55 protein-coding genes (2 of these 55 cut by a window edge) are annotated in these 55,487 nt (G+C 70.4%); 19 read left to right on the top strand and 36 right to left on the bottom strand.

Annotated features, from left to right (window positions below):
• From ACG04Q_RS12455 to ACG04Q_RS12425, 7 genes are all read right to left on the bottom strand, one after another.
• Positions 1–576: the 5' portion of a uroporphyrinogen-III synthase gene (locus ACG04Q_RS12455; RefSeq protein WP_394511244.1), read on the bottom strand. It extends 168 nt beyond the left edge of the window; only the first 576 of its 744 coding nucleotides appear in the window; its start codon is at positions 574–576; its stop codon lies beyond the left edge, outside the window.
• On the bottom strand, positions 573–1,499 hold the full coding sequence (gene hemC, locus ACG04Q_RS12450; protein ID WP_394511243.1) for a hydroxymethylbilane synthase: 927 nt from the start codon (positions 1,497–1,499) through the stop codon (positions 573–575). The genes ACG04Q_RS12455 and hemC overlap by 4 nt, the downstream gene beginning before the upstream one ends.
• Before the next feature lie 32 nt (positions 1,500–1,531).
• Entirely contained in the window at positions 1,532–3,763 is a 2,232-nt protein-coding gene (locus ACG04Q_RS12445) for a DUF6445 family protein (protein WP_394511242.1), read from the bottom strand.
• A 14-nt stretch (positions 3,764–3,777) separates the two neighbouring features.
• Positions 3,778–4,752, bottom strand: coding sequence for a cupin-like domain-containing protein (locus ACG04Q_RS12440; protein WP_394511241.1), 975 nt, complete (start codon positions 4,750–4,752; stop codon positions 3,778–3,780).
• A gap of 4 nt (positions 4,753–4,756) precedes the next feature.
• Positions 4,757–5,452 (bottom strand): SapC family protein, encoded by a 696-nt coding sequence (locus ACG04Q_RS12435; RefSeq protein WP_394511240.1) that lies wholly within the window; start codon positions 5,450–5,452, stop codon positions 4,757–4,759.
• A gap of 178 nt (positions 5,453–5,630) precedes the next feature.
• Positions 5,631–7,199 carry a tryptophan halogenase family protein gene (locus ACG04Q_RS12430; protein WP_394511239.1) on the bottom strand — a complete coding sequence of 523 codons (1,569 nt, stop codon included), beginning with the start codon at positions 7,197–7,199 and terminating at the stop codon, positions 5,631–5,633.
• Positions 7,200–7,359: 160 nt separating this feature from the next.
• Positions 7,360–10,422, bottom strand: a complete 3,063-nt coding sequence (locus ACG04Q_RS12425; protein ID WP_394511238.1) for a TonB-dependent receptor — start codon at positions 10,420–10,422, stop codon at positions 7,360–7,362.
• Positions 10,423–11,552: 1,130 nt separating this feature from the next.
• On the opposite strand from ACG04Q_RS12425, the gene ACG04Q_RS12420 reads away from it, so the two are divergent.
• Both ACG04Q_RS12420 and ppc read left to right on the top strand, forming a co-directional pair.
• Complete coding sequence (locus ACG04Q_RS12420) at positions 11,553–11,723, top strand: hypothetical protein (protein WP_394511237.1); 171 nt, start codon at positions 11,553–11,555, stop codon at positions 11,721–11,723.
• Between the two features lie 113 nt (positions 11,724–11,836).
• Positions 11,837–14,635: a phosphoenolpyruvate carboxylase gene (gene ppc / locus ACG04Q_RS12415; protein WP_394511236.1), complete on the top strand. Its 2,799-nt coding sequence runs from the start codon at positions 11,837–11,839 to the stop codon at positions 14,633–14,635.
• An 86-nt stretch (positions 14,636–14,721) separates the two neighbouring features.
• Here ppc and ACG04Q_RS12410 read toward each other — a convergent pair whose 3' ends face one another.
• A complete protein-coding gene (locus ACG04Q_RS12410) occupies positions 14,722–15,789 on the bottom strand; it encodes an outer membrane lipoprotein (RefSeq protein ID WP_394511235.1) in 1,068 nt (355 codons plus the stop codon).
• Between the two features lie 151 nt (positions 15,790–15,940).
• On the opposite strand from ACG04Q_RS12410, the gene ACG04Q_RS12405 reads away from it, so the two are divergent.
• On the top strand, positions 15,941–16,744 hold the full coding sequence (locus ACG04Q_RS12405; protein ID WP_394511234.1) for an alpha/beta fold hydrolase: 804 nt from the start codon (positions 15,941–15,943) through the stop codon (positions 16,742–16,744).
• Here ACG04Q_RS12405 and ACG04Q_RS12400 read toward each other — a convergent pair.
• The 5 genes from ACG04Q_RS12400 to ACG04Q_RS12380 all read right to left on the bottom strand — a co-directional run bounded on the left by ACG04Q_RS12400 (position 16,729) and on the right by ACG04Q_RS12380 (position 22,584).
• The gene (locus tag ACG04Q_RS12400) at positions 16,729–17,943 is read right to left on the bottom strand and encodes a hypothetical protein (protein ID WP_394511233.1); all 1,215 of its coding nucleotides are present in this window, start codon (positions 17,941–17,943) and stop codon (positions 16,729–16,731) included. The two genes, ACG04Q_RS12405 and ACG04Q_RS12400, sit on opposite strands and share 16 nt — an antisense overlap.
• 30 nt (positions 17,944–17,973) lie before the next feature.
• A complete protein-coding gene (locus tag ACG04Q_RS12395; protein WP_394511232.1) occupies positions 17,974–19,149 on the bottom strand; it encodes a hypothetical protein in 1,176 nt (391 codons plus the stop codon).
• A gap of 43 nt (positions 19,150–19,192) precedes the next feature.
• Entirely contained in the window at positions 19,193–20,449 is a 1,257-nt protein-coding gene (locus tag ACG04Q_RS12390) for a hypothetical protein (protein WP_394511231.1), read from the bottom strand.
• 207 nt (positions 20,450–20,656) lie between these two features.
• Positions 20,657–21,478, bottom strand: coding sequence for a LytR/AlgR family response regulator transcription factor (locus ACG04Q_RS12385; protein WP_394511230.1), 822 nt, complete (start codon positions 21,476–21,478; stop codon positions 20,657–20,659).
• Complete coding sequence (locus tag ACG04Q_RS12380; RefSeq protein ID WP_394511229.1) at positions 21,475–22,584, bottom strand: sensor histidine kinase; 1,110 nt, start codon at positions 22,582–22,584, stop codon at positions 21,475–21,477. The genes ACG04Q_RS12385 and ACG04Q_RS12380 overlap by 4 nt, the downstream gene beginning before the upstream one ends.
• A 71-nt stretch (positions 22,585–22,655) precedes the next feature.
• On the opposite strand from ACG04Q_RS12380, the gene argH reads away from it, so the two are divergent.
• Both argH and ACG04Q_RS12370 read left to right on the top strand, forming a co-directional pair.
• Positions 22,656–24,053 (top strand): argininosuccinate lyase, encoded by a 1,398-nt coding sequence (gene argH / locus ACG04Q_RS12375; protein WP_394511228.1) that lies wholly within the window; start codon positions 22,656–22,658, stop codon positions 24,051–24,053.
• Positions 24,054–24,097: 44 nt separating this feature from the next.
• Entirely contained in the window at positions 24,098–24,577 is a 480-nt protein-coding gene (locus ACG04Q_RS12370; RefSeq protein WP_394511227.1) for a hemerythrin domain-containing protein, read from the top strand.
• A gap of 46 nt (positions 24,578–24,623) precedes the next feature.
• Here ACG04Q_RS12370 and ACG04Q_RS12365 read toward each other — a convergent pair whose 3' ends face one another.
• Both ACG04Q_RS12365 and ACG04Q_RS12360 read right to left on the bottom strand, forming a co-directional pair.
• Positions 24,624–26,591, bottom strand: a complete 1,968-nt coding sequence (locus ACG04Q_RS12365; RefSeq protein WP_394511226.1) for a M3 family metallopeptidase — start codon at positions 26,589–26,591, stop codon at positions 24,624–24,626.
• A 46-nt stretch (positions 26,592–26,637) separates the two neighbouring features.
• Positions 26,638–28,566 carry a propionate--CoA ligase gene (locus ACG04Q_RS12360; protein WP_394511225.1) on the bottom strand — a complete coding sequence of 643 codons (1,929 nt, stop codon included), beginning with the start codon at positions 28,564–28,566 and terminating at the stop codon, positions 26,638–26,640.
• Between the two features lie 205 nt (positions 28,567–28,771).
• On the opposite strand from ACG04Q_RS12360, the gene ACG04Q_RS12355 reads away from it, so the two are divergent.
• Complete coding sequence (locus ACG04Q_RS12355; RefSeq protein ID WP_394511224.1) at positions 28,772–29,491, top strand: C40 family peptidase; 720 nt, start codon at positions 28,772–28,774, stop codon at positions 29,489–29,491.
• A gap of 1 nt (position 29,492) precedes the next feature.
• Here ACG04Q_RS12355 and ACG04Q_RS12350 read toward each other — a convergent pair whose 3' ends face one another.
• The 13 genes from ACG04Q_RS12350 to ACG04Q_RS12290 form a co-directional block, all read right to left on the bottom strand.
• Positions 29,493–29,813: an MmcQ/YjbR family DNA-binding protein gene (locus ACG04Q_RS12350; RefSeq protein WP_394511223.1), complete on the bottom strand. Its 321-nt coding sequence runs from the start codon at positions 29,811–29,813 to the stop codon at positions 29,493–29,495.
• Complete coding sequence (gene paaZ / locus ACG04Q_RS12345; RefSeq protein WP_394511222.1) at positions 29,810–31,852, bottom strand: phenylacetic acid degradation bifunctional protein PaaZ; 2,043 nt, start codon at positions 31,850–31,852, stop codon at positions 29,810–29,812. Before paaZ ends, ACG04Q_RS12350 begins: the two co-directional genes overlap by 4 nt.
• Positions 31,849–32,994: an ABC transporter substrate-binding protein gene (locus tag ACG04Q_RS12340; RefSeq protein WP_394511221.1), complete on the bottom strand. Its 1,146-nt coding sequence runs from the start codon at positions 32,992–32,994 to the stop codon at positions 31,849–31,851. The genes paaZ and ACG04Q_RS12340 overlap by 4 nt, the downstream gene beginning before the upstream one ends.
• A 17-nt stretch (positions 32,995–33,011) precedes the next feature.
• On the bottom strand, positions 33,012–33,629 hold the full coding sequence (locus tag ACG04Q_RS12335; protein WP_394511220.1) for a TetR/AcrR family transcriptional regulator: 618 nt from the start codon (positions 33,627–33,629) through the stop codon (positions 33,012–33,014).
• Between the two features lie 7 nt (positions 33,630–33,636).
• A complete protein-coding gene (gene paaE, locus ACG04Q_RS12330) occupies positions 33,637–34,695 on the bottom strand; it encodes a 1,2-phenylacetyl-CoA epoxidase subunit PaaE (RefSeq protein ID WP_394511219.1) in 1,059 nt (352 codons plus the stop codon).
• A gap of 12 nt (positions 34,696–34,707) precedes the next feature.
• Entirely contained in the window at positions 34,708–35,181 is a 474-nt protein-coding gene (gene paaD / locus ACG04Q_RS12325) for a 1,2-phenylacetyl-CoA epoxidase subunit PaaD (protein WP_394511218.1), read from the bottom strand.
• Positions 35,175–35,945 carry a 1,2-phenylacetyl-CoA epoxidase subunit PaaC gene (paaC, locus tag ACG04Q_RS12320; RefSeq protein WP_394511217.1) on the bottom strand — a complete coding sequence of 257 codons (771 nt, stop codon included), beginning with the start codon at positions 35,943–35,945 and terminating at the stop codon, positions 35,175–35,177. Before paaC ends, paaD begins: the two co-directional genes overlap by 7 nt.
• Complete coding sequence (gene paaB / locus ACG04Q_RS12315; RefSeq protein ID WP_394511216.1) at positions 35,945–36,238, bottom strand: 1,2-phenylacetyl-CoA epoxidase subunit PaaB; 294 nt, start codon at positions 36,236–36,238, stop codon at positions 35,945–35,947. Before paaB ends, paaC begins: the two co-directional genes overlap by 1 nt.
• A complete protein-coding gene (gene paaA / locus ACG04Q_RS12310; protein WP_394511215.1) occupies positions 36,235–37,248 on the bottom strand; it encodes a 1,2-phenylacetyl-CoA epoxidase subunit PaaA in 1,014 nt (337 codons plus the stop codon). The genes paaB and paaA overlap by 4 nt, the downstream gene beginning before the upstream one ends.
• A 1-nt stretch (position 37,249) precedes the next feature.
• Positions 37,250–38,557 (bottom strand): phenylacetate--CoA ligase PaaK, encoded by a 1,308-nt coding sequence (gene paaK / locus ACG04Q_RS12305; RefSeq protein WP_394511214.1) that lies wholly within the window; start codon positions 38,555–38,557, stop codon positions 37,250–37,252.
• Complete coding sequence (gene paaI, locus ACG04Q_RS12300; protein WP_394511213.1) at positions 38,554–38,982, bottom strand: hydroxyphenylacetyl-CoA thioesterase PaaI; 429 nt, start codon at positions 38,980–38,982, stop codon at positions 38,554–38,556. The genes paaK and paaI overlap by 4 nt, the downstream gene beginning before the upstream one ends.
• A gap of 2 nt (positions 38,983–38,984) precedes the next feature.
• On the bottom strand, positions 38,985–39,788 hold the full coding sequence (locus ACG04Q_RS12295; protein ID WP_394511212.1) for an enoyl-CoA hydratase-related protein: 804 nt from the start codon (positions 39,786–39,788) through the stop codon (positions 38,985–38,987).
• A 74-nt stretch (positions 39,789–39,862) separates the two neighbouring features.
• Complete coding sequence (locus ACG04Q_RS12290) at positions 39,863–40,804, bottom strand: carbohydrate kinase family protein (RefSeq protein ID WP_394511211.1); 942 nt, start codon at positions 40,802–40,804, stop codon at positions 39,863–39,865.
• Between the two features lie 76 nt (positions 40,805–40,880).
• Here ACG04Q_RS12290 and moaA point away from each other — a divergent pair, with 76 nt between their 5' ends.
• Genes moaA through ACG04Q_RS12275 form a run of 3 tightly spaced genes read left to right on the top strand, consistent with a single transcriptional unit; the run spans position 40,881 to position 43,057 of the window.
• Positions 40,881–41,984, top strand: a complete 1,104-nt coding sequence (gene moaA / locus ACG04Q_RS12285) for a GTP 3',8-cyclase MoaA (RefSeq protein WP_394511210.1) — start codon at positions 40,881–40,883, stop codon at positions 41,982–41,984.
• Positions 41,977–42,537, top strand: coding sequence for a molybdenum cofactor guanylyltransferase MobA (mobA, locus tag ACG04Q_RS12280; RefSeq protein WP_394511209.1), 561 nt, complete (start codon positions 41,977–41,979; stop codon positions 42,535–42,537). Before moaA ends, mobA begins: the two co-directional genes overlap by 8 nt.
• Entirely contained in the window at positions 42,530–43,057 is a 528-nt protein-coding gene (locus tag ACG04Q_RS12275) for a GNAT family N-acetyltransferase (protein ID WP_394511208.1), read from the top strand. The genes mobA and ACG04Q_RS12275 overlap by 8 nt, the downstream gene beginning before the upstream one ends.
• Here the strand turns inward: ACG04Q_RS12275 and ACG04Q_RS12270 are convergent.
• Positions 43,048–43,653, bottom strand: a complete 606-nt coding sequence (locus ACG04Q_RS12270) for a YceI family protein (protein WP_394511207.1) — start codon at positions 43,651–43,653, stop codon at positions 43,048–43,050. The genes ACG04Q_RS12275 and ACG04Q_RS12270 overlap by 10 nt on opposite strands.
• A gap of 96 nt (positions 43,654–43,749) precedes the next feature.
• Here ACG04Q_RS12270 and ACG04Q_RS12265 point away from each other — a divergent pair, with 96 nt between their 5' ends.
• The 5 genes from ACG04Q_RS12265 (at position 43,750) to ACG04Q_RS12245 (ending at position 47,215) form a co-directional block, all read left to right on the top strand.
• Positions 43,750–44,286: an Mpo1 family 2-hydroxy fatty acid dioxygenase gene (locus ACG04Q_RS12265; protein WP_394511206.1), complete on the top strand. Its 537-nt coding sequence runs from the start codon at positions 43,750–43,752 to the stop codon at positions 44,284–44,286.
• Between the two features lie 178 nt (positions 44,287–44,464).
• On the top strand, positions 44,465–45,478 hold the full coding sequence (locus ACG04Q_RS12260) for a 2-dehydropantoate 2-reductase (RefSeq protein ID WP_394511205.1): 1,014 nt from the start codon (positions 44,465–44,467) through the stop codon (positions 45,476–45,478).
• Positions 45,479–45,639: 161 nt separating this feature from the next.
• On the top strand, positions 45,640–46,401 hold the full coding sequence (locus ACG04Q_RS12255; RefSeq protein WP_394511204.1) for a TerC family protein: 762 nt from the start codon (positions 45,640–45,642) through the stop codon (positions 46,399–46,401).
• 32 nt (positions 46,402–46,433) lie between these two features.
• Positions 46,434–46,820 carry a DUF1801 domain-containing protein gene (locus tag ACG04Q_RS12250; protein ID WP_394511203.1) on the top strand — a complete coding sequence of 129 codons (387 nt, stop codon included), beginning with the start codon at positions 46,434–46,436 and terminating at the stop codon, positions 46,818–46,820.
• Positions 46,817–47,215, top strand: coding sequence for a hypothetical protein (locus ACG04Q_RS12245; RefSeq protein ID WP_394511202.1), 399 nt, complete (start codon positions 46,817–46,819; stop codon positions 47,213–47,215). The genes ACG04Q_RS12250 and ACG04Q_RS12245 overlap by 4 nt, the downstream gene beginning before the upstream one ends.
• Before the next feature lie 7 nt (positions 47,216–47,222).
• On the opposite strand, the gene ACG04Q_RS12240 is transcribed toward ACG04Q_RS12245, so the two are convergent.
• From ACG04Q_RS12240 to ureE, 6 genes are all read right to left on the bottom strand, one after another.
• Complete coding sequence (locus ACG04Q_RS12240; RefSeq protein ID WP_394511201.1) at positions 47,223–47,441, bottom strand: hypothetical protein; 219 nt, start codon at positions 47,439–47,441, stop codon at positions 47,223–47,225.
• Positions 47,442–47,556: 115 nt separating this feature from the next.
• Positions 47,557–48,396: an urease accessory protein UreD gene (locus tag ACG04Q_RS12235; protein ID WP_394511200.1), complete on the bottom strand. Its 840-nt coding sequence runs from the start codon at positions 48,394–48,396 to the stop codon at positions 47,557–47,559.
• Complete coding sequence (ureG, locus tag ACG04Q_RS12230) at positions 48,389–49,036, bottom strand: urease accessory protein UreG (RefSeq protein ID WP_394511199.1); 648 nt, start codon at positions 49,034–49,036, stop codon at positions 48,389–48,391. The genes ACG04Q_RS12235 and ureG overlap by 8 nt, the downstream gene beginning before the upstream one ends.
• Complete coding sequence (locus ACG04Q_RS12225) at positions 49,033–49,716, bottom strand: urease accessory protein UreF (protein ID WP_394511198.1); 684 nt, start codon at positions 49,714–49,716, stop codon at positions 49,033–49,035. Before ACG04Q_RS12225 ends, ureG begins: the two co-directional genes overlap by 4 nt.
• 30 nt (positions 49,717–49,746) lie before the next feature.
• The gene (locus ACG04Q_RS12220; protein WP_394511197.1) at positions 49,747–50,340 is read right to left on the bottom strand and encodes an outer membrane beta-barrel protein; all 594 of its coding nucleotides are present in this window, start codon (positions 50,338–50,340) and stop codon (positions 49,747–49,749) included.
• A 134-nt stretch (positions 50,341–50,474) separates the two neighbouring features.
• Entirely contained in the window at positions 50,475–51,170 is a 696-nt protein-coding gene (gene ureE, locus ACG04Q_RS12215; protein WP_394511196.1) for an urease accessory protein UreE, read from the bottom strand.
• Positions 51,171–51,233: 63 nt separating this feature from the next.
• Between ureE and ACG04Q_RS12210 the strand changes: the two genes are divergently transcribed.
• From ACG04Q_RS12210 to ACG04Q_RS12190, 5 genes are read left to right on the top strand one after another with little or no spacing between them, the layout of a single operon-like run.
• Positions 51,234–51,458 (top strand): AbrB/MazE/SpoVT family DNA-binding domain-containing protein, encoded by a 225-nt coding sequence (locus tag ACG04Q_RS12210; RefSeq protein ID WP_056269104.1) that lies wholly within the window; start codon positions 51,234–51,236, stop codon positions 51,456–51,458.
• A complete protein-coding gene (locus tag ACG04Q_RS12205) occupies positions 51,455–51,850 on the top strand; it encodes a type II toxin-antitoxin system death-on-curing family toxin (protein WP_394511195.1) in 396 nt (131 codons plus the stop codon). Before ACG04Q_RS12210 ends, ACG04Q_RS12205 begins: the two co-directional genes overlap by 4 nt.
• 15 nt (positions 51,851–51,865) lie before the next feature.
• Entirely contained in the window at positions 51,866–52,687 is an 822-nt protein-coding gene (locus tag ACG04Q_RS12200; protein WP_394511194.1) for a crotonase/enoyl-CoA hydratase family protein, read from the top strand.
• A 15-nt stretch (positions 52,688–52,702) separates the two neighbouring features.
• A complete protein-coding gene (locus ACG04Q_RS12195; protein WP_394511193.1) occupies positions 52,703–53,365 on the top strand; it encodes a class I SAM-dependent methyltransferase in 663 nt (220 codons plus the stop codon).
• Positions 53,359–53,985: a LysE family translocator gene (locus tag ACG04Q_RS12190; protein WP_394511192.1), complete on the top strand. Its 627-nt coding sequence runs from the start codon at positions 53,359–53,361 to the stop codon at positions 53,983–53,985. The genes ACG04Q_RS12195 and ACG04Q_RS12190 overlap by 7 nt, the downstream gene beginning before the upstream one ends.
• A gap of 234 nt (positions 53,986–54,219) precedes the next feature.
• Here the strand turns inward: ACG04Q_RS12190 and ACG04Q_RS12185 are convergent, their stop codons facing one another.
• Positions 54,220–55,487: the 3' portion of a hypothetical protein gene (locus ACG04Q_RS12185; RefSeq protein ID WP_394511191.1), read on the bottom strand. 556 nt of this gene lie beyond the right edge of the window; 1,268 of the gene's 1,824 nt are visible here — the last part of the coding sequence; its start codon lies beyond the right edge, outside the window; it ends in the stop codon at positions 54,220–54,222.

The following is a 55,487-nucleotide window of genomic DNA, read 5'->3' as shown; positions in this document are numbered from 1 at the left end:
GAACAGCCAGGCATGGGCAGCCGGCCGGGCCAGCACGTCGGCCAGCAGCGCCTGCTCGGCGGCGTCGAAGTGCGGGCCGCTGCGGTGGTAGACGGTGACCGCCTCCACCCGCGCGCCGGCCTCGGCCAGACGCTCGGCCAGCCATTCACGGCCGCCGTCGCCACGCAGCAGCAGCACGCGGGCGCCGGCCCAGTCGCGCCGCGGGGCCAGCTGCTGCCACAGGTGCTCGGAGTCCAGGCTGGCGGCGTCCGCCGCAGGCTGGACGATGAGCGCTGCCGGCACGCCGTGAGAGGCCAGCGCCTGCGCGCTGCCCGGCCCCACGCAGGCGGCCAGCGTGTGCGGGGGCCAGGCCGCACCGCCAGCGCGCGCAAAGAACTGCTCGACGGCATTGGGGCTGACGAAGACGGCCAGGCCCGTGGCGGCCAACGCGGCCCAGGCCGCCCGCACGGGCGCGCCGTCGCGGGCCGGCAGGATCTCGATCAGCGGCAGCGCCCTCGCCTGCACGCCCAGGGCCGCCAGCCGCGCCAGCCAGGCCTCGCACTGCGGGCGGGGCCGGGTGACGATGAGGGTGGTCATCCGGGCAGGTAGGCGCCGGCGCCGCGCTCGCGCAGCTGCGCGGCGGCCTGCTGGCCCAGCGCACGGGCGCCGGCCGCGTCGGTCACATCGCCGGCGGCCTCGGCGCGCAGCAGCGGCGAGGTGTGCGCCTCGGCATGGCCCAGCGCCGCGGTCAGCCGCAGCGTGCCGCCCTGCCACCGCGCATGCGCCGCCAGCGGCACGCTGCAGCTGCCGCCCAGCGCGCGGGACACGGCGCGCTCGGCCTCGCAGGCCAGCTGCGTGGGCGTGTGCGCCAGCCGGGCCAGCGCCTCGGCCAGCGCGGCGTCGTCGGCGCGGATCTCCAGGCCCAGCGCGCCTTGTCCGGCGCAGGGCAGCATCTGCTCGACCTCGAACACCGCGCGCACGCGGTGCGCCAGGTCCAGGCGCTTGAGGCCGGCGGCGGCCAGCACGATGGCGTGGTAGCCGCCCTCGTCGAGCTTGCGCAGCCGGGTGTCGAGGTTGCCGCGCAGCGGCTCCACGCGCAGGTCGGGCCGCAGGCTGAGCAGCTGCGTCACGCGGCGCAGGCTGGAGCTGCCGACAACGGCTCCCTCGGGCAGCTCGGCCAGCGAGGCATAGTCGTTGGACACGAAGGCGTCCCGCGGGTCTTCCCGCTCCAGCACTGCCGCGAGCGTGAAGCCCTCCGGCAGCTCCATCGGCACGTCTTTCAGCGAGTGCACGGCCAGCTGGGCGCGGCCCTCGGCCAGCGCGGTCTCCAGTTCCTTCACGAACAGGCCCTTGCCGCCGACCTTGGACAGCGTGCGGTCGAGGATCTGGTCGCCGCGGGTGGTCATGCCCAACAGCGTGGCGGTGATGCCGAGCTCGCGGCCCAGACGGGCCTGCACGTGTTCGGCCTGCCACAACGCCAGGCGGCTCTCGCGCGTGGCGATGGTGATGGAGGTGGTCATGGCGACGATTATCGAGGCCATGGCGCGCGGCCTCAGCGCTTGCGGCTCTTGAAGAACGCGTTGAGCGTCAGCCGGCCGGGGTCGGCGAGGTAGCCCGCGCGGGCGGCGGCCCAGCGGATGTCGCCGGAATGGAAGATGGCGCCGTCGTAGAAGATGGCGCGGTTCCAGCGCGCAGGCACGCGGCCGATGACCTCGAAGTAGCGGTTGCTCTCGGTCATGTAGCCGGGCGCGAGGCCGTACTTGTCGCCGAAGGCGCTGGCGTCCAGCACGTCGGCGTCGTGCCGCAGGCGCGCGGTGTCGGCCTCCGACATCAGCGAGCGGAAGAACACCGTGCCGCCCAGCTGCTCGTCCTTGAAGAGATAGTGCACCGCGGCGGCCACGGTCTCGTCGGCGGCCATGCCGGAGTCGTCGCGGTGGCAGATGCGCTGGCGGGCGTCGAGCGTGGCGGGGTCCTGCACGACACGCGAGAACCGCGCCATCGCGCCCAGCGGCGCGCCCAGCTGCAGCGCGCCGCCCAGGCGCTGGCGGAAGAACGCGTCCAGCTCGGCGAGCATGCTGTCGGGCAGGCCCAGCTGCGGGCCGGGGTAGGGATGGCCCGGCACGGGCCTGAAGCGCTGCTGGTCGGCCTGCAGCAGCGCGACCAGCGCGTCGGGGTCCTGCGCGAAGTCGTCGACGATGAAGACGCGCGCGCCGTCGGCCAGCGTCATCACCTCCACGCGGGCGTCCGGGTTGATGCGCAGCGCGGCTGTGCCGCCCTGGACGTCGGCATGAGGCGCAGGACAGAACCGGTCGATGAACTGCTGGTGCGTGGGCAGCTTCATCAGCGTGCGGGTGATGTCCTTGCGGATGCCGGACAGGAACTCGCCCAGCGCGCGGTCGTCCATGTTGCGCGTGATGGGGTGATGGCTGGCGGGTGCGATGCCCTGCCCCAGCATCACCTGCACCCAGGAGTTCTCGGCGAACAGCTCGCCCTGGCGCAGCATGATGCGCGCCGTGTCGCGGAAGTGCTGGATGCGGTGGGCGAGCAGCGGCGGCACGGCCATGTCACGGCAGCCGCGCCAGAAGGCGGAGTCGTCGCGGTTCGTCACGTGGTAGTGCAGGATGATGAAGTCGCGCACGACCTCGATGGCGTCGCGCGTCTGCAGGTTGTATTCGTCGATGTCGCTCTGGCGCACGCCGTCGGTGGGGAACAGCTCGACGAGCCGCGTCAGGCCCTTCTGGATCAGGTGGATGCTGGTGGACTCCAGCGGCTCCAGGAAGCCGCTGGACAGGCCGATGGCGACGCAGTTCTTCTCCCAGACCCGCTCGCGCTGACCCGGCGTGAAGCGGATGACGCGCGGCTCGCGCAGCACCTCGCCCTCGACATTGGCCAGCAGCGCGGCCTTGGCCTCGTCGTCGCTGACGTGCCGGCTGCTGAAGACGACGCCGTTGCCGACGCGGTGCTGCAGCGGAATGCGCCACTGCCAGCCCCAGGGATGGGCGATGGAGCGGGTGTAGGGCACGGGCTCGCCGACGCGGGTGGTCTGCACGGCCAGCGCGCTGTCGCAGGGAAGCCAGTGCGACCAGCTCTCGTACGGCACGCCCAGCGTCTCGCCCAGCAGCAGCGAGCGCATGCCGGTGCAGTCGATGAAGAAGTCGCCCTCCACCAGCCTGCCGTCGGCCAGCTGCAGGCCCGTGAGGAAGCCGCTGTCGGCATCCTGCTGAACCTGCGCGATCCTGCCTTCGAGGCGCTGCACGCCGAGGTTCTCGGCAAAGCGACGCAGGTACTGGCCGTACAGCGTCGCGTCGAAGTGGTACGCGTAGTTGATGCCGTTGTCTGGCAGCAGCGCGAAGCGCTTGTCCATCGCCGCGCGCAGCTCCAGGCAGTAGTCGCCGTAGCTGCTGGCCAGGCCGCGCCGGCGGCCTTCAAGCCAGAAGTGGTGAAAGCCCGCCGTCCAGTGTCCCTGGCCGGTCTTGCCGAAGGAGTGGAAGTAGTCCTCGCCGACGTTGCGCCAGTTCTCGAAGCTGATGCCCAGCTTGAAGGTGGCCTGCGTGGCCTGGATGAACTCCTTCTCGTCCAGGTCCAGGATCTCGTGAAGGATGTGCAGCGTCGGGATGGTGGCCTCGCCGACGCCCACGGTGCCGATCTCCTCGGACTCGACGAGCCGGATGTCGACCTGCTTGCCCAGGCATTTGGACAGGCCGGCGGCGACCATCCAGCCGGCGGTGCCGCCGCCGGCGATGACGACGCGTTTGACGGGCTTGGGCGCAGATTGCGTGTTCATGGGCGGCGGCGCGCTTATCGGTTGAGTCGGCTCAGCAGCAGCGCGCGCACCTGGCGCGCGCCGTGGTCACTGATGGGGTTCAGGAGGCCGCGGGCAGCGGGCGGGATGTGCGCGGCGGTTTCGGCGTTGGCATCGAACACATAGTGGTCGAACAGCGCGCGCCAGGCGTCGCGCTGCGCCGGCGGCAGGTCACGCAGCGTCAGCAACGCCATCATCAGCGCGTTGAACGGCGTGTCCATGTAGGGCGGGGACTGGCGCCACCAGAAATTCACCAGCCCGCTGACAGCGTCCAGCGACTCGACGCCATGCCACCACTGGCTGGGCAGGAAAAGTGCATCGCCGGGCTCCAGCTCGAACACCTGGGCATGCCGCAGCGCCTCGGCGTAGCGGGGGAAGCGATCCAGGTCGGGATGCGCCTGGTCGACGAGGCTGATGGGCTGGCCTGCGGGCGTGAGGTCCAGCGGGCCGATGTAGAGGTTGCCCACCTGCTCGGGCGGGAACAGCGTGAAACGGCGCCGCCCGGCGACGACACAGGCGATGTTGTCGGGCAGGTCGAAATGCGGCGCCACACGGATGCGGTTGCCCAGCCACAGGCTCACGATCGGGTCGAAGCCGGCCAGCACGGGCAGGTCGTTGTGCCGCCGCAGCGCGGGGAAGGCAGCGTCGATCTCGGTCGAGCCGACGTAGAGGGCATCGGGCGAGCCGGCCAGCAGTTCGCCCAGCACCACCTCCAGCGTGCTCCGCTGGCGCTCGAAGTTGAAGCCGCTGAGGTCGTCGTTGTAGAAGAAGCGCCCCCCGATGTCCGCCGAGCCTCGCCACACCAGCAGGCGCTTGGCGGCGCCAAAGCCGCGCAGGTAGTCGCAGAACTCGGCGTCGGAGCGCCGCGCCGCCTGCACCATCGGCCAGTGCGCGACCAGCCCGCGCAGCACCACGGGCTGCGTGGACCGCAGCACGTCGGCCGGCACGTCACCGAGTGCGTGGGCGCTCATGCGATCAGGCCCCGCGGGCGAGGTGGCGCTTGATCAACGCCCGGAAGTTGGACACGGAGGCGATGGCCATGTAGATCGGCTGCAGGTAGTCGGCCTGATGCAGCAGGCCCACGGCCTGCGCGTCCAGCCCGGCAAGACGCTCCTCGTGGATGAAGTAGAAGCCCGTCAGCTGGCCATGCGAGCCGTCAGGGCGCTCGACATCCAGCACGAAGGGCTCCAGCAGCTCGTAGCGCACCAGCGTCTGCACGAAGTCGGCCGTGGCCTCGAGGCCTTCGTGCAGCGCGCGCAGCACGGCGTTGGCGTTCTCGGTGAGGTCGGTGATGCCGCCGTGAGGCAGGAACACGGCCTCGCCTTCCGCGCCTTGGCTGACACGCTTGCTGTCCATGTCGATCATCATGCGCAGCTCACCGTCGGCGACGCCGATGGAGAACGGCAGGCGCTGCACCGACAGCGGCAGGTAGTCGGCATCCCAGCCCTGCCCGTCCAGGAACAGGTTGTCGCCCTCCTGCAGGCCGAACAGCGCCGCCGGCGCGAAGCTGCCGTTGCCGTCGGGCTGGAAGACGATGGGGTAATGCGCCTGGACCTTGCGGAACTCGTCGACCGTGATGGGGGCCGACATGAGGTCGTCGCCCCATTGCGCGCCGCGCTGGGTGATGACGCGCACGTCCTTGTGCTGGATGTTGTTGAGCAGTTGCGGCATGAGGTCTCGTCAGTGGTCAGAGGGTGAGAGGGAGTCCGGCGTGCCCGAAGGGGCGCTCCAAAGCACCCCAATCTAGGCGCAAAGCGCAGCCGTAGCTCGGGCTACGGCGAGCATTTGCAACGACGAGTGGGGCGCTTTGGGGCGGCAAGGCGGGCATGTTGGATTCGCTTTCACCCTCTCAGGCGGCCGGCGGCATGCCGTGCGCGCGGATGTGTTGGATGAGCTCGCGGTGGCGGGGCAGGCCGCCGAGCAAGCGCCGGGTGATTGTCGTCACGTCCTTCAGACTGGAGCGCGCCGCAGCCAGCCGGTCGGCGCGCAGCGCCCGCAGCGCGGGCTCGAACTGCATGCCGTAGAGGATGTACTGGTAGCTCGCCGCCGGGAAGACCTCCTCGGCGCGGTCGACATCATTGCGGGACGGCGCACGGTGGTGCCACAGCTGCAGCAGCTCGCGCAGCGAGTCGGGCTGCGTAGCGGCCGCGCGGTGCTCGCGCCAGTAGGCGCTGTCGTCACGGCGGCTCAGCACGTAGTGCAGCTTCAGGAAATCAATGATGCGCGCCCAGCGGTAGGCGAAGGCCGCATTGAAGCGCCGGGCCACCAGGTCCATGTCCGCGCGGCGGGCCGGCATCTCGTCGCGGATGAAGGCCGCGGACAGTTCAACCAGCGCCAGCGCCGACGCCTCCAGCGGCTCGATGAAGCCGGCAGACAGGCCGACGGCGACGCAGTTGCGGTGCCAGAACTGCTCGCGATAGCCGGGGTTGAAGCGCAGCAGGCGCGGCGTCGCGTTGCCGAGCGAGAGCCCGTTGCGCCGCAGATGCGCGAGCAGCGCGCGCTCGGCAGCGGCATCGTCCGTGTGGCTGCTGGAGAACACCAGGCCGATGCCGCGCCGCGTGGGCAGGCCGATGTCCCAGGTCCAGCCTTCGACGTGGGCCGTGGAGACGGTGGCGCAGGCCAGCGGCGCCTGCGCGTCGGCGTGCGGTACCTGCACGGCCAGCGCGCTGTCGTTGAACAGCACGTCCTTCTCGGAGCGCAGCGCGACGCCGTAGTGCTGGCCCAGCAGCAGGCTGGCCAGGCCGGAACAGTCGATGAAGAGATCGCCGTCAATGTCGCCGTGCGAGCGGGTACTCAGCGCGGCAATGTCACCGTTCTCGTGCGATCGCACGGCGGCGACGTGGTCGACGACATGGCGCACGCCCAGCTTGACGGTCGCGTGTCGCTGCAGCAGATGGCCCAGCTTGACGGCGTCGAAGTGGTAGCCGTAGTTCATGACGCCGCCGAACTCGGGCGTCGTCGTCTGCTTGGGCGCAAGAAAGGCATCGCAGAGATGCGGTTGCGCGCCCACGCTGGCAGCGAACGGCAGCTCGCGGCCGCCCTGCAGCCACGCGCTCGCCAGTTCGACGTCGCCCCAGCCGTGGGGCAGCGTGAAGGGGTGGTAGTAGCGGTCACCCTCGGCACCGGCGGCGCCATGCAGCCAGCCGTCGAAGCGCGAGCCCTGCTTGAACGCGGCGTCGCACTCGCGCACCAGCTCGACCTCGCTGAGCCCGATGCGCTGCAGCGTGGCGCGCATCGTCGGCCAGGTGCCCTCGCCCACGCCGATGGACGGCATGTCGGGGGATTCGATGAGCGTGATCTGCAGCCCGTCAGGGCCTTCACCGCCAAGCTCCGCAGCCAGCGTCGCGGCGGTCAACCAGCCTGCCGAACCGCCCCCCAGCACCACGATGCGCCGAACCGCTGTCACCTCGAGATTCATCCGGGAAAGTATGGCCCTTGCGGCTGCGTGGCAGGCCGCAAACGCCCAGGACTTGTACAAACAGACATGGCCGAGGCGGGCGCAGCACGCCCGCCTCGGCCAAGATCGGCCACCCGGCACGCCCCGCGGGGGGCGATCACCGGGCGGTGGTGCTCATCGCTTAGAAGCGATAACGAGCACCAATCAGGTAACGGCGGCCGGTCTGCACGTTGGACAGGACTTCGCTCTTGCTGCGGCCATGCTGGCGGATGTAGCCGTCGTTCAGGTTCAGCAGGTCCACCTGCAACGTCAGGTTCTTGCCGAACTTGTAGCCGATGGACGCGTCGACCTGACCAAACGGCTCGGTGTACACCGGGTCGTTGGCGTCGCCGTTCACACGAGCCGCGAGGAACTCGTCGCGCCAGTTGTAGGCCAGGCGAACGGACCACACGTCGTTCTCATAGAAACCGACCAGGTTGGCGGAATCGCTGATACCCACCAGACCGCTCTGCGTGCTCGTGCTGCTGCTGTTGTTGTTGAACTTCAGGCCGCTCCTGACGAAGGTGTAGTTGCCCGAGACACCGAAGCCGGTGGACCCGAACATGTGCTGGAAGTTCAACTCCAGGCCCTTGATGGTGTCGCCATCGCCGTTGGACGGCGTGGTGATGTCAAACACCAGCGGCTGGGCGCCGGCAACCGATCCCAGGATGTCGCCCTTCAGGAAGGTCGGATCGCTGGCGTCCGTGACCTTCACGCCCGGACGGCCGTTGTAGTTCTGGAAGATGTAGTTGCGCAGCAGCTTGGGCTTGTCGGCGGCGATGCCCGCAGCACGGGCGGCGTCGTAGTACTGGCCGCTGGCGGGCTGGTTCAGGCCGGCGAAGGTGGCCTGGACGACCTTCTTGCTGAAGAAGTCCGTCACCTTCTTGTAGAAGGCGCCGGCAGCCACATACGACGACTTGGCGTAGTAGTACTCGGCAGACAGGTCCAGGTTCTTGGACTTCAGCGGCTTCAGCGCCGGGTCGCCGGTCGAGCCGCTGCCGTGGATGTTGTAGCGGCCGGAGTTGGGGTTCAGGCTGATGCCGCCCAGCATGTCGCCGAAGTTGGGGCGGCCGATGTTGACGCCGTAGCTGGCACGCACCTTGAGGTTGGACGTCACGTCCATGTCCCAGTCGATGCTCGGCAGGAAGTACTTGTAGCTGCCGGTCTTCGTGCCGAAGGTGCTGGTGCCGCCCGTCAGGGACACCTCGTTTTCCGCGTACCAGTTGGTGCCCGAGTAGGAGGTGACCTGCGACGACGATTCGATCTTGGTCCGCTCATAGCGCAGGCCCACCGACAGGTTCATCGGCATCTCGGTGTCGAAGGAGTGGTCCCACTGGCCATACAGCGAGGTGGACTTCTCGGTGGTCCGCCAGTCGCTGCCGCTGGTGTAGTCCGGCAGCGGCGAGAAGTAGGCTTCGGCCTCTGCCTTGGTCAGCGGAGCGCCGGCGCCAAGCGACGTCGGGCGGAAGGACTGCGCGTTCTTGATGGCCTGGGCACGCAGGGCGTCGAAGTCCGGCACGAAGAACGTCTGGAACTGGCGCGAGTCGCCGCTGCCCGGAATCCGGCTGAAGAAGCTGGGCAGGCTGTACTGCGACACGTTCACGTTCTTGAACGAGCCTTGAGGACCGATGCCGCCCCAGTCGCCGTGGAAGTTGTTGACGCTGGCCGTGCGGTTGTTCAGCTTGGTGAAACCCAGACCCGCCAGCAGCTTGTCGTCAGTACCCAGGCGATAGGTGCCATGCAACTGCACTTGATCGACCTTCTGGTCGGACAAGTCGTTCTGGAACTGCGAACCCGTGACGGTGGTCTTGTTGGAGTCGTACGCCAGACCCGGCGAGCTCATGACCGGGAACTTCTGGTCGTAGTACATCGTCGTATTGCCCTGATTGAACAGTGCAAGGTCGATGACGCTGTTGGAACCGTAGGGGCTGTCCGGGCTGGTCTTGGACTTCGACGAGTGAGCATCCAGCTCGATGTTCAGCGCCTCGCTGACCTTCCAGGCCGCATTGAAACCGGTGGAGTTCAGCTTGGTCTTGGTCGCAAACTGGGCCGCGTACATCGCGTAGTCGTGCGTGCCGTCCCAGGTGGCGGTCTGGATGATGGGGTCGGACACATCGCCCGTCCTGACGAACGTCGTCGGCGGCGCGCCGTTCAGCGGGCCCGAGTAGGACGGGCCGAACCAGGCGGAGTTCTCGATGGCGCGCGACTTGACGCTGTTGATGGCCAGCGTGTGGTCCAGCGTGAACTTCAAGGCCTTGGACGGCGCGAACTGCAGCACGGCCTGACCGTTCAGGCGCTCTCGCTCCAGGTTGGTCACCCGATAGCGCACGTCGTTCGTGTGCGTGACGAAGCCACTGGTGGGAAAGTTCTTCAGGTTGCTGGCCGGTACGCCGTCGTACGCGGTACCTGCAGTGCCGTTCGTGATGGGCTGCGTCTGCCAGCCGTTGCCGGTGAACGCGTTGTTGGAACCCGAGTTGCGCTTGGAATAGCTGCCGTTGATCGCGATGCCGATCGTGCGGTCGGCAAACGCGTCGCTGTAGAGGCCGGAGATTTCAGGCGTGAGCTTGTCGCCCTTGATCTCATCGGGCAGGCGGGAGACCGATGCGTCCGAATTGACCTTGACACCGATGCTGGCGATGCGCTCGCGCACGTCCAGCGGGCGGGCCGTCTTGACGTTGATGGTGGCGCCGATACCACCCGTCGGCGACGAGGCGCGGGCGGTCTTGTACACCTCCAGCGCGGAAACCGCGTCGGAAGCCAGGTTGGCGAAGTCGAAGGCACGTGCACCGCCGGACGACGTCGGCATCTGCCGCCCGTTCAACAGCACCATGTTGAATTCCGGGCCGACACCACGAACCGTGACCTTCGAGCCTTCGCCGCTGTTGTTGCGGTCGATGGACACGCCGGCAATGCGCTGCATCGACTCGGCGAGGTTGGTGTCGGGGAACTTGCCGATGTCCTCGGCCACGATGCCATCAACCAGACCGCGCGACTCGCGCTTGAGCGTGACAGCGCTGTCAAGGGACTTGCGAATGCCCGTGACGACAACCGTCTCCAGCGACTGATTCGGTGTCGCCGCAGCGGCCTGCTGAGCCTGGACGGCGCCGGCGCCCGTCAGCAGCGCCAGCGTCGAGGCCAGCGCCACGGGATTCAGGCGCGCGTGAGCGGGCTGACGCCGGAACTTGGAAATCTGGGGGTGTTTCATTTGTCTCCTTGCTTGCTTTGAACCAGGCGCTCGCGCCGGGTGGCGCTGGCGGCGGCTTGTTGATACCAGACGCTGGTAGCGTTAACAACCAGCCTTTGGACAGGGCTGTCACCTCAGTTGCCTGACGTACTGTATTTTTTTGCCCACCCCTGTTCAGCTGGGGTTTACGCGAGTTGCAGCAGTGACTTAGCGCAATTCGCAACACCCGCCGAAGCGCCCGGGCGACGTGCAGCGCCGCAACAGGAAGTGCAAAGCTACACGACTTTCCGAACCAGAATTGGTAGCGATCTCAGCGCATGGTCGCGCCGATTGAAAACAACCGTCCCGGCAATGAATTGACAACGCTGTCAACGATAGTCGATTCCGTTTATCGTTGCAATCAGGTTTGCGAGACGCCCGCAGCGATGGCGAAAACGCAACGACTACGGGCAATCACCAGGGCACACCAGGCCAACATCGCGTGGCCATCACGCCCCCGCCCGCGCAAGACGCACGGCACCGCCCGCCCATCCCCACAGCGCATGTCCCGCGATGTCGCCACCAAGCCCATACGCGCCACCACCTCCGGCGGACTGAGCGGTCCGCAGACATATTCATAGTCGCCCGCCCCCAGCAGTCGGTCCAGTTCGCCCGCGCAAGCTGTTGAGGAGGATGGGCGCGCGCTGAACGCACGCGAAGCGCGGCAAACATCCAGCCCATCCAGGCTGCTCCAGCCCATCCAGGCTGGGGCAGCAGCACACCCCCAGCACGGACCGGCAATCCCGCGGCAACTCGCCACGCCGGGCCAGGTCGCACTCGGCTGCGTTCATCAGCCGCGACAGGTGCTCGCCGTCCTGCGCCTGCAGGTCGTCGATGAATCCGACGTGCGTACAGCAGCAGGTGGACGCTGGAGTGACAGCAATCGCGCGCCACCCGAACCCTGCGCTCTTCGGGCTGGGGCGCTGCGGCCGCACCGAGCTGGCCGACCGCACCGAGCTGTGTGGCCTGTTCCGCACACCGTCGCCGCGTAACGCGGCCGTAACCGCGCCGTGCTTCCACAACGCGAGCTTCGCGACGCTTGAAGACGCGGCGGCCTTCTACGCCACGCGCGACACCGACCCGGCGCACCCGTACCCGGTCGCGGCGGCCAGGTGCGGCGCATCAACGACCTGCCCGCGGCCTGTCGCGCCAACCTGGAGCAAGGCGCCCCACTCCGGCGCGCTGGCGAGCAGCCGGCGCTCACGCCGCAGGACGCGGCCGACATCGTCGCCGTCCTGAACATGCTGACCGACAGCTCCGTGCCCGCGACGGGCGAGCTGTAACTCGAGCAACAACACGACGCCGGCCGGGCCCGCCCGAAGAAGAAACTGCTAGAGTCATATTTCGGTAACTTCGTTACCTTTTTGAATCCCGCCACTTCATCGGACGACCCGTCATGCCCTCACGAGCCGCTGCTTCCCGCCCTGATGCCGACAAGAAGACGGACAAAAACGAGCCGTTGGTTGCCGATATCCGCCTGCTCGGGCGGCTGCTGGGCGACGTCATCCGCGAGCAGGAAGGCCGGGAAGCCTTCGAGTTGATCGAGCGTGTGCGCCAGCTGTCGGTGGCCTACCGCCACAAGCACGACAAGGAAGCCGGAAAGCGCTTCGACAAGCTGTTGAAGAGCCTGTCGGGCGATCAGGCCGTCAGCGTCATCCGCGCGTTCAGCTATTTCTCGCACCTGGCCAACATTGCCGAGGATCGCCACCACATCCGCCGCCGCGACGTGCACGAGCGCGCCGGCAGCCTGCAGCCCGGCTCGCTGGCCTACTGCCTGGAGCATCTGCACGAGGCCGGCATCCGCCCGACCGAGATCGCCGAGGTGCTGCAGCGCGGCTTCATCTCGCCGGTGCTGACGGCCCACCCGACCGAAGTACAGCGCAAGAGCATCCTGGACGCCGAGCGCGCCGTCGCCGGCCTGCTGGAGCAGCGCGACCGTGACGGCACCGAGCGCGAGCAGCGCGAGACCGAGAGCCTGCTGCGCGCCCGCATCACGCAGCTGTGGCAGACGCGCATGCTGCGCTACTCCAAGCTGACGGTGGCCGACGAGATCGAGAACGCGCTGTCCTACTACCACTCGACCTTCCTGCGCCAGATCCCCAAGCTCTACGCCGAGCTGGAGGAGCATCTGCCCGGCGCCAAGCTGCCGAGCTTCCTGCGCATGGGCAACTGGATCGGTGGCGACCGCGACGGCAACCCCAACGTCGGCGCTGCCACTTTGCGCCGCGCGATGCAGCGCCAGAGCGAAGTGGCGCTGCGCCACTACCTGACCGAGCTGCACGAGCTGGGCGCCGAGCTGTCCATCTCGCTGCGCCTGACCGGCGTGTCGCCCGAGATGCAGGCGCTGGCCGAACGCAGCCCCGACCAGAACGCCCATCGCCTGGACGAGCCCTACCGCCGCGCACTCACCGGCATGTACGCCCGCCTGGCCGCCACGCTGCACGAGCTGACCGGCACCGAGGCGCTGCGCCACGCCGTCGCGCCGCAGGACCCCTACCGCACGCCCGACGAGCTGCTGGCCGACCTGCGCATCATCGAGGCGTCCCTCAAGACCCACCACGCCGAGGCGCTGATCGCGCCGCGCCTGGCGCCGCTGATGCGCGCCGTGCAGGTGTTCGGCTTCCACCTCGCGACGCTGGACCTGCGCCAGAGCAGCGACCAGCACGAGCTGGTGCTGGCCGAGCTGCTGACCGTCGCCCGCATCGAGAGCGACTATTCCGCGCTGGACGAAGCCGCCAAGCGCGCGCTGCTGCTGAAGCTGCTGAACGACGCCCGCCCGCTGCGCGTCATCGGCGCCAGCTACACCGACAAGACCCAGTTCGAACTGGCCACCTTCGAGGCCGCCCGCGAGGCGCTGGCCCGCTTCGGCCGCGAGGCGCTGCGCCACTACATCATCAGCCACACCGAATCGGTCAGCGACCTGCTGGAAGTGGCGCTGCTGCTGAAGGAAACGGGCCTGCTGCGCGGCGTGCTGTCCGAGTACGCGACCAGCGACCTCATCATCGTCCCGCTGTTCGAGACCATCGGCGACCTGCGCATCGCGCCGGACATCATGCGCGAGTTCTACGCGCTGCCCGGCGTGCGCGGCCTCGTGGACCGCTCGGGCGGCGAGCAGGACATCATGCTGGGCTACTCCGACAGCAACAAGGACGGCGGCATGTTCACGTCGTCGTGGGAGCTGTACCGCGCCGAGATCGCGCTCGTCGAGCTGTTCGACGAGCTCAAGCGCGTCGGCCCCATCACGCTGCGCCTGTTCCACGGCCGCGGCGGCACCGTGGGCCGCGGCGGCGGCCCGAGCTACCAGGCCATCCTGGCCCAGCCCCCGGGCACCGTGAACGGCCAGATCCGCCTGACCGAACAGGGCGAAGTCATCGCCTCCAAGTACGCCCACCCCGAGATCGGTCGGCGCAACCTGGAGACGCTGGTCGCCGCCACGCTGGAGGCCACGCTGCTGCATCCCACGCAGAGCGCGCCCAAGAGCTTCCTGCAGGCGGCGCAGGCGCTGTCGGACGCGAGCTTCGACGCCTACCGCAAGCTGGTCTACGGCACGCCGGGCTTCGCCGACTACTTCTTCGCCAGCACGCCCATCCGCGAGATCGCCGAGCTGAACATCGGCTCGCGCCCCGCATCGCGCAAGGCCACGCGCGCCATCGAAGACCTGCGTGCCATCCCCTGGGGCTTCTCGTGGGGCCAGGCCCGCGTGGCGCTGCCGGGCTGGTGCGGCTTCGGCTCGGGCGTGGAGGCTTTCCTCGGCGATGAGCCGGCCCAGCGCGCCAAGAACCTCGCACTGCTCAAGCGCATGCTCAAGGGCTGGCCCTTCTTCCGCGCGCTGCTGTCCAACCTGGACATGGTGCTCGCCAAGGCCGACCTCGCGCTGGCCGAACGCTATGTCGAGCTGGTGGAAGACAAGAAGCTGGGCAAGCGCATCTTCTCTGCCATCAAGGAGGAGTTCGAGCGCACGCAGGCCATGCTCAGTCTCATCACTGGTGACAGCAAGCGGCTGGCGGCCAACCCCTCGCTGGCCCGCTCCATCGAGCACCGCTTCCCGTACATCGACCCGCTGAACCACCTGCAGGTCGAGCTGATGCGCCGCTACCGCCACATCGCCAAGGACGACCCGGCGATGGAGCGCGTGCAGCGCGGCATCCACCTGTCCATCAACGGCATCGCCGCCGGCCTGCGCAACACGGGTTGACCCGTCGCCCCCCGGGGCACGGCGCAATGCTCGGCCCGTCGGGAGGCTGCGTGGCCTCTACCGCGCAGGCTCCCAGGCGTTCACGCTCAACGGCGCAACTCCAGCGTGTCCCCCGCCACGCGCACGCGGTCACCCACGCGGAAGGTGGGCCGCTCGGCATAGACCACCGTGCGCTGCACGCCGTCGGTCATGCGCACCACCACCTCGTACTGCGTGCGCTGGTTGTTGCGGCGCTGGATCTCGCGCCCCAGCAGCGCGCCGCCCACGGCGCCGGCCACGCCGGCCGCCGTGCGGCCATCGCCCTTGCCGAACTGGCTGCCCACCACCGCGCCCAGCACACCACCGGCCACGGTGCCCAGCACCTTGCCCTCGCCGTCCACGACGACCTCGTTGATCGCCTGCACGGTGGCGCAGTCGACGCAGGCGTCGTAGCCGGCGCGGGTGGCGCGCAGGTTGACGCCCGCGTAGGCCTCGGCCACGCGCGTCTGCGTGGAACGGTCACCCAGGCGCAGCTGCGCCACCAGCGGCTGCTGCGTGTCCACCCACGCCCCAGCCGGCAGCACATAGGTGCCGACGTACTCGCCCGAGCGCACCTCGTCCAGCACCACGTTGCGCGCCTGGCTGCCCTGCAGCTGCACCGACGCCTGACCGCCCGGCGTGCCGCGCAGCGTGTACCGCAGTGCCTCGGAGCGACCCTGGCCGGGTGCGCTCGTGACGGACAGCGACTGGATCTCCGGCAGCGCCGCCTCGCCCGGCAGCGGCCAGCCCGACTGCAGCGCCTCACCGAGCGTGGCCGTGGCCACGCGGTTGCCCGAGCGCAGGTTGGCGTGCACGCGCGACTCCTGCGTGATGCGGTCGGAGCGCCCCACCACGTAGCTGCCCTGGTAGCGGCCCGCCGTCGTCTCGTCCAGCCGCACCTGGCGGCGGCTGCCATCGATCTGCAGCATCACCGCGGCGCCCGGCGTGCCCCACACGGTGAAGTTCAGCTCGGCGCCCGGCTCCAGCCGGTCCACCTGCTCCACGTCGAAACCCGTCACGCGCAGTGCCGCCGTCTGCGTGCTGCGCTGCGCCTGGGCGGGGGCCACCGCCCAGGGCGAACCGGCCAGCAGCACACAGGCCAGCGCGGCCGCGGAAACTCGATTGGCGTGCGTCATGGCGCGCTCCTGTTGATGATTGAGGTGCTTCAGCCTAGGCGCACCCGCGCCGCGCCGGCATCGGCCCGCCGCCCGGGCGCCGGTAGGCCCGGGCCTACAGGCCAGGCCGCGCCGTACGATGCCGGTCCGACATCCTGAACGCCCCACCGCCATGATCAACCCCTTCGCCCTGCCCATCGTCTGCCTGCACTCCAGCGGCGCCGGCGGCAAGCAATGGCGCCGCCTGCAGGCCGACGCCGGCGCTGCCGGCCTGCCCGGGCGCTGGCACACGCCCGACCTGATCGGCCATGGCGGCCGCGCCGGCTGGCCCGACGGCCAGCGCGGCGACCTGCGCATCGAGGCCAACGACGTGCTCGCGGGCCTGAACCTGCCGCCGGACCAGCCGCTGCACCTCGTGGGCCACAGCTACGGCGGCGCCACGGCGCTGCAGCTCGCGCTGCTGCACCCGCAGCGCGTGCGCGCGCTGACGCTGTACGAGCCCGTCGCCTTCGGCGTGCTGCCGGCGCTGGGCGAGAACCTGCCCGAGTGGCGGGAAGCCCAGCAGGTGGCCGCGGACGTGGCCGCCGCGCTGGACCGTGGCGACCTGGACCAGGCCGCGCGCGGCTTCGTCGGCTACTGGCAGGGCCGCGACGTCTGGCCCGAGCTGGACGAGGGCCAGCGCGCCCGCCTGGCCGAGCCCATGCCCACCATCCGCCGACACTTCGAGGCGCTGGGCGACGCGCGCTGGAGCGACGCCGAACTGGACACGCTGCGCATGCCGGTGCGACTGATCTGCGGCAGCGCCACACGCGCCAGCGCCAAGCGCGTTGCGCAGACGCTGGTCACCCGACTGCCGCGCGTGGAACTGCTGATGCTGGAAGGCGCCGGCCACATGGCGCCCATCGCCGAGGCGGAGCGCGTCAACCCGCTCATCGTCGAGCACCTGCGCAAATTGCTGCTTCAGCGCGCCGGCTGACCGGGCCGCAGCGCCGCCAACGCCACGCCCAGGTCGCCCGAGGCGACGCGCGCGGCAGAGAACTGCCGCAGGGCCTGCAGCGATTCGCAGGTCGGGTTCACGTCCGGCATCTCCTGTGCGCGTTGCGCTTCTGCCGCCTGCAGCGTCGCCGCATCGTGCGCCTGCTGCTCGCGAGGCACGCCCACACGGTCGGCCAAGGCCTGCGCGGCCCGGGCTTCGCCGAGGTCATAGGTCTGGGCCAGGATGCGCGGCGCCAATGCGCGGCAGTGGGCCGCGCGGTTCGCGTCGCGCAAGGCCTCGCCCTTGCACGCCCGGCTCGACAGCACCAGCACGTCCCAGGTGTCATCCATCGCCGCATCGAAGCCGATGGCCTGCACCAGCGCATTGCCCAGCTCGCCCGCGTCCGGCACCGCGTCGGCCACCGCCAGCAGCTGGCCCTCCAGCAGCGACGACGCGCGCGACCAGCGTGGCCGTGACGCCGCCTCCGCCAGCGCCGCGGCCACACCGGCCGCGTCCTGGCGCAGGTGGGCCTCGCGCATCAACCGCAGCCATGGCCGCGCGTCCGTCGGGTCCAGCTCGGCCCAGCGCTGAATGCTCAGACGCGCGCACGCCGGCCCCGCGCCGCTGCCGCCCATGCCGCGGCAGGCAGACAGCGCCATCTGGTAAGCCTGCACGTCCAGGCTGCGTTCGGCCAGCGCAGCGGCTCCCTCCTGGTCGCGCATCAGCAGCCGCGCGGCCACCTGCTGGCGCTCGCTGCCCATGGCCAGCCGCGCCGACGCCCTCACCAGCCCGGCCTTGCCGGCCACCTGCATCTGCGCTTCGAGACGCCGGGCCTCGTCGCGGCCGCGCGTGCGGTCGGCCGCCCAGCGCTTCAGTTCGTCCACCGACACGCGCCGCGCGCCGCAGAACGTGAACCCGTCGGCCGGCACTGCAACGGTCTCGGCGCCCAGCGCCAGGTTCACCACGGCGCCGGCCGGGGCCGCCGCCACGCCGGAGGCCGCAGACGCCGCCGTGCCGGCAAGCGCGCGGCCGCTGGCGCCGGCCTCCCCTGCTGCTGCACTGGCCGCCTGGCCGGCCGCGTCAGCCGGGTCGGGCTCACCGCCGGCGGCCCACCACCGCCAGCCGCCCGTCGCCGACAGCAGCAGCACGATGGCGGCCGCCCATCGCCAGCGCCTGTGCCGTGCGGTCCTGGTCTGCATGACGTCGCTGTCCATCACCCGCAGCATCGCTCATCGCGCCGGCAGCAGCGACAGCGCCATGCCCAGCTCGCCCGTCGCGACCCGCTCGGTCGACAGCCGCTTCAGGCGCTGCATCGCTGCACAGTCGCTGCCGATGTCCGTCAACGCCCGCTCCAAGTAGCGGTCCTGCGCGGCCTTCAGCGTCGCGGCGTCATGGGCCTGCTGCTCGCGGGGCACACCCACGCGGTCCGCCAGCTCCTGCGCGACCGTGGCCTCGCCCAGGTCGGTCGCGTTCGCGAGCACCTGGCGCGCCAACGCCCGGCATTGCGCCAGCCGCGTCGTGTCGCGCAGCGCGTCGCCGCGGCAGGCCCTGAGCGGCGCGCCCAGGTCGAACCCAGGCATCGCGGCGTCCATGCCGATGATGGCAACCAACGCGTTGCCGATGGCTGCGGCATCCGGCACGGCGCCGGCCACCGCGACAGCCTGCCGCTCCAGCAGGAACTGCCCGCGCGACAACGCAGGCCGCGCCGCCGCCTCGGCCAGCGCGGCGGCCACGCCGGCCGCGTCCTGGCGCTGCTGGGCCGCCGCCATCAGGCGCAGCCACGGCCGCGCGTCCGACGGGTCCAGCGCCGCCCAGCGCTGCGGCGTCAGGCGCGCGCAGTGGGGCGTGTCGCCCCCGGGCCCGCCGCAGGCCGTCAAGGCCATCTGGTAGGCCAGCGCATCGCTGCTGCGCGCGGCCAGCAGCGCGGCGCCATCCCGGTCCTGCATCAGCAGCCGCGCAGCGACCTGCTGGCGCTCATCACCCGCCGCCAGCCGTGCGGCGAGCCGTGCCAGGGCGGCGTCGCCCACCCGCTGCATCTGCTCGGACACCTTGTCGGCTTCGGCGCGGCCGCGCGCCGGGTCGGCCTTCCAGCGCCGCAGCTCGTCGGCGCTGACCCGGCGCACGCCGCAGACCTCCAGGCCTTCCGGCGGGATGGCGTCGTCATCGGTGCCTGCGGGCGCGCTCGCCGCCACGCTGTCACCCGCCGGGCTGGCCTTCCCCCGGAGCGCGGCGCTGGCGGGCGCGTCGGCAGCGAGTCGCGCGTGGCCCGGGGCCGCCCCGGCAACGGCGCGGCCCGCCGCGGTCTCGCCAGGCAGCCAGCCCTGCCTGCCCAGCCACCCGCCACCGGCCAGCAGCAGGGCAAGCGCGCCGCCCCACACCAACCACCGCCGCCTGCTGCTCTTCATGTCCGCTCCATGCTCGGCATCGGCCGCCGTCCTTGCGCCGCCATCACCGGCCTGGCACCGGCGCTGACGCCGGCCGCGTTGCCGGCATCGGGTCCAGCACGCTGCGGCCCTCGCGCTGGCGCCAGCGCGCTGCCAGCGCGGCTTCGCTGAGGCCGGAGCGGTCCATGCCTTCGCGCCGGCGCTCCCACTCGCTGGCCATCACCGTGTCGTGCAGCATGCGGCGCGCCTCTGCCGTGTCCGCGCAGGGCGACGCTCGCGGGCCAGCGGTCTCCGCGTCATTCAAGAGACGCTCCGACTCGCTACGTGCCCATTCCTGCACGGCCTCGTAGGCCTGGGCTGTCGCCTCCCACGCCGGCCGCCGGTCCGGCCGCGCGGCGACGACGGCCCGCGCCATCGCCAGCCCCAGCGCGCGCTGAATCCAGCTGTCGTGCTGCACCATCAGCCGGGCCACCGCTTCGCAGCGGGCCAGGGTCCCCGCGTTCGCCACGGCGCTGCGGCACTGGTCCAGCAGCGGCCGCATGGGGAACAACGGCCAGCGCGAAATCACGCTGACCGCGAGCCGGGTCTCGGCCTCGCTCGCCAGCCCGGGCGTGTGTGTCTGCGGCAGGTCGACCAATGCGGCATACAACTCGCGCTGGTAGCTGCGCGAGTAACGGGCCTCCTGCGCCAGGCGATCCAGCGCGTAGGCGGCCTGCGACGGCTGCGCGCCGCCGGCATTGGCCAGCGCCAGCCACGCGTCGAGGTTGCCGGGCTCCAGCCGCGACCACTGCGCCGCCTCCACGTTGAGGCATGCCCCCGGCGCGCAGCCGCGCTGCAGTGCCAGCGCCGTCACCATCGGGTCGGTCGACCGGCGCGCCCGCGCCTGCAGGCGGGCCCGGGCGGCGCTGGCCGAAGCGGCGTCGTCATCGTCATCACCGCCCAGGTAGTCGGCCATCGCCAGCGAGCGCTCGTCGCCGCGCCGGGCCAGCGCCTGCATCCAGCGGCGCCGCGCGTCGGCCACGGCCTCGGCCATCACCTCGCCGCCCACCGTCTGCCGCTCCTCGTCCAGCGCCTGCATGTCGACGCTGCCGCGCTGTTCCGTGGCGCGGGCATGCACCGACGCCGTCTGCCGCGCCGCTTCAGCGGCGCCGAAGCCGCACCAGTCGGCCTTCATGCGCCGGGCCAGCTCGGTCCGCCCGTCGTCCGGCAGGGCCGGGGTGGCGACGCTCGCGCCCGGTGACGGCGCGCGGGCGGCCGGCGGCACGGCGTCACCCGCCGCGGCAGCCATGGGCGCCGCGGCGGCAACGCCATTGGCAGTCACGGAGGCCGGCGCCGACGACGAGCGACGCGCGTGCCATCCGGCGCCCGCCGCGACGCAAAGGGCCAGCACACCGGCGAGAACTCTGCGGCGCATGCTCGGTCAGGCCAGGCTGAAGTGGGCGGTCATGGCGCCGCAGCATAGGCAAGCCACGGCGGCCTGCCGGCGTGAATACGACCGTGGGCAGGCCCGATGCCGGCGCCTGCCGGCTCAGCGCCCCTGCCCGGCCAGCGCCTCCCGCACCGCGGCCACCTGGCGGCGCGACACGGCCAGCCATTCGTCCACATGCACGATGCGCACGGCCCAGCTGTCGGCCGACTCGCCTCCGCCGCCGTCGTCCAGCTCGCCGAAGTTCGTCGGCGCGTGGCGCTCCAGCTCGCGCACGGCCCAGCGGGCCACCAGCGCGTTGCGGTGGATGCGCAGGAAGCGGTCGCCGTGGCGCTGCTCCAGGTCGGACAGCGCGCCGTCCATCACATGGCTTTCGCTGGCGGTGCGCAGCGTCACGTACTTGAGCTCGGCCTTGAAGTACAGCACCTCCGACACCGGCACGCGCTTGAGCCGGCCGCGGTCGGTGATGGTGATGAAGTCCGCGTCGGTGGTGACCGGCGCGTCCGGCGGCAGCTGGGCCTGCACGGCGGCGCGCTCGGTCAGGCGCTGGTACACACGGGCCAGCGCCGCCTGCAGCCGCTCCCGGCGCACGGGCTTGGTGAGGTAGTCCACCGCCTCCAGCTCGAACGCGCGCAGTGCGTGCATCGCGTGCGCGGTGACGAACACGATGAGCGGCACCGGCTGCCCGGCGGCGGCGCGCCCGGTCAGCGTGTCGGCGAACTGCAGGCCGTCGATGCCGGGCATCTGCACGTCCAGCAGCACGAGGTCGCAGCCATGGTCGCGCAGCCAGGCGGCGGCCTGCGAACCGGTGGCGGCTTCGGCCACCACCTCGCAGCGGGGTTCTGTGATGGCCTCCACGAGGCCGCGCAGGCGCAGCCGCGCCAGCGGTTCGTCGTCGACGATGAGGGTGCGCAGGGACGTCATAGCGGCAGGAGGATACGCAGCGCGAAGCGGTGTTCGGTGGCTTCGACATCGAAACGAGCTGCAACATCGTGCATGAGCTTGAGCCGCTGGCGCACGTTGCGCAGCGCCAAGCCGTGGCCGATGGTACGGGCCGGCGCGCCGACGCTGTTGACGATGCGGATCTCCACCTCGTCGCCGCGCTTCACCGTCGTCACCTCCAGGTCGCCGCCGTCGTCATTGGGCTCCACGCCGTGGCGCACCGCGTTCTCCACCAGCGGCTGCAGCAGCAGCGGCGGCAGGCGGGCGTGGCGGGTGGCCGGGTCCACATGCCAGGTCACGCGCAGCCGCTCGCCGAAGCGGATCTGCTCGATGTCCAGGTAGCGCCGCGCCAGCTCCACCTCCTCGGCCAGCGTAACGGAGGCGGTGGCGTCGGCCAGCGCGACGCGGAACAGCTCGGCCAAGTCTTCCAGCACGCCCTCGGCGCGGGCCGGGTCGATCTGCACCAGCGCGATGGCGCTGTTCAGCGTGTTGAACAGGAAGTGCGGCCGTATGCGTGACTGCAGCTCCACCAGCTGCGCCAGCGCGTCGGCCGGGCGCTGGCTGTGCTCGCGCAGCTTCAGCCAGGCCAGCAGCAGCGCCGCGCCGCTGCCGCCGGCCGCCGCCACGCTGCCCCAGCGCCAGGCGCCGGCGGGCTCGGTGTCGGTAAAGCTCAACAGCGCGAACCCCAGCGCGGCCGCCGCGGCGCCCAGCGCCATCAGCACGCCCCACTGCGCCGGCTCAGGCAGCCGCGGCCACAGCCGCTTGGCGGCGCAGACGATGACCAGCCAGGACAGCGTCGCGAACATCGTGACGAAGGTGCCGTTGGCGGCCAGCTGCAGCCACTGCGCGGCGTCGCGCGCCACCAGCGCCGTGCCCAGCGCCAGCAGCAGCTGCACGCCCAGCACGGCGCGCAGCACCAGGCCCACGTGGCAGACGTCGAAGGCGCGGGTCGGGTCCAGCAGCGGCGCGGAGGCCAGCGGCGGCAGCTCGGTGTTGGCAAAGCCCACCCACTGGCTGACGTGCAGCGAGTCCTGCCAGGAGCTGTGTCTCGCCGCGGCGTGCCGGCGCTTGAAGAAGGACAGAGGCATGGGCGGGGATGCGCGTTCGATAATGCCGGGCTGCGCGCGATTGTGCGCGCGGATTTCCGATGCCCCGCCCCATGTCCGACAACCAACTCGCCAACAAGTCCCAAGCCTGGTCCGCCCTGTTTTCCGAACCCATGAGCGACCTGGTGAAGCGCTACACGGCCAGCGTGGGCTTCGACAAGCGCCTGTGGCGCGCCGACATCGCCGGCAGCCTGGCGCACGCGGAGATGCTGGCGGCCCAGGGCATCCTGAGCGCCGAGGACCACGCGGCCATCCAGCGCGGCCTGGGCGAGATCGCCGCCGAGATCGAGGCCGGCCAGTTCGACTGGAAGCTGGACCTGGAAGACGTGCACCTCAACATCGAGGCCCGCCTGACGGAGCGCGTGGGCATTGCCGGCAAGCGGCTGCACACCGGCCGCAGCCGCAACGACCAGGTCGCCACCGACGTGCGGCTGTGGCTGCGCGGCGAGATTGACGACATCACGGGCCTGCTGACGCAGCTGCAGCGCGTGCTGGTGGACAAGGCCGAGCAGTACGCCGACACCATCCTGCCCGGCTTCACGCACCTGCAGGTGGCCCAGCCGGTCGCCTTCGGCCACCACCTGCTGGCCTACGTGGAGATGTTCGCCCGCGACGCCGAGCGCATGCTCGACACCCGCCGCCGCGTGAACCGCCTGCCGCTGGGCGCCGCCGCGCTGGCAGGCACCAGCTACCCGCTGGACCGGGAGCGCGTGGCCCGCACGCTGGGCATGGAGGGCGTGTGCCAGAACAGCCTGGATGCGGTCAGCGACCGCGACTTCGCGATCGAGTTCTCGGCCGCCGCGTCGCTGGTGATGATCCACATCTCGCGGCTGTCCGAGGAGCTGATCCTGTGGATGAGCCAGAACTTCGGCTTCATCGCGCTGCCCGATGCGTTCTGCACCGGGTCGAGCATCATGCCGCAGAAGAAGAACCCCGACGTGCCCGAGCTGGCGCGCGGCAAGACCGGCCGCGTGGTGGGCCACCTCGTCGGCCTGGTCACGCTGATGAAGGGCCAGCCGCTGGCCTACAACAAGGACAACCAGGAAGACAAGGAGCCGCTGTTCGACACGGTGGACACCTTGAAGGACACGCTGCGCATCTTTGCCGACATGCTGGCCGGTCTGACGGCCAAGCCCGAGGCCATGCGCGTCGCCGCGCTGAAGGGCCACGCCACGGCCACCGACCTGGCCGACTACCTCGTCAAGAAGGGCGTGGCCTTCCGCGACGCGCACGAAGTCGTCGCCCACGCCGTGAAGACGGCCACGGCCCAGGGTGTGGACCTGGCCGCACTGTCGCTGGACGCGCTGAAGGCCTTCGACGACCGCATCGAGGCCGATGTGTTCGACGTGCTGTCGCTGGAAGGCTCGCTGAACGCCCGCAACGTGCTGGGCGGCACGGCACCGACGCAGGTACGAGCCCAGGTGGCCCGCCACCGCGCTCGCCTTGCTTGAGCTGGCTCAACGCCGCCACGACAACGCCTGACTAGCATTCCCGCATGACCACCCTCGCCTGGACCGACAACCTCGTCCTCAACCAGCCCTCGCTGGACACCACCCACCAGGAGTTCGTCGAGCACCTGAACGCCTTCGGCGACGCGCTGGACGCCAAGGTAGACGCCCTGCCCGCCTACCACGCGCTGCTGGCCCACACCGAGGCCCACTTCGCGATGGAGGAGGACTGGATGGCGCGCTGCGGCTTCGAGCCGCAGAACTGCCACAGCAGCCAGCACGCGATGGTGCTGAACGTGATGCGCGAGGCGCTGCGCTACGCGACCGAGCTGAACGACCGCGAGCCGCTGAACATCCTGCGCACCGAGCTGGCGGGCTGGTTCCCGCAGCATGCCGAGATGATGGATGCGGCGCTGGTGTTCACGATGGAGCAGCGGGGCTTCGACCCGGTGACGGGCGAGTGCCGCGAGGCGGTCACGGCCGAGGCTGGCGCCGCCGGCTGCGGCAGCAGCAGCTGCGGGCACTGACGCCACCTCGCGCGCATGAAGAAAGGGCCGCTTGCGCGGCCCTTGTTCATTTCTTCAGGTACTCGAAGAACGCCTGCGAGTTCGACTCGCGCCCCAGGAAGGCCTTCACCAGCTCCGGCGCCGGTTTCTGCGCGCCCTGGCCCAGCACCTCGTCGCGGTAGCGCTTGCCGACGTCGGCGCCGAGCTTGTCGGCCGCGAACGCGGTGCGCAGGTCCATCGCCACCACCAGGCTCCACAGGTAGCCGTAGTAGCCCGCGCCATAGCCACCGGCGATGTGCGCGAAGCCGGCCGGGAACATCGTGCCCTGCACATGGCCCAGCGGCGTGGCGCCTTCCATGCGGGCCCACAACGGCAGCGGCTCAGGCTTGGCTTGCTGGTGCAGCGTCAGGTCGTAGCTGGCGTACAGGTGCTGGCGGCCGAACTGGCCGCCCTTGCCGTCCTGCTTGGCGGCCTGGGCCTGCTCCACCATCGCGTCGGGCACGGGCTTGCAGGTCGGGCAGACGGCCTGCATCAGCTTCAGCACGTCCTTGTCGTAGACCCAGTCCTCCAGCATCTGCGACGGCGCCTCGACGAAGTCGTGCATCACCGCCGTGCCGGCCGTGGCGGCGTAGCGGGTCTTGGACAGGTTCACGTGCACCGCATGGCCCAGCTCGTGCAGCAGCGTTTCCACCTCGTCCAGCGTCAGGCCGCTGCGGTCGAAGTTGACGACCAGCGCGGCCGTCGGCGTGCGGTTGATGCGCGTGGCGCTGCCGCGCAGCGGCCACACGGCGGCATGGTTGTACTTGCCCTCGCGCGGGTACAGGTCCACGTACATCTGCGCGATGGGCTGGCCCGACGCCGCGTCGCTGACGACGTAGGTCTGCGCCTCGTCATGCCACAGCTTGTTCTCGATGCGCGTGTACTTCACGCCCATCAGCTTCTCGATGATGCGTATCGAGAACTCCAGGCTGGCCTGCGGCGGGAAGTAGGCGCGGAAGGCGTTCTGGTCGACGCTGAACTTCTGCAGCTTCACGCGCTCGCTGTAGAACGTGGCGTCCCAGCGCTCGACCCGGGTCTGTTCCAGCGGCGTGCCCAGGTGCTGGGCCTTGGCGGCGCGCAGCTCCTGCAGTTCGGTCTTCTCGCGCGCGTTGACGGCGCCGGTCACCGAGTCGAGGAACTTCGTGGCCGTCGCGCCGTCCTTGGCCATGCGCCGGCGCAGGTTGAAGTCCACGTAGTTGTCGAAGCCGAACAGCTTGGCGTACTCGCCGCGCAGCGTGACGATCTGGGTCAGCAGCGCCAGGTTGGCCTGGCCGCCCTCGTTGGTCTTGGCCAGCCACATGCGCTGGCGCGCGTCGCCGCTCTCGGCCAGGCGCATGACGGGCACGTAGCTGGGGTAGTCCACGCCCAGCAGGATGCGGCCCTGGTCGTCGCGCTTGGCCTTCTCCCACACGCTGGCGGGCACGCCTTTCAGCTCGGCCTCGGTGAAAGCGACGCGCGTGCCGGCGTCGCGGATGTTCTTGCTGAACTGCTGGTCCAGCTCGGTCAGCTTGTCCAGGATCTGCTTGGCGCGGGCACGCTTCGGGCCCGGCAGCGCCACGCCGCTGTCCTCGAACTGGCCGGACGCCAGGCGCGCGAACTCGGCGTCGATACCGTCCTGCTTGGGCGCCTTCTGCAGCGCGCGGTAGAGCTTCTCGTTCTGGCCCAGGCTGGAGCCGAAATCGGCCCAGCGCAGCGAGCAGGCCTGGGCCGCGTCGCGGATGGCCTTGTCCGGGTGGACGTTCAGCACGAAGTCGTTGGGGTACTGGTGGTCTTCCAGGTAGACGGTCAGGTCGTCCAGCGCGGCCAGCCAGCCGGTGTCCACCTTGCGCCGCTCAAGAGCTGCCACGCGCTGCTTCGCGCCCTTCAGGCCCGCGTCGCAGCGGGACTTCACGTCGGTGGTCGACGCGAAGATGGGGAAATTCGGGGCGGGCAGCTTGGGTTGCGCCTGCGCGGCAGCGCACAACAGCGCCGCCAGAGTCATCAGCACGGGTTTCATGGCCTCTCCTTGTGGGAAGGCCGCGATTCTGGCGCGCACGCTGCGCTCAGCCGTTGGACATGCCCAACAAGGCCCTCACCTGCGCCAGCGCGCCGGGGTCATCCAGCGTCGTCAGGTCGCCGGGGTCGCGGCCCTCGGCCACGGCCTGCAGCGCGCGGCGCAGCAGCTTGCCGGAACGTGTCTTGGGCAGCACGCTGACGAACAGCACGCGCGACGGCCGCGCGACCGCGCCCAGCCGCGCGTCCACATGCTTGAGCACCTCGGCTTCCAGCGCCGGCGACGCCAGGCCGGGGTCGCGCAACACGGCGAAGGCCAGCGCCACCTGGCCCTTCAGCGCATCCGCCACGCCCACGACGGCCACCTCGGCCACGGCCGCGTGCGCGGAGATGCACTCCTCGATCTCGCGCGTACCCAGCCGGTGGCCGGCCACGTTGATGACGTCGTCCGTGCGGCCCAGGATGAAGGTGTAGCCGTCGGCGTCGCGCAGCCCCCAGTCGAAGGTGGAGTACACCTCGCGGCCGGGCACGCTCTTCCAGTAGGTGTTGACGAAGCGCGCGTCGTCGCCCCACACCGTCTGCAGCGCGCCGGGCGGCAGCGGGTGCGCAATGGCCAGCACGCCCTTCTGGTTGGGTGCGGTCAGCTCCTCGCCGGTCTGCTCGTCCAGCAGCCTCACGTCGTAGCCGTACATCGGCACGCCGGGCGAGCCCAGGCGCGTGGGCACCGCCTGCACGCCGGAAATGTGGTGGGCCACCGTCAGCAGCGGCCAGCCGGTCTCGGTCTGCCAGTAGTTGTCGATGATGGGCACACCCAGACCCTCGGCGATCCAGCGCGCCGTCGGCTCGTCCAGCGGCTCGCCGGCCAGGAACAGCGCGCGCAGCGACGACAGGTCGTGGCGCTTCAGCAGCGCGGCATCGTGCTTCTTGAGCACACGCACCGCGGTGGGCGCGCTGAACATCACCGTCACGCGGTACTGCTCCACCAGGCGCCACAACACGGCCGCGTCGGGGTTCACGGGCGTGCCCTCGTACATCAGCGTGGCCATGCCGGCAATCAGCGGGCCGTAGACGATGTAGCTGTGGCCCACCACCCAGCCGATGTCGCTGGTGGAGAAGAAGGTCTCGCCCGGCTTGCCGCCGAAGATCCAGTCCATGCTGGTGGCCAGCGCCACCGCGTAGCCGCCCACATCGCGCTGTACGCCCTTCGGCTTGCCCGTCGTGCCGCTGGTGTACAGCGTGTAGCTGATGCTGTTGGACTCCAGCCAGGCGCAGGGCACGCGCGCGCCGGCGTGCTGGCGGCGAAGTTCGGCGTAGTCCAGGTCGCGGCCCGCCACGCGCTCGAAAGCCACGAGGCCACGGTCCACCATCAGCACCGCGGCCGGCTTGTGGGCGGACAGCGTGATGGCCTCGTCCAGCAAGGGCTTGTAGGCGATGCGCTTGCCAACCCGGCTGCCGGCATCGGCGCTGATGACCAGCTTTGGCGTCGCGTCCTCGATGCGGCTGGCCAGGCTGCTAGAGGCGAAGCCGCCGAACACCACCGAATGAATGGCACCGATGCGCGCGCAGGCCAGCATCGCGAACGCGGCCTCGGGGATCATGGGCATGTAGATCAGCACACGGTCGCCCTCGCCCACACCCTGGGCCAGCAGCATCGCGGCAAAAGCTTCCACCTCGGCCTGCAGCTCGGCAAAGCCGTAGACCTTCTCCTGGCCCGTCTCGGTGGACACCCAGATCAGCGCCGGATCGCCCGGCCGCCTGGCGGCATGCCGGTCCACCGCGTTGTGGCACAGGTTGGTGGTGCCGCCGACGAACCAGCGCGCGAACGGCGGCCGGCTGGTGTCGCAGATCTGCTGGGGCGGCACGTGCCAGTCGATGCGGCGAGCCTGCTCGGCCCAGAAGGCATCGCGCTCGGCCAGCGAGCGGGCGTGGAAGTCGGCGTAGGGGGTGGCAGTCATGCATGCAGTGTGGGCCGCGGGCACTGACGGAAATCTGACCCGTGTTGCGTGACAGAATCCAGGGTTTTCACGGGGTTCGCCGGTCGCCAAGCCGGGGTTTGCCCTGAAAATCGCCGGCTTTACGTCTGCTTCGGTTGACGGTGCGGGGGTACCCCCCTACCCTGCGCGCCGCTGTCCCACCTCTGCTATCCGGCCCTCGCGGCCCGCGTCCCGAGTCACTTCGTTCCGAATGTCCCTGGTTTCCGTTGCCCTGCTGAACCGCATCGCTGCCGCCGGCCTGTTGGCCCTCGGTTGCGCCGCGCATGCGCAGGGCGTGGCCCAGGCGTCGACGATGCCGCCTCCCGGCACGATGACGGGCGCCTACGGGCAGAGCCTGCAGCAGCAACAGCAAGCCGCCGCCGACAAGGCCGCCGCCGCGCCTGCCGCCAAGCCGGCCACGGCCGGCGACGCGGTCAGCCGCTTCCTCAGCGAACGCGGCCTGATCGCCGTCAACGGCGAGCCCAGCGCCCCCGCGCGGCTGCTGGACAGCGTGCGCGACACCGCGTCGGACCTGGTGCTGTCGGCGATGAACTTCCTCGGCGTGCGCTACACGCGGGGCGGCAATTCGGTGGAGAACGGCTTCGACTGCAGCGGCTTCACGCGCCACATCTTCGAGATGAGCGTGGGCCTGGTGCTGCCGCGCCGCGCCGACGAGCAGGCCAAGATGAACAGCCTGCTGGCCATTCGCAAGGACGAGCTCAAGCCCGGCGACCTGGTGTTCTTCAACACCATGCGCGCGACGTTCAGCCACGTGGGCATCTACGTCGGCGAGGGCAAGTTCATCCACGCTCCCCGCACCGGCAGCGCCGTGCGCGTGGAGGACATGCGCGACTCCTACTGGTCCAAGCGCTTCACGGGCGCCCGCCGGGCCGACCTGAAGGCCGCCGCAGAAGCACCCGCGGCGCGCTGAATCAGGCCCCGCCGTTCTCGCGCCAGGATTGCGCGAGCAGCTCCGTCACCCAGCCCGGCCTGGCCTTCGCCAGCAGCAGCCTCACGCCGCAACGCCTGGCACCCCAGAACAACGGCTCGACGACACCCGCCTCGCGGGCGATCCACGCATCACGCGCCGCCTCGTCCTTGATGAAGACGCGCAGCTCGGTGCCGTCGGGCGTCATCGTCGCGAAGATCCGGCCCTTGGCCCCCGTCAGCCGAAACGAGGTGAGGTCGTGGTGCGGTTTCTCGACCGCACCGGGCAGGCCCAAGGCGATCGCTCGGGCCTGCGTCGCGTTCACCCGGCCACCCGCTTGGCCACCAGCGTCAGGATCTCGTAGCTCGCGCACAGCTCGCCGCGCTGGTTGGTCACGGCCACGTCCCAGCCGATGACGCCCTGGGCGGGTTGGTCGTCGCGCGGCGGGCGGTCGATCTTGCGCTTGGCGGTGAGCCGCGCCTGGATGGTGTCGCCGATGGCGACCGGCGTGACGAAGCGCAGGTTCTCCAGGCCGTAGTTGGCCAGCACCGGGCCCGGCGCCGGGCTGACGAACAGGCCCGCGGCAGCGGACAGCACGAAGTAGCCATGCGCGATGCGCTGGCCGAACGGCGAGGCCTTGGCCGCGACCTCGTCGAAGTGCATGTAGAAGTAGTCGCCCGACAGGCCGCCGAACGCGACGATGTCGGCCTCGCCGACGGTTCGGCGGTGGGTCAGCAGGCTCATGCCCACTTCAACATCTTCGAAGTAGCGGCGGAACGGGTGCACCTCGCTCTCGGTGACGGCGCCGCCGCGCTGGTACTCGCCGGTGATGGCCGAGATCATCGTCGGCGAGCCCTGCACCGCGCAGCGCTGCAGGTAGTGCTTCACGGCGCGCAGTCCGCCCAGCTCCTCGCCGCCGCCGGCGCGCCCCGGGCCGCCGTGCTTGAGCTTCGGGAGAGGCGAGCCGTGGCCGGTGTTCTCCAGCGCGGCCTCGCGGTCCAGCACCAGCATGCGGCCATGCCAGGCGGCAAACGTCGGCACGGCCTGGGCGGCGAGCGCCGGCGTCTTCGTGCAGACGGTGCCGACCAGGCTGCCGCGGCCCAGCGTGGCCAGGTGCAGCGCCTCGTCGAAGTCGCCGTAGGGCAACAGCGTCGTCACCGGGCCGAAGGCTTCGAGGTGATGGGCATCGCTGGCCGCGGAGTCGCGGGCCAGCAGCAGCGTGGGCGCGAAGAAGGCGCCGTCGGCCACACCCTCGCCCTTGGGCGCAAAGCCGTCCCGCTCGCTCAGCAAGACCTCGCAGTTCCTTGCCAGCTGCGCGACACGCTCGGCCACGTCGGCCTGCTGGGCCTTGCTGGCCAGCGCGCCCATGCGCACACCTTCGACGGCGGGGTCGCCCACCACCGTCTTGGACAACCGCGCCTTCAAAGCGGAGGCCACCGCATCGACGAGGTTCGCCGGCACCAGCGTGCGGCGGATGGCCGTGCACTTCTGGCCGGCCTTGGCCGTCATCTCGCGCGCGACCTCCTTGATGAAGAGGTCGAACTCCGGATCGTCTGGCGTCACGTCGGGCGCGAGGATGGCGCAGTTCAGGCTGTCGGCCTCGGCGTTGAACGGGATGCTCTTCTTCAGCAGGTTCGGGTGGGCCTTCAGCATCAGCGCCGTATCGGCGCTGCCGGTGAAGGTGACGACGTCGGCCTCGTCCAGCCGCTCGAACAGGTCGCCCGTGCCGCCGATGATGAGCTGCAGCGCGCCGGCCGGCACCAGGCCGGACTCGACGATGAGCCGCACGCAGGCCTCGGCGACATAGCTGGTCGCCGTGGCCGGCTTCACGAGGCAGGGCATGCCGGCCAGGAAACTGGGCGCGAACTTCTCCAGCATGCCCCACATCGGGAAATTGAAGGCGTTGATGTGCAGCGCCACGCCGCGCTTGGGCACCAGCACATGGCTGCCGATGAAATGGTTGTTGGCGCCCAGCCGCATCGGCGGGCCCTCATGCAGCACGTTGCTGCTGGGCAGGTCCTTGCCGCCGATGGACGCGTACGCGAACAGCGTGCCGATGCCGCCCTCGATGTCTATCCACGAGTCCGCCCGCGTCGCGCCCGTGTGCGCGCTGATCGCGTACAGCTGTTCCTTGCGCTCCAGCAGGTAGGCGGCCAGCGCCTTCAGCACGCGGGCGCGGTCCTGGAAGTGCGTACGCAGCAGCGCGGGCAGCGCGGTGCCGCGTGCGTAGGCCAGGCTCTCGGCGAAGTCCAGGCCTTCCTCATGCGTGTGCGCGACGACGTGGCCGTTGATCGCGCTCGCGAGCGGCTTGGCCGCGCGCTCGCCGACCCAGCGGCCGGCGATGTAGCTCTGCAGCGTACTCACTTGATCAACACCCAGGCGCCGTCCTTGATCTGCACCATCACGCGGGCGCGCTGATCCAGGCCCAGGTGGTCGGCGGCGGACATGTTGAACACGCCGTGCGCGCCGGCCAGGTTCTTCACGTTCTCCAGCGCATCACGCAGCGCGGCGCGGAAGGCCGGTGTGCCGGGCTGCGCCTTCTTCAGCGCCTCCGGTGCAGCGGCGGCCAGCAGCAGGCCGGCGTCCCAGGCATGGCCGCCGAAGGTGGACACGCTGCCCTTGCCGTGCGCAGCCTCGTACTTGGCGATGTAGTCCAGGGCGCTCTTCTTCACGGGGTGGTCGGCCGGCAGCTGCGCGGCCACCAGCACGGGGCCGGCCGGCAGCAGCGTGCCTTCCACGTCCTTGCCACCCACGCGCAGGAAGTCGTTGTTGGCGACGCCGTGCGTCTGGTAGATCTTGCCGGCGTAGCCGCGCTCCTTGAGCGCCTTCTGCGGCAGCGCGGCGGGCGTGCCCGAGCCGGCGATGAGGATGGCGTCGGGCCGGGCTGCCACAAGCTTGAGCACCTGGCCGGTGACGGACGTGTCCGTGCGGTTGTAGCGCTCGCTCGCAACGATGTTGAGCTTCTTGGTGGCGGCGATCTTGTTGAACTCACCCCACCAGCCCTCGCCGTAGGCATCGGCGAAGCCGATGAACGCGGCCGTCTTGATGCCGTTGTCGACCATGTGCGTCACGATGGCCAGCGCCATCATGATGTCGTTCTGCGGCGTCTTGAACACCCACTTCTTCTTCGCGTCCTGCGGCTCGACGATGCGAGCCGACGCGGCCATCGAGATCATCGGCGTGCCGGACTCCGACACCGCGTCGATCATCGCCAGCGAGTTGGGCGTCACGGTGGAGCCGATGACGATGTCGACCTTGTTCTCGGTGATGAGCTTGCGCGTGTTGGCGACGGCCGTGGTGGTGTCGGACGCATCGTCCAGCACGATGTAGTTGACCTTCTGCCCACCCAGCATCGTGGGCATGAGCGCCACCGTGTTCTTCTCCGGGATGCCCAGCGACGCGGCCGGCCCGGTGGCCGACACGGTGACGCCGACGTTGATGTCGGCCTGTGCCGCCAGGCTCAGCGTGGCGGCCAGGGCCAGGGCGATTTGCTTGAATTGCTTCATGGGTCGTCTCCTCGGGGTTATTGAACGGCGGCGGGCTGGCGCACTTGCACGGCGCCGATGCCACCAAAGAACAGGTCACTGACCAGCGCCGCCAGCGCCTCGTGCGACAGATCGCCGTCGGGCCGCAGCCAGGTGAAGGTCCAGTTGATCATGCCAAAGAGCAGCATGGTCAGCGGTTTGTGCAGCCGGGCGTCGCACAGCTCGGGCCGCACCAGCGCCAGCGCGGTCGCGAACTCGCTGACGACGCGCCGCTCCACGTCCAGCAGACGCTCGCGTTCGGCATCGCCCAGGAACTTGATCTCGCTGGTCAGCACCCGATGCTGGGCCTGTGCCCCGGCATAGGCGCGCGTGAAGCGCCGGATGAGCAGGCCCAGTTGCTCGGCCGGCGGCAGTTGCTGCGCCTTGACCTCCTCCACCAGCTTGAGCAGCAGGTGGACGTGTCCATCACAGATCTGCGCCAGCAGCGCCTGCTTATCCTGGAAGTAGTGGTACAGCGTGGGCTTGGCCACGCCGCAGGCTTCGGCAACCTGGTTCATGGACGTGGCGCTGAAGCCCTGCTCGGCAAACAGCCGGGCGGCGGCGGCGAGGATGTCGTCACGCTGGGCTTCGAAGGTGGGGGCTCTTTTTCTGGGCATCCGGGGCTCAACGCTCGTCAAACGAGATCACGACACGCTCGGTGAGCGGGTGGGCCTGGCAGCTGAGGATGAAGCCGGCGGAGACCTCGTCCTTGTCCAGCGCGAAGTTCTTGTCCATGCGCACCCGGCCTTCGACGAGCTTGCAGCGGCAGGTGGAGCAGACGCCGCTCTTGCACGAGAACGGCACGTCCATGCCTTCGCGCGCGGCGGCGTCCAGCAGGCTGGGGTCGGTGGCGTGGAACTCGATCTCGCGCGACAGGCCGTCGCGAATGACCGTCACGCGCGCCTCCGGCGCGTCACCCGGCCTCACCGCGTGCGGCGCGGGCTGGCCGCTCAGGCTCTGCGGCGTGCCGAAGCGCTCGATGTGGATGCGCTCGGCCGGCACGCCGTGGCCCAGCAGCGCGGCCTCGGCCTGGTCGTTCATCTCGAACGGGCCGCAGACGAACACCGCGTCCAGGCTGGCTGCCGGCACCGGGCCGGCCAGGAAGGCGCTGAGCTTGCCGGCGTCCAGCCGGCCGGCGTACAGCGGCGCATCCACGGCCTCGCGGCTGAAGACGAGGTGCAGCGACAGCCGCGTCATGAAGCGGTTCTTCAGGTCTTCGAGTTCTTCCTTGAACATCGTCGACGCGGTGCGGCGGTTGGCGTAGATCAGCGTCGCGCGCGACCGCGGCTCGCGCTCCAGCAGCGCGGTCAGCAGCGCCAGGATGGGCGTGATGCCGGAGCCGCCGGCGATGAACAGCACGTGCCGGCCCGCGCTCGCCGAGGGGAGCACGAAGCGGCCCTGCGGCGGGTAGGACTCGAGGACGTCGCCCGCCTTCAGCTGCTCGTGCACCCAGGTCGAGAACGCGCCGCCGTCGACGCGGCGGATGCCGACCTTGAGCGCCCGGTCGGAGCAGATGGAGTAGCTGCGGCGCAGCTCCTGCCCGCCGACGTTGGCGCGCAGCGTCAGGTACTGGCCGGGCTCGAAAGCGAAGCCCTCGGGCGGGGCCTCGAAGCCGACGACCATCGCGTCGTCGGTGTCGCGCTCGACCGAGGTCACGCGCAAGGGATGAAAGTGCAGGGCCATGGCCAGCTCGGGTCAGATCGGTTTGAAGTATTCGAACGGCTCGCCGCATTCGATGCAGCGCCACGTGGACTTGCAGGCGGTGGAGCCGAAGCGGGAGAGCTGCTGCGTGCTGCCGCTGTCGCAGCGCGGGCAACGCAGCCGGGGCACGACCTTGATCGCCTGCTCGGCACTGCACTGCGGCGGCACGATGCCGTACTGCTGCAGCTTCTGGCGGCCCTCGGGTGTGATCCAGTCGGTGCTCCAGGCCGGCGCACGCTGCAGCGTGATGGTCACGTCGCCGAACTCGGCCAGCGCCGCGCGCACTTCGTCGGCGATCAGCTCGGTGGCGGGGCAGCCGCTGTAGGTCGGCGTCAGCACCACCTCGACGCCCGACGCCGTCTCGCGCAGGTCACGCACGATGCCCAGGTCCACCAGCGTCACTGCGGGGATCTCGGGATCGGGCACCTGGGCCAGGCGCTCGCGGGCGGCGGCGAGGTGGGTCACCACACGCCGCCCGGGTAGGCGCGCTGCAGGAACTGCATGGTCGCCAGCAGGTGGCCCATGTGCTCGCTGTGAATGCCGTCAATGCCGCGCGGCTGCATGGCGGCATCGCGCGGCAGCGTCAGCGTCGCTTCCTGCATCAGCGTGGCCCAGCGGGCGCGCCATGCGGGCTCCAGTTCGCGCCAGGCCGGGCCGACACCGTCCACGCCATCAGCGGCGAACAGCTCGTTGAAGTAAGGCCACAGCACGGCCAGCGCAGCCTGCATGCGGGCCTTGGATTCATCCGTGCCATCGCCCAGGCGCACGACCCAGTCACTGCTGTGCTGGCGGTGGTAGCGCACTTCCTTCAGCGACTTGGCGGCGATGCCGGCCAGCTCGGTGTCGGGGCTGGCCTGCAGGCGCTCGTAGAGCAGTTCAAGCCAGATCGCCACGGCCGCGTTGCGCAGCGTCGTCAGCGCGAAGTCGCGCCCGCCGCCGCCATCGCTGGGGCTGGCCGCCGCGTTGGGCAGCTCGACGAGGATGACGTTGCGGTAGTCGCGCTCCTCGCGCAGGAAGGCCAGCTGGTCTTCATCGCGGCCGGCGCCTTCGAGCTGCCCGGCGTAGGTCAGCAGCGCGCGGGCCTGGCCCAGCAGGTCCAGCGCGATGTTGGACAGGGCCAGGTCTTCCTCCAGCACGGGCGCATGGCCGGCCCATTCGGACAGGCGCTGGCTGTGGATGAGGCAGGTGTCCGCAAGGCGCAGGACGTAGGTGGTCTTGGCGTCCATGGCCATCACATGTGGTTCAGTTCGTCCGGCAGTTCGTAGAACGTCGGATGGCGGTAGACCTTGTCGTCGGCCGGATCGAAGAGGCTGCCCTTCTCGGTCGGGTCGCTGGCGACGATCTGCTCGGAGCGCACGACCCAGATGCTGGTGCCTTCCTGGCGGCGCGTGTAGACGTCGCGCGCCATCTGGATGGCCATGGCCGAGTCGGCGGCGTGCAGGCTGCCACAGTGCTTGTGGTCCAGGCCCGCCTTGCTGCGGACAAAGACTTCCCACAGAGGCCATTCGTTCTTCGGATTGCTCATGCTGCTTCTGCCTTCACGGCTTGTTTGCGGGCGTGCGCCAGTGCCGCGTCGCGCACCCAGGCGCCGTCGTCCCAGGCCTTGTTGCGGGCGGCCAGGCGCTCGCGGTTGCAGGGGCCTTCGCCGCCCACCACGCGCCAGAACTCGGCCCAGTCGATCTCGCCAAAGTCGTAGCTCTGGCGCTCCTCGTTCCATTTCAGCGCCGGGTCCGGCACGGTCACGCCGAGGATCTCGGCCTGCGGGATCGTCGCGTCGACGAACTTCTGGCGCAGCTGGTCGTTGGTGACGCGCTTGATGCCCCAGCGGATGCTCTGCTCGGAGTTGGGCGAGTCCTTGTCCGCCGGGCCGAACATCATCAGCGACGGCCACCACCAGCGGTTCACGGCGTCCTGCACCATGGCCTTCTGCTGATCGGTGCCCTTGTGCATCATCGTCAGCAGGCTCTCGTAGCCCTGGCGCTGGTGGAAGCTCTCCTCGCGGCAGACGCGGATCATGGCCCGCGCATACGGCGCGTAGGAGCAGCGGCACAGCGGCACCTGGTTCATGATGGCCGCGCCATCCACCAGCCAACCGATGACGCCGATGTCGGCCCAGGTCAGCGTGGGGTAGTTGAAGATGGAGCTGTACTTGGCCTTGCCGGACAGCAGCGCGGCGGTCATCTCGTCGCGGCTGGTGCCCAGCGTCTCGGCGGCGGCGTAGAGGTACAGGCCATGGCCGCCCTCGTCCTGCACCTTGGCCAGCAGGATGGCCTTGCGCTTGAGCGTCGGCGCGCGCGTGATCCAGTTGCCCTCGGGCAGCATGCCGACGATCTCGCTGTGCGCATGCTGGCTGATCTGGCGCACCAGCGTCTTGCGGTAGTGCTCGGGCATCCAGTCCTTGGCCTCGATGAAGTCACCGGCGGTGATGCGGGCCTCGAAGGCTTCCTCGCGGGCCAGGTCTTCGGCGCTTTTGACGACCTTGACGCCTTTCGATGAGGCCTCGCGGGCCATCAAGTCCATTGCTTGCGTGTACATCTCAAGCTCCTTGCTTCTTGCGTTGGTCCACGACGCGGCGGGCCTTGCCGACCAGCGTGCGCTCGATGGAATTGTTCGGCTCGACACGGATGGTCGCCGTGACGCCGATCAGGTTCTTGATGCGCTCGGCGAGCCGCTTGGCGATGCCATCGTCGGCCGCCCCCAGCGCCAGCTCACAGCGGATCAGCAGCTCGTCCAGATGCCCGTCGCGCGTGACGACCAGCTGGTACTGGCCACCCAGCCCTTTTTCCTGCAGCACCAGCTCTTCCACCTGCGTGGGGAACAGGTTGACGCCGCGGATGATGAGCATGTCGTCGCTGCGGCCGACGATCTTGCCCATGCGGCGCATGCTGCGCGAGGTGGGCGGCAGCAGCCGCGTCAGGTCGCGCGTGCGGTAGCGGATGACGGGCATCGCTTCCTTGCTCAGCGACGTGAACACCAGCTCGCCCTCGCTGCCGTCCGGCAGCACCTCGCCGGTGTCGGGATCGATGATCTCCGGGTAGAAGTGGTCCTCCCAGATGACCGGCCCGTCCTTGCTCTCGATGCACTCGCTGGCCACGCCCGGGCCCATCACTTCCGAGAGGCCGTAGATGTCCACCGCGTCGATGCCCGCGCCTGCCTCGATCTCGCGGCGCATCGCCTCGGTCCAGGGTTCGGCGCCGAAGATGCCCACCTTCAAGGACGACTCGCGCGCATCCAGCCCCTGGCGCGCGAACTCCTCGATCAGCACCTGCATGTAGCTGGGCGTGACCATGATGATGTCGGGCTTGAAGTCGGTGATCAGCTGGACCTGCTTCTCGGTCTGGCCGCCGCTCATCGGGATGACGGTGCAGCCCAGCCGCTCGGCGCCGTAGTGCGCGCCCAGGCCGCCGGTGAAGAGGCCATAGCCGTAGGCCACGTGCACCAGGTCGCCCCGGCGGCCGCCGGCGGCGCGGATGGAGCGCGCGACGAGGTTGGCCCAGTGGTCGATGTCCTTGAGCGTGTAGCCCACGACGGTAGGCTTGCCCGTCGTGCCCGACGACGCATGGATGCGCGCCAGCTGCTCACGCGGCACGGCGAACAGGCCGAACGGGTAGTTGGCGCGCAGGTCGTGCTTGGTCGTGAACGGGAACTTCGCCAGATCGGACAGCTGCTTCAGGTCGGCCGGATGCACGCCCGCCCTGTCGAAGCTGGCCTTGTAGTGCGGCACGTGGTCGTAGGCGTGCTGCAGGCTCCAGCGCAGGCGCTGCAGCTGCAAGGCCTGCAGCTCGTCGCGGCTGGCGGTCTCGATGGGTTCGAGATCTCCGGGGCGGGGTGTCTTCACCGTCATGCTTCGAAAACCTTTCTGTCACCCAGGCGGTAGGAGCGCCCGCGGAACATCGCGATCAGCTCGCCATGCTGGTTCTTCACCGTGATGTCGTACAGCCCCGTGCGGCCGGCCAGCGATGTCTCCTCGGCCGTGGCGGTCAGCACATCATTCAGCTTCGCCGACTTCAGTATGTCGATGCCGAAGCCCGACGCCACCGTCAGCGCATTGCGGCTGTTGCAGGCGAAGGCGAAGGCCGAGTCGGCCAGCGTCGCGATCAGGCCGCCGTGGCAGATGGCGAAACCGTTCAGCATGTCGACCCGCACCGTCATCGTCGCCACCGCGCGGCCGGGCGCGACCTCCACGATCTGCATACCCAAAGCCCGGCTCGCCGCATCGTCGGCCAGCATCACGTCTCGGACCTTCTCGGCAACGGCCTGCGCATCCATCTTCAGCGGTCCTTGAACTCGGGCTTGCGCTTGTCCATGAACGCAGCCACGCCTTCGAGGTAGTCGTACGAGAAGCCCAACTGGCTCTGCAGCGCGGCCTCGCGCTTCAGGGCGGGCTCGTAGTCGAGCCTCATCGCCTCGTCCAGCGCGCGGCGCGTCTCGGCGAGCGCGCGGGTGGGCATGGCGGCCAGCCTCTGCGCCAGCGCCATGGCCGCATCCATCAGCTCGGCGTCCGGCAGAGCGCGCGAGATCAGCCCCAACGCTGCGGCCTCGGCCGCCTTGACCTTGTCACCCAGCAGCGCCAGCTCCAGCGCCTTGGCGCGGCCCACCAGCCGGGCGAGCAGCCAGGTGCCACCGCAATCGGGAATGAGCCCAATCCTGGAGAACGCCTGGATGAAGCTGGCACTCTCGGCAGCCAGCACCAGATCGCAGCCGAAGGCCAGGTTGGCACCCGCGCCCGCGGCCACGCCGTTGACGGCGGCCACCACCGGCACCGGCATGCTGCGCAGCCGCAGCGCCAGCGGGATGTAGTAGTGGTCCAGCATGTGCCCGATGTCCTTGGGCGCCGCTCCCGGCTCGCGGCTGGGCGCCACATGCGGGTCGGCCAGGTCCTGGCCCGCGCTGAACGCCCGTCCCGCGCCGGTGATGAGCACGCAGCGCGTCGTCGCATCGGCGGCGGCAGCCTCCAGCGCCTGGCGCAGTTGCCCAAGCATCGCCGCGGTGAAGGCGTTCAGCGCGTCGGGGCGGTTCAGGCGCAGCAGGCGCACCGCGCCATGCGGCTCGATCTGGATCAGGGGTTCGGACATTGCATTTCTCTACCGACCGGTCGGTTAATGCTAGAACCGAGCTTGATGCGGATCAAGCCTCTCGCTGGAAAACCCTAGGGCGCGGTGATTTGCACGGCTTCCGCCAGCGCTGCCACCAGCCCCGGCCGCGGCGGTGCAAAGCCCGGTGCCGTACAGGCCGCCGCCCCCGCCGCCAGTGCCCAGCGCAGGTGCTGCTCGATGGGTGCACTGGCGTCGCGCATGAGGCTGTCCAGCAGGCCGGCCATGGCGGCGTCGCCGGCGCCGACGGCATCCACCACGTCCACACGCGGCGGCAGCCCGGCGCACTCCTCCACGCCGTGGTACAGCATCGCGCCGGCCTCGCCGCGCGTCAGCAGCAGCCAGGCCTGGGGATTCCACGCGGCAATCTGGGCGAGGCCCGTGCGGTAGTCAGTGACGCGAAACAGCCCGCGCAGATCGTCGTCAGACACCTTGATGACGTCGGCCAGCCGGCACATCTGCTCCAGCGTGTCGTCGTAGCTGGAGTCCATCGGCGGCGCGCGGAAGTTGGGGTCGTAGCTGATGAGCCGGCCCTCGCCCTTGAGCGCCTGCGCCAGCGCCAGCAGCCGGCCCGCCAAAGGCTCGCGCACCAGCCCCAGGCTGCCGAAATGGGCCCAGCGCAGCGCGCGCGTCCAGCCGGCGGGCAGGCCTTCGGGCCGGAAATGCAGGTCGGCACTGTCCTGGCCGATGAAGAAATAGCGCGGCGGGTCGGTCTCGTGCACCACGGCCAGCAGCGGCGGCCGCGGCAGCTGCTGGATGAAGCGCAGGTCCAGGTTGCCATCCTGGCTGGCCCGCCAGATCTCGTCCCCGAACGGATCGCGGCTGATGGCGCCCGCAAACGCGCTGAGCTGGCCCAGCGCCGACATGGCCATCGCGACGTTCCATGGCGAGCCGCCGCAGGCGCTGCGCCAGCGGTCCTGCCCGGTGCGGATCAAATCCGTCAACGCCTCGCCAAAGGCGATGAAGTGCGGCAGGTCGGGGTGCATGATCTGGATCATCTCCTTGCATTCAAACGCGCCGTCAGCAGGCCTGCAAGCCCCCTGGGCATGCGACGGCTGACACAATGGGCGATCTATGCACGCCCGCGTGATTCCCCTGCACGACGCCCGCCCGCCGCGCCCGGCCGGCACCCCCACCCGGCTGCCGGGCCAGCCGCTGGCCGACACGCTGGGCCGGCCGCTGCGCGACCTGCGCATCTCCGTGACGGACCGCTGCAACTTCCGCTGCAGCTACTGCATGCCCAAGCAGGTGTTCGACAAGCACCACCGCTTCCTGCCGCACGCCGACCTCCTCAGCTTTGAGGAGATCACCCGGCTGGCCGGCGTGTTCACGGGCCTGGGCGTCGAGAAGCTGCGCATCACCGGCGGCGAGCCGCTGCTGCGCCGCGGGCTGGACCGGCTCATTGCGATGCTGGCCGCGCTGCGCACGCCCGACGGCCGGCCCCTGGACCTGACGCTGACGACCAACGGCTCCGCGCTGGCCCGTCAGGCCGCCGCGCTGAAGGCCGCCGGCCTGAACCGCCTGACCGTCAGCCTGGACGGCCTGGACGACGCCGTGTTCCAGCGCATGAACGACGTCGGCTTCCCGGTGGCCGACGTGCTGGACGGCATCCGCGCCGCGCAGGCCGTGGGCCTGGGGCCCATCAAGGTCAACATGGTGGTGCAGCGCGGCGTCAACGATGACCAGATCCTGCCGATGGCGCGCCACTTCCGGCGCAGCGGCGTCGTGCTGCGCTTCATCGAATTCATGGACGTGGGCAGCACCAACGGCTGGCGCATGGACCAGGTACTGCCCTCGGCCGAGGTGCAGCGCCGCATCGCGGCCGAGTTCCCGCTGACGCCGCTGTCGGCCAGCGCGCCGGGCGAGACCGCCGAGCGCTGGGCCTACGCCGACGGCGGCGGGGAGGTGGGCTTCATCTCCAGCGTCACGCAGGCCTTCTGCGGCGACTGCAACCGCGCACGGCTGTCCACCGAGGGGCGGCTCTACACCTGCCTGTTCGCCCACCGCGGCCATGACCTGCGCGCGCTGCTGCGCGGCACGGCGCCGGTCAGCGACGAACAACTGGCCGGCGCCATCGCCGGCGTGTGGGCCGGCCGCGACGACCGCTACTCGCAGCTGCGCGGCACGGCCGCCGCCGTTGCCGAGCCCCGCGTCGAGATGCACTACATCGGTGGCTGAGATCCACGCGCTGGTGCTCGCCGGCGGCCGCGGCCGCCGCATGGGCGGCGTGGACAAGGGCCTGCAGCCGCTGCACGGCCGGCCGCTGGTGGCCCATGTCATCGAGCGCCTGACCCCGCAGGCCGGCACACTGCGCATCAGCGCCAACCGCCATATCGACACCTACGCCGCCTTCGGCCACCCCGTGCTGCCCGACCCGCCCGGCCTCGAATTCGCCGGCCCGCTGGCCGGCATGCTGGCCGGGTTGGCCGCCCTCCCCGCCGACGCCTGGCTGCTGACCGCGCCCTGCGACTGCCCCCACCTGCCGCCCGACCTCGCGGAGCGCCTGCTGCGCGCCGCCCAGCCCCACGGCCTGGCCTTCGCGGAGGCGGCGCGCGAGCACCCCACGCACGCGCTGCTGCACGCCCGGCTGCGCGAGCCGCTGGCCGGCTATCTGCACGGCGGCGGCCGGGCCGTGCTGCGCTGGATGCTGTCCCAGCCGCACGGTGTGGCGCACTTCGATGACGAGGCCGCCTTTGCCAACCTCAACCACCTGGCGGACCTGCATGGCTGACATCACGCTGCGCCCCATGCTGGAACCCGACCTGCTGGGCTACAAGGCGCTGCGCGACGCGATGCTGGCAGGCCACCCCGAGGCCTTCACGTCCGACGCCGAGACCGAGCGCCAGCGCGACATCGCCAGCTACCGCAGCCGGCTGGCCGGCGGCGCGGGCGGCGGCACGCTGTTCACGCTGCTGGCGCTGGACGGCAGCCGCATCGTCGGCGCGCTGACCTGCGAGCGCGAGCCCCGCCGCAAGGTGCAGCACCTGGCCCACCTCGTCGGCATGATGGTCGCAGACACCCATGTCGGCCGCGGCATCGGCCGCACGCTGCTGGCCGCAGCCATCACCCGGCTGCGCGCCACGCCCGGGCTGGCGCAGGTGACGCTCAGCGTGACCGCCGGCAACCGCGCCGCCATCGGCCTGTACGAGAGCGCGGGCTTCACGCGCTACGGCTGCCTGCCCGACGCCATCCGCCTGCCCGACGGCCGCCGGCTGGACAAGGACCTGATGCTGCTGCGGCTTCAGGGCTGAGCCAGCTCGAACTGCACCAGCAGCGCATCCTGCACCGCCAGCAGCCCGCCCAGCACGGTGAACGGCTGGATGCCGAAGTCGCTCTGCCGCACCACCACCTCGCCGCGCGCACGCGGCCCGTCCACCTCGGCGACGAACCACTGCCGACGCGAGACGCCATGCAGCGTGATCTCGGCCTCCACGGCACGCCGGCCGCCCTCGCCCACCTGCTGCAGCGTTCGCACGACGACCTCGGGATGCGCCCCCGCGTCCAGTGCCTTCAGCAGGTTGGCGCGCGTGCCGGCCCGGGCGTCGTCGTCCACCGCGCTGGCGAAGGCATCGCCCAGGCGAGCCCGCAGCGCGGGCGGGTCGACGGCCAGCGCATCCAGCCGGAAACGCAGCACCGGCCCGGCGGCGGGCCAGTCCACGCGCAGGTCGGCCGCTTGCAGCACATGGTTGTGCCCCAGCCGCGCCGCCGTCCCGCCGCGGTAGACCAGCACGCGCAGCGCGCTGGCGCCCTCCACCACCGGCGCTGTCGCCAACGGGACATTGCCACAGCCGGCCAGCGCGGCCACGGCGATCAGCAGCTGTCGGCGAGTTGTCTGCAAAGGGCTCAACTGGGGAATCTGCGGGGGTTTTGCACTGTCGGGCGCGGCGTTCCCGCACCCGGCTGGTCTAGCATAGCCACCATCTCCTCGCCGGAGCCAGCAATCATGGCCAGTCTGTTCCGCCCCGCGCTCGACCTAATGGCGCAATACGCCGCCTACCACCGCGACCGCCGCAACATCACCACGCACTTCATCGGCATCCCGCTCATCGTGTTCGCGATCAGCGCGCTGCTGGCCCGTGCCGAGTTCAGCATCGGCGGCACACCGATGAACGCGGCCATCCTGCTGTGGGCGCTGTCGGCGCTGTGGTACCTGACGCGCGGCAACCTCGCGCTGGGCGCGGCCACTGCCATCGTCAACGGCGTGCTGACCGCGCTGGCCATGCCGTTCGCGCAGGGGTCGCTCGCGAGCTGGCTGGCGGTGGGTGTCGGCAGCTTCGTCGTCGGCTGGGTGTTCCAGTTCGTCGGCCACTACTACGAGGGCAAAAAGCCCGCATTCGTGGACGACCTCGTGGGCCTGCTGGTCGGCCCGATGTTCGTCGTCGGCGAGGCCTTGTTCATGCTGGGCTGGGGCCGCCCGTTGCTGGCCGAGATCGAGCGCCGCGTGGGGCCCACGCACTTGCGCGATCTCGCGCATCCTTGAGGCCCCTCGACCAGTCTGACCACGCTGCACGCGGGTCAGCCCAGTCGGTCCCCCGAGGGGACGACGATGCTTGCCGGATTGACCGGCAAGCACATCGCCAAAGGCGGGCCGGCTCGCGAGCGGCCCAGCGCTCGGCCCGCAAAATACATCCAATACACCACACGGACCGCTTGACCCAATGACCGGCGTTCTCGTCATGGGCGCCGGCGCCGTCGGCTGCTTTGTCGGCGGCCTGACGCAGCTGGCTGGCGTGCCGGTGCATTTCGTGGGCCGCCCGCGCGTGCTGGGCGCACTGCGCAAGCACGGCCTGCGCGTGACCGACCAGGACGGCCTGGACCGCCACATTCCGCCGCTGCAGCTGCGCCTGCATGAGGAGCCGCCCGCCGGCCTGAAGCCCGACCTGGTGCTGCTGTGCGTGAAGTCCGGAGCCACCGCCGCGGCCGCCACCGAGCTGGGCCTGACGCTGCCCGAGGGCACGCCGGTGGTCAGCCTGCAGAACGGCATCGCCAACACGCCGCAGGCCCGCGCCCTGGCACCGCAGCTGCACTGGCACGCCGGCATGGTGCCCTTCAACATCGCCGAGCTGGCGCCCGGCCACTACCACCGCGGCACCGGCGGCGCGCTGGCGGCGCAAGGCGGCGCGGCCGACGTCGCGCTGGCCGCCTGGCAGACGGCGCTGGCCGGCGTCGGCATGAAGCTCAAGCTGCATGCCGACCTCGCGCCCGTGCAGTGGGGCAAGCTGCTGATGAACCTGAACAACCCGGTCAACGCGCTGTCCGGCCGGCCGCTGCGCGACGAGTTGCTGGAGCGCGGCTACCGACGCGTGCTGGCGGCGCTGCAGGAAGAGGCGCTGGACCTGCTGGACGCCGCCCAGCGCCCCGTCGCCCAGCTCTCGCCGCTGCCGCCGCGCCGCGTGCTGAAGCTGCTGCGGCTGCCCACGCCGCTGTTCCGGCTGATCGCGTCGCGCATGCTGCGCATCGACGCCAAGGCCCGCTCCAGCATGGCGGACGATCTCGCCATGGGCCGCACGACGGAGATCGACGCGCTGTGCGGCGAGGTGGTGCGGCTGGCGCACAGCCTGCACCGCAGCGCGCCGCTGAATGCGTGCATGCAGGCCCTGGTCGAGGACTGGCCCCGGCGCCGCCGCGCCTACACGCCGACGGAGCTGCTGGCAGCCATGGGCCTGGGCTGACGCCGGTCGTCGCAGGCTGGCATTGCGCGCCGGCCGGGCCTACAGTCGCCAGCCAACGACACCCCCCGTAAAACCGAAGCGTCCGTCAGCCTGAGGCTGTCCGCACCGGCCGCGGGTGCTGGCGAGAATGATCGGCTTACCAAAAATAAGATCGGCACGCCATGATCGAACTGCTCTCGAACCCGCAGACCTGGATCGCCCTCGCCACGCTGACCGCGCTGGAGCTGGTGCTGGGTATCGACAACATCATCTTCATCAGCATCCTGGTCGACAAGCTGCCCAAGGCGCAGCAGGAGACGGCACGCCGCCTGGGCCTGTTCATGGCGATGTTCATGCGCATCGGCCTGCTGCTGACGCTGGCCTGGATCGTCGGCATGGTGGAGCCGCTGTTCCACCTGTTCGGCTACGGCTTCTCGGGCCGTGACCTCATCCTCATCGGCGGCGGCCTGTTCCTGATCTGGAAGAGCACGGTCGAGATCCACGGCTCCCTCGAAGGCGAGGACGAGACCGCACCCAGCGGCAGCAAGGCCGCAAAGGCCGCATTCGGTGCGGCCATCGTGCAGATCATGCTGATCGACCTGGTGTTCTCGCTGGACTCCATCATCACCGCCGTCGGCATGGTGGACGACGTGCGCATCATGATCGCCGCCGTCATCGCGTCGGTGGGCCTGATGATGCTGTTTGCCAGCCCCATCGGCCGCTTCGTGTCCAGCCACCCGACGATCAAGATGCTGGCGCTGTCCTTCCTCGTCGTCGTGGGCGTCGTGCTGGTGGCCGAAGGCTTTGGCCACCACGTGCCCAAGGGCTACATCTACTTCGCGATGGCGTTCTCGCTGGGCGTCGAGATGATCAACATCAAGATGCGCAAGAACGCCGACACCAAGGTCAAGCTGCGCCAGCAGATCCCTGGCGGCGACGACTGAGCGCAAACGGCCTCCCGGCGATGGAGAAGCTGATGCTGTTTCCTGGCGCCGTGGTGCGCGACGCCGCGGTGGATGCCTGGCTGGCGGCGCGGCCCGGTGCGCTGGGCCGGCTGGCGAGGCGCTGGTTCACGGCGATGCGCGCCTGCGGCGCCGATGTGCGCGAGCTGCTGCATGACGGCCACCCCACCGCCTGCGTCGGCGAGGCGGCCTTCGGCTACGTCAACGTGTTCACGGCCCATGTCAACGTGGGCTTCTTCAAGGGCGCCGAGCTGCCCGACCCGGCCGGCCTGCTGCAGGGCACGGGCAAGGCGATGCGCCACGTCAAGCTGCGGCCCGGCGAGGCCGTCGACGAGGCGGCGCTGCAGGCGCTGATCGTCGCGGCGCACGCCGACCTGCGGCGCCGTACCGGGGCGCCGTGATCGCGCGGCCGCTGACGCCGTTCCAGGCCTTCGACGGCATCCCCTTCAGCCTGTGCGCCGATGAACTCATCGCCGACCTCGGCCTGCCGGAGCACCGCCAGCGCAATGCGGCCGAGCTGACCGAGTTCGACTACGGGCACAGCGTGTTCCGTTTCCAGGACAGCGGGCGGCTGGAGGAGATCACCAAGCGCACGCCCGTGTTGCTGCTGGGCACGATCGCCGTGCCGTTCGCCTCGCTGGGCAGCTTCGTGCGGGCGCAGGACGCCGGCGCGTTCGAGCGGGCGGGCTTTCTCGTCAGCCCGCGCTACGGCCTGGCCTTCGTGCCCGACGAGCCGGACTGGGTCACGGCGCTGGCGCGGCACTGCCTGCCGACCTGGCGCGCGATGGACCGCTGAGGCCGCCTCAGCGCCGGCCGGCACCCACCAGCACCAGCACACCGCCCACGATGCCGGCGATGCCCAGCCAGGCCGGGATGTTGACGGACTTCTTCTCCTTGACACTGAGCTCCAGCGAGCCGATCTTGGCGGCCGTCTCGTCCTGGGTGTACGAGAAGCCGCCATAGGCCAGCGCCAACGCGCCGCCGACGATGAGCACCAGTGCGAACACACGCAAGCCGTTCATGGAAACCTCCGGGAATTGTTGGGTCGCGGGCGATCCAGTCACCGCGGTCGCCCGGCTGGAGTACACCGCGCGGCACCCACGCCGCCTGTAGGACGGCGCGCAGCGGCGCCGTCGGTCAGGTCGCCCAGATGCGCGGGTCGCCGCCGGGCAGGCCCCACAGGCGCTCGCGCCACAGCGCCCGCACGCGCCGCAGCGCCAGCGTGACCGACTCGACCTCGTCGCCGATGACACGCATCAGCAGCATTGCGCCACGCGGCCCGGCCAGGTGGGTGATGCCGCTGCGCGGCACGTCGGCGATCAGCGCGCGGCTGTCGTCCAGCAGCGCCGACACGTCCGCCAGCGCATCGGTCTGCGCATAGGCCAGCGTGCCCAGCACGCGGTGGCCGGCCAGGCCGCAGGGGCCGTCCAGCAGCGCGGTGTCAGCCGCGTCCAGCCAGCCGCGGTCCAGCCACTGGCCGGTGATCTCCAGGTGCTGCAGCAGCCGGCCACGGTCAAACGGCTGGCCCGCTGCCGGCAGGCCCAGGCCCAGCACTTCGGTGGCGAACAGGCTGGCGCCTGGCGCCAGCGAGAGCCTCACCTCGTTGCGGGCGATGCAGGCCGGGTAGGCCAGCGTCTCCTGCGGCAGCCATTCCAGCCGAGCGCCCTCGCCCACCGTCGCGTGCACGACCTGCGCCGCCTCACCGGCATTCGAGCGATAGAAGCGCGTGGCCGCCGGCGTTGTGACCAGCAGGTGGGCGCCCGCCTGCACGTCCAGCTGGATGTCGAGCCGGTCGCCGCCGACCAGGCCGCCCGGCGGATGCACCAGCACGGCATGGGCGATGCGGGCAGTCTCGGGGTACAGCGTCTTCAGCAGGCGCAGCGGGCCGTCGTGGCGGGCATGCACGCGCGTGGCGCCGGCGCAGTCGCGTGCCGCGCTCAGCGTGAGCCGCGCCGGCCAGCGAACGGCATCAGGCAACGAGCAGGCCCTTCTTCTCGATGAAGGCGACGACCTCGGCCAGGCCTTCGCGGGTCTTGAGGTTGGTCATGACCCAGGGCTTCACGGGCCGCATGCGGGCGGTGTCGCTGCGCATTACTCCCAAGTCAGCGCCCACGTGCGGCGCGAGGTCGGTCTTGTTGATGACGAACAGGTCACTCTTCGTGATGCCGGGGCCGCCCTTGCGCGGGATCTTCTCGCCGGCCGCCACGTCGATGACGTAGATGGTCAGGTCGCTGAGCTCGGGGCTGAAGGTGGCCGCCAGGTTGTCCCCGCCGCTCTCGACGAACACGATGTCCGCGTCGGGGAACTTCTCCAGCATGCGGTCCACGGCCTCGAGGTTGATGGAACAGTCCTCGCGGATGGCGGTGTGCGGGCAGCCGCCGGTCTCCACGCCCATGATGCGCTCGGGCGCCAGCGCGCCGGACACGGTCAGCAGGCGCTGGTCTTCCTTGGTGTAGATGTCGTTGGTGACGACGACCAGGTCCCAGGTCTCGCGCATCGTCTTGCAGAGCATCTCGACGAGGGTGGTCTTGCCCGAACCCACCGGCCCGCCGACGCCGACGCGCAGCGGCGGGAGCTTCTTGGTGCGGTTGGGAATGGCGTGCAGCGGTGCGGTCATGATCTGAAAAGGCGTGAGTACTGGTGTTCGTGGCGGGCGCCGAGCACGCCCAGCAGCGGCGCGAAAGCGACCGGCTCGGGCGTGCCTATGGCCGTCGCCACGGCCTGCGGAATGGCTTGCACGAGACGTGCCAGCAGCCGCTGGCCGGACGTCTGGCCCAGCGGCACGCAGCGCACGGCGGCCTGCATCAGGTTCTCGGCCCAGCCAAACGCGATGGCCTGCAGCGCCGGCTCCAGCGCCGCACCGCGCGACGCGGCCGCCGCCCCCATGACGACGGGCCAGGTGGGCGCAGGCTTCAGCGCCTGCAGCAGCGGCAGCGCGGCAGCGTCGGGCACCAGGCCCTGCATCCACACCAGCAGGCTGCGACCCATTTGCTGGGTCTGCTGCAGGCTTTCGCTGGTCTCGCGGGTCTGCAGCACCCAGGCGTTGAGCTCGGCCAGCTTCGCGCCATCCAGCGCCAGCGTTGCGGCATGGGCAGCGGCAGCCACGGGCAGCTCGGCGCGCGCCTGCACGAGTTCCAGCTGGTTCAGCAGCCAGTCGCCGGCGCTCGCCTCGTCATGCACGAGGCCGGCATCGACGGCCGCTTCCAGCCCTTCGGAGTAGCTGAAGCCGCCCACCGGCAGCGCCGGCGAGGCCAACCACAGCAGGTGCAACAGGGCGGAGGAGGTGTCGGGCGGCATGCGGCGATTCTCGCCGCACGGCACCCGCGCTCAGAAGTGGAAAGTGATGCCGGCACCCAGCGTGCGCACGGTGACGGCCTGCTTGGCCGAGGTGGGCGTGTCGCGAACGTCGGCGCGCGTCCAGTCGGCGTTCAGGCTCGCACTCCAGTGCGCCGCGAACTGCCACGCCAGGCCCAGGCCGGCGTAGGGCTGCACGGACCGTGTGGTCAAGGTGCCAGGGTTGCTCTGCCCCAGGCCCACCGCGGGCTGCAGCTTCAACTCATTGGACGCGCCACCGAAGCGCAGCACGGCGCCGACCTCCTGGGACAGCGGCAGCGTGTACGCCGCGCCGACACCGAAGCCGACGTACTCGGCAGAGTAGTTGCTGAACAGCACGCCCCAATCCGCGTCGGTATGCGCATAGGTCACCTCGAACGCCCACGCGGGGTTGAACCGGTAGCCGGCACGCAGGGTGCGGTTGCTGTCGACCCGGCTGCAGCGCGTGCCGCTGGGGCAGTGCAGGCTCACCTTGCCTGTGCCGAACTCGACGCCGACGTAGGTGGCGGCGGCCAGGTTGGCCTGCGCGAAGGTGGCGGCCGGCAGCGCGAGTGCGGCCGCGGCAAGTGCGGAACGGACGTTGTTCAAAGAGCGACTCCCCGGATCATTGGCATGTCATGGCCCGCGGTCGGCTATGCGAAGCCAGCCCCGGGCGAGCGCGCCATGCGAACGGCAAGACGACATGCCACCCACCGTGGAGGCGCCCACCGGGGAGCTGCCGGTCAGTGCGAGTGATCGTGGCCGCAGCCGGGGCCGTGCACGTGGCCGGGCTCGCTGGGGGCGTGGGCGTGGGCGTGGGCGTGATCATGGCCGTGGTCATGCCGGCAGCCAGGCCCATGCACATGACCCGCGTCGTGCGCGTTGAGCGGAATGGCCAGAGGCTTGCGCGCCGGCGCTGCGTGCCCGTGCGCATGCCCATGATCATGGTGCTCCTGCCCGCCGTGGTGGTGGCCGTGGCCCGTACCCTCGCCGTAGGCGCCGCCCTCCGGCTCGAACGCGGCCTGCGCCTCGGTAACGATCAGGTGCTGGCGGCGCAGCATGTCGGCCAGCACGGGGTCGGGCTCGAACTGCAGCAGGTCGGGCTGCAGCTCCAGCGGCACATGGCGATTGCCCAGGTGGTAGGCGGCGCGCAGCAAGTCGAACGGCTGGCCGTGCTCGGCGCAGAAGCGCACCTGCAGCACGGGCTGGGCGGCGGCGATGACGCGCAGCATCGAACCGTCCTCAGCGATCAGCACATCGCCGCCGCGCAGCGTGGTGCCACGCGGCAGCACCACGCCGATCTCGCGGCCGGTGGAATCGGTGGCCGAGAAGCGGCTCTTGCTGCGCGTGTCCCAATCCAGCTCCAGCGTGGCGGCGCGCTTGAGCAGCACGGCGGCGAGGCCGGCGCCGCCGGCAATGCGTTTGGTGGCGTGAATCATGGGCTTGTCAGGGGTGGAATGCCCTGGATATTATTACAACCGTTATAACGGACGAGTTCCATCATGAGTGCGCTCAAGGTAACCCAGATCGGCAACTCGCTTGGCGTGATCTTGCCCAAGGAAGTGCTGGCGCGCCTGAAGGTGGAAAAGGGCGACGTGCTCTATCTGTCCGAGGCCGTCAACGGCGTGCTGATCTCGCCCTACAGCCCGGAGTTCGAGCAGCAGATGGACGCTGCACGCAGCATCATGAAGAAGCGCCGCGCCGTGCTGCGGGAACTGGCCAAGTGAGCGCACCCGACTGGCGCTGGCTGAACGCCGACGTGCTGAGGGCCATTCACCACGAGCAACTGGCCGAGCATGGCGGCGGCACGGGTGTGCGAGACGAGGGCCTGTTCGAGTCGGCGGTGATGCGGCCTCAGAACCTGGCGGCCTACGAACAGCCCGACGTCTTCGAACTGGCGGCCGCCTATGCCATCGGTCTGGCCAAGAATCACCCCTTCGTCGACGGCAACAAGCGCACGGCCTATGTCGCCATGGAGTTGTTTCTCTGGCTCAACGGGCTGGAACTGCTGGCGACGGATGCCGACTGCGTCATCACGATGCTGGGCGTCGCTGCCGGCGAGATCAAGGAAGCCGAACTTGCCGACTGGCTACGCCAGCAGACCGAACCGATTGCCTAAGAACCTGGACCCCACATGACCGCCCTGCAACTCGACACCCTCACCCTCTCCATCCAGGACCACATCGCCACCGTCCGCCTGAATCGGCCCGACAAGGCCAACGCGATGAACGCGCCGATGTGGCAGGACTTCCGCCGCGCGTTCGAATGGATCGACGCGCAGCCCGAGGCCCGCGTGGCCGTGCTGGAGGGCGAAGGCAAGCACTTCACCGCCGGCATCGATCTGGCCATGATGATGGGCATCGCGCCGCAGATCCAGGACGACTGCGACGGCCGCATGCGCGAGGCGCTGCGCCGCCTCATCCTCGACATGCAGGACACCCTCACCAGCCTGGAGCGCTGCCGCAAGCCCGTGCTCGCGGCCATCCACGGCGCCTGCGTCGGCGGCGGCATCGACCTCATCTGCGCGGCCGACATGCGCTACTGCAGCGCCGACGCCTACTTCTCCATCAAGGAGATCGACATCGGCATGGTGGCCGACGTGGGCACGCTGCAGCGCCTGCCCAAGCTGCTCGGCTCGCAGGGCCTGGTGCGCGAGCTGGCCTACACGGGCCGGCGCGTGGAGGCCGCCGAGGCGCGCGAGATCGGCCTCGTGAACCGTGTGTTCGACAGCCGCGAGGCGCTGCAGGCCGGCGTGCGCGAGATCGCCGCCACGATTGCCGCCAAGTCGCCGCTGTCCATCCGCGGCAGCAAGGAGCAGCTGAACTACGCGCGCGACCACTCGGTGGCCGACGGCCTGAACTACATCGCCACCTGGAACGCCGCGATGCTGATGAGCGAAGACCTGCAGAAGGCCATGATGGCCGGCAAGGGCGCCGCGCCAGCCTTCCGCGACTGACAGGCACCTCCGCGCATGGATGCCCGCACCGCTGCCTTCTACGACGGCTATGCCCGCCAGCTGGCCGGCTCGGAGGCCCGGCGCAGCGCAATGCTCGACCACCTGACAGCGACGCTGGCGCCCGGGGCCCGCGTGCTGGACGTCGGCGCCGGCTCCGGGCGGGACATGGCGGCGCTGATGGACCTCGGCTTCGAGGTCTTCGGCGTGGAGCCGAACGCCGCCATGCGCAGTACGGCGCTGCGGCTGCAGCCGGCACTGGCCGGGCGGCTGGCCGAAGGCGCCTTGCCGGACCTCGGCAACCCGTTCCACGAGCGCCACCCGCAGCGCTTTGACGCCGTCGTCTGCAGCGCCGTGCTGATGCACGTCGCACCTGCCGATCTGCCCCGCGCGCTGGCTTCGCTGATGCGTCAACTGCGCCCCTGCGCCGCCGACGACGGCGGGCTGCAGCGGCCGGCACTGCTGATTTCTCTGCCCGAGATGGCCGCGAACCAGCTCGACGACGATCGCGACGCCGACGGGCGCCGCTTCCACAACCATGACCCGGCCGCCGTGCAGGCGCTGCTCGCCGATCTTGGCGCCACGCTGGAGCGCGCCAGCAGCAGCGATGCCGTGCTGGCCAGCGCCGGCACGCGCTGGCATACCCGGGTCTTCCGACGCACGGCGCCATCACGATGCTGACCACACCTCAAACCCTCGCCTTCCTCGCCACCGCCGTGGTGCTCACCGCCACGCCCGGGCCCGACAACCTGATGGTGCTCAGCATGGGCATGTCGCGCGGCCGGCGGGCGGGCATCGCCTTCGGGCTGGGTTGCGCGCTGGGTTGCCTCAGCCACACGCTGCTGGCCGTCATCGGCGTCAGCGCGCTGGTGGCGGCGTCGCCGGTGGCGTTCACGCTGCTGAAGGTGGCGGGCGGTGCCTACCTGGTGTGGATGGGCGTGCAGGCCTGGCGGCACGCGGGCGCCGTGCGGCTGAACGGCGACGCGGGCGACGCCACGCCGCTGCGCCAGCTGTTCGCCAAAGGTCTGATCGCCAATGCGATCAACCCCAAGGTGGTGCTGTTCTTCTTGTCGTTCCTGCCGCAGTTCGTCGTCGCGTCGCAGGGCCAGGTGGAGTGGCAGCTGGGGCTGCTGGGCCTGCTGTTCACCGCGCAGGCGGTGGTGCTGTTCGGGCTGCTGGGCTGGTTCTCGGGCAGCGTGGGCGCGTGGCTGAACCGCCGGCCCAGCGTGGGCCTGTGGCTGGACCGGCTCGCCGGCACCGTGTTCATCGGGCTGGGCGTGCGGATGATGGCGTCGCGCTGACGCCGCGCGCGGCGCATCAGTCGATCAGGTCGATCGCCCCCTCGAACAAGCGCGCGGCGACGTGCTTGCGGGCCAGAGGCGGTCGGCAGGCACGCCAGGTTCTACCGCCACAGGCGTCGGGGCATGCGGAGGTCTGCGCGTTTGCTTGGGCGACGCGATCTTGCCGGCGGCCCGGGCCGCCAAGGCGAAGCCTGCGCAAAGCCACCGGCGCACTGCCGCACCGGGCGCCCAGCGCTACCGGTTGCCGACGCTGCCAGGCGCTGCGGTGCCCGTCGCGCTGTCGTTCTGCCGCGCGGCTTCCTTCATGACACCCTCGGCGTCCCGCAAGCCCGCGCCGCGCTCGACGGCCTGCAGGGCGCTGGCCTTGTCCAGGGTCCAGGTCTTGAACGGGACGTCGGCCACCGGGTCCCGGCGCATCTCGGCCAGGATGTCGCCGCGGCTCACGCCTGTCTCCAGTCGCGCCCGCCATTGCCGCGCCCATTGCGCGGCCACTGCGTCGTGACCGTTCTGCGCCAGCGTATCCAGCGTCGTGTGTGCTGCGTCCGCCTGGCCCGCAAACGCCGAGGCCAACGCCGCCGACCGGCCCAGCGCGTCGATATCACGCGCCCCCTGCCAGGCGGCGATGACCCCGTCCAGCACGGCCGGCTCCGGCGTGCCCGTGACGGCCACGTCGGCCCGGAAAGCGGCCAGCGCCACCTCCGGCGAGCGCGGGCTCGCCTCGCGTGCCCGCCGCAGTTCCCGCTGCGCGGCCTCGGCATGCAGGCGCTGCGCCGCGCTGCTGCTTTGCTCGGCCAGGCGCAGCTGTGCCAGGCCCAGCAGATAGCGGGCCTCCGGGTTCGCGTCATCGTCCTGCAACAGCGCGTTCAACGGCGCCAGTGCGTCCCGCGGGTTGCCCCAGCCGATCTGCGCGCGGCTCAGCGTGAGGCGCGCCAGGTCGTCGTCGGGGTGGCGCGGCGCCAGCGACGCCAGTCTCCTGAGCAGCGACTCGCCCTCCTCCCGCGTGGGGCAGGCCTTCAGCGCGGCATGCGCCAGCACGAACTCCCCGGTTGACCGCGGCAGGCTGCGAAAGCTCACGCGCACCGCGGGCAGCGGCGGCTGCTCCACGCGCAGCGTCGCAAGACCCTTGAGCCCGTAGCGCCACATCGCATCGGCGATGTCGGCCTGCTGCAGGCCGAAGACCCGTTCGAACGCCGCCGTCGGGTCCGCCCCGCGGCCAACGGCAACCAGGTAGCGGTTCAGCCGGCTGCGGTTCTCCGGCGACGACAGCATGTAGTGCGCCAGCAGCCAGGCCTTGGCCTCGTACTCCAGCCGCACGCCCGCCGCGCCCGCCGGGCTGCGGGCGTTGGCAAGGCGGCCCTGCAGCACGTCGTCGTAGCTCAGGCTGTATGGCTGGCCGTCACTGAGGAACTTCAGGTACGCGCCCAGCCCCGGGGGCACGCGGCCCACCACCATCTGCCGCGCCGAGAAGCGCACGCTGGAGAAGTACTGCGCGAATCCATCGA

This window comes from Pelomonas lactea (genome assembly GCF_043555885.1).
GTDB classification, from domain to species: Bacteria; Pseudomonadota; Gammaproteobacteria; order Burkholderiales; family Burkholderiaceae_C; genus Pelomonas; species Pelomonas lactea.
Note: the sequence above shows the minus strand (reverse complement) of the source record. Positions and strands in the feature narration are given on the sequence as shown.

Excerpts from the sequence above, each read along its gene's own strand:
- paaI (WP_394511213.1), bottom strand. The coding sequence starts at position 38,982 with ATGGATGCGCAGGCCGTTGCCGAGAAGGTCCGAGACGTGATGCTGGCC.
- argH (WP_394511228.1), top strand. The coding sequence starts at position 22,656 with ATGTCCGACAACCAACTCGCCAACAAGTCCCAAGCCTGGTCCGCCCTG.
- ACG04Q_RS12385 (WP_394511230.1), bottom strand. The coding sequence starts at position 21,478 with ATGACGTCCCTGCGCACCCTCATCGTCGACGACGAACCGCTGGCGCGG.
- ureE (WP_394511196.1), bottom strand. The coding sequence starts at position 51,170 with ATGATTCACGCCACCAAACGCATTGCCGGCGGCGCCGGCCTCGCCGCC.
- ACG04Q_RS12410 (WP_394511235.1), bottom strand. The coding sequence starts at position 15,789 with ATGACGCACGCCAATCGAGTTTCCGCGGCCGCGCTGGCCTGTGTGCTG.
- ACG04Q_RS12395 (WP_394511232.1), bottom strand. The coding sequence starts at position 19,149 with ATGAAGAGCAGCAGGCGGCGGTGGTTGGTGTGGGGCGGCGCGCTTGCC.
- ACG04Q_RS12440 (WP_394511241.1), bottom strand. The coding sequence starts at position 4,752 with ATGAGCGCCCACGCACTCGGTGACGTGCCGGCCGACGTGCTGCGGTCC.
- ACG04Q_RS12265 (WP_394511206.1), top strand. The coding sequence starts at position 43,750 with ATGGCCAGTCTGTTCCGCCCCGCGCTCGACCTAATGGCGCAATACGCC.
- ureG (WP_394511199.1), bottom strand. The coding sequence starts at position 49,036 with ATGACCGCACCGCTGCACGCCATTCCCAACCGCACCAAGAAGCTCCCG.
- paaC (WP_394511217.1), bottom strand. The coding sequence starts at position 35,945 with ATGGCCATGGACGCCAAGACCACCTACGTCCTGCGCCTTGCGGACACC.
- moaA (WP_394511210.1), top strand. The coding sequence starts at position 40,881 with ATGCACGCCCGCGTGATTCCCCTGCACGACGCCCGCCCGCCGCGCCCG.
- paaE (WP_394511219.1), bottom strand. The coding sequence starts at position 34,695 with ATGGCCCTGCACTTTCATCCCTTGCGCGTGACCTCGGTCGAGCGCGAC.
- ACG04Q_RS12250 (WP_394511203.1), top strand. The coding sequence starts at position 46,434 with ATGCTGTTTCCTGGCGCCGTGGTGCGCGACGCCGCGGTGGATGCCTGG.
- ACG04Q_RS12430 (WP_394511239.1), bottom strand. The coding sequence starts at position 7,199 with ATGAATCTCGAGGTGACAGCGGTTCGGCGCATCGTGGTGCTGGGGGGC.
- ACG04Q_RS12380 (WP_394511229.1), bottom strand. The coding sequence starts at position 22,584 with ATGCCTCTGTCCTTCTTCAAGCGCCGGCACGCCGCGGCGAGACACAGC.
- ACG04Q_RS12335 (WP_394511220.1), bottom strand. The coding sequence starts at position 33,629 with ATGCCCAGAAAAAGAGCCCCCACCTTCGAAGCCCAGCGTGACGACATC.
- ACG04Q_RS12195 (WP_394511193.1), top strand. The coding sequence starts at position 52,703 with ATGGATGCCCGCACCGCTGCCTTCTACGACGGCTATGCCCGCCAGCTG.
- ACG04Q_RS12370 (WP_394511227.1), top strand. The coding sequence starts at position 24,098 with ATGACCACCCTCGCCTGGACCGACAACCTCGTCCTCAACCAGCCCTCG.
- ACG04Q_RS12445 (WP_394511242.1), bottom strand. The coding sequence starts at position 3,763 with ATGAACACGCAATCTGCGCCCAAGCCCGTCAAACGCGTCGTCATCGCC.
- ACG04Q_RS12260 (WP_394511205.1), top strand. The coding sequence starts at position 44,465 with ATGACCGGCGTTCTCGTCATGGGCGCCGGCGCCGTCGGCTGCTTTGTC.
- paaA (WP_394511215.1), bottom strand. The coding sequence starts at position 37,248 with ATGTACACGCAAGCAATGGACTTGATGGCCCGCGAGGCCTCATCGAAA.
- ACG04Q_RS12400 (WP_394511233.1), bottom strand. The coding sequence starts at position 17,943 with ATGCAGACCAGGACCGCACGGCACAGGCGCTGGCGATGGGCGGCCGCC.
- ACG04Q_RS12240 (WP_394511201.1), bottom strand. The coding sequence starts at position 47,441 with ATGAACGGCTTGCGTGTGTTCGCACTGGTGCTCATCGTCGGCGGCGCG.
- ACG04Q_RS12275 (WP_394511208.1), top strand. The coding sequence starts at position 42,530 with ATGGCTGACATCACGCTGCGCCCCATGCTGGAACCCGACCTGCTGGGC.
- ACG04Q_RS12210 (WP_056269104.1), top strand. The coding sequence starts at position 51,234 with ATGAGTGCGCTCAAGGTAACCCAGATCGGCAACTCGCTTGGCGTGATC.
- ACG04Q_RS12190 (WP_394511192.1), top strand. The coding sequence starts at position 53,359 with ATGCTGACCACACCTCAAACCCTCGCCTTCCTCGCCACCGCCGTGGTG.
- ACG04Q_RS12290 (WP_394511211.1), bottom strand. The coding sequence starts at position 40,804 with ATGATCCAGATCATGCACCCCGACCTGCCGCACTTCATCGCCTTTGGC.
- paaB (WP_394511216.1), bottom strand. The coding sequence starts at position 36,238 with ATGAGCAATCCGAAGAACGAATGGCCTCTGTGGGAAGTCTTTGTCCGC.
- ppc (WP_394511236.1), top strand. The coding sequence starts at position 11,837 with ATGCCCTCACGAGCCGCTGCTTCCCGCCCTGATGCCGACAAGAAGACG.
- ACG04Q_RS12200 (WP_394511194.1), top strand. The coding sequence starts at position 51,866 with ATGACCGCCCTGCAACTCGACACCCTCACCCTCTCCATCCAGGACCAC.
- ACG04Q_RS12435 (WP_394511240.1), bottom strand. The coding sequence starts at position 5,452 with ATGCCGCAACTGCTCAACAACATCCAGCACAAGGACGTGCGCGTCATC.
- paaK (WP_394511214.1), bottom strand. The coding sequence starts at position 38,557 with ATGACGGTGAAGACACCCCGCCCCGGAGATCTCGAACCCATCGAGACC.
- ACG04Q_RS12425 (WP_394511238.1), bottom strand. The coding sequence starts at position 10,422 with ATGAAACACCCCCAGATTTCCAAGTTCCGGCGTCAGCCCGCTCACGCG.
- hemC (WP_394511243.1), bottom strand. The coding sequence starts at position 1,499 with ATGACCACCTCCATCACCATCGCCACGCGCGAGAGCCGCCTGGCGTTG.
- ACG04Q_RS12365 (WP_394511226.1), bottom strand. The coding sequence starts at position 26,591 with ATGAAACCCGTGCTGATGACTCTGGCGGCGCTGTTGTGCGCTGCCGCG.
- ACG04Q_RS12340 (WP_394511221.1), bottom strand. The coding sequence starts at position 32,994 with ATGAAGCAATTCAAGCAAATCGCCCTGGCCCTGGCCGCCACGCTGAGC.
- ACG04Q_RS12225 (WP_394511198.1), bottom strand. The coding sequence starts at position 49,716 with ATGCCGCCCGACACCTCCTCCGCCCTGTTGCACCTGCTGTGGTTGGCC.
- ACG04Q_RS12355 (WP_394511224.1), top strand. The coding sequence starts at position 28,772 with ATGTCCCTGGTTTCCGTTGCCCTGCTGAACCGCATCGCTGCCGCCGGC.
- ACG04Q_RS12295 (WP_394511212.1), bottom strand. The coding sequence starts at position 39,788 with ATGTCCGAACCCCTGATCCAGATCGAGCCGCATGGCGCGGTGCGCCTG.
- ACG04Q_RS12255 (WP_394511204.1), top strand. The coding sequence starts at position 45,640 with ATGATCGAACTGCTCTCGAACCCGCAGACCTGGATCGCCCTCGCCACG.
- ACG04Q_RS12405 (WP_394511234.1), top strand. The coding sequence starts at position 15,941 with ATGATCAACCCCTTCGCCCTGCCCATCGTCTGCCTGCACTCCAGCGGC.